The organism is Paracidovorax citrulli, from assembly GCF_900100305.1.
Classification (GTDB): domain Bacteria; phylum Pseudomonadota; class Gammaproteobacteria; order Burkholderiales; family Burkholderiaceae_C; genus Paracidovorax; species Paracidovorax citrulli.
Genome location: NZ_FNEY01000031.1, coordinates 1 through 54,677, shown reverse-complemented (window position 1 = coordinate 54,677; position 54,677 = coordinate 1). Strand labels below are relative to the sequence as shown.

Below are 54,677 nucleotides of genomic sequence, written 5' to 3'. Positions count from 1 at the left end.
CCCGCGCACTCGTCGCTCGCGCACTCCAGCGGCAGCGTCACACGCTCCATCATGGCGTTGAACAGGTCCACCTTGTCCTTGAAATGCCAATAGATGGCGCCGCGCGTGGCGCCGGCGGCCTGGGCGATGTCGTTCAGGGAGGCGTTTGAAACCCCCTTCTGATAGAAAACGTGTTCTGCAGCATCCAACAGGCTGTTGCGGGTGGCGACCGCATCTTCCTTGGTACGTCGGGCCATGTGGGGTGTCTCCTTGATCTGCAGGGGCCGGGCGGCAGGCAGGCATTGCGGCCGCGCCTCCGCACCCGGCATTCCACAATTATACATTCATGTTTGTATGTATAATGCCCGCGAATTCAAGGGCTGCCGCATGGTTTTGACGTTGCTCAAGGTCCTGCGACAGCCTTTTCCCCTGCGCCGATCCGGAAGGACTTCCATGTACCGCTTGAGTGTCGAAACCGCCGTCTCCGCCGCCCCGCTCCGCCGCACAGCGCGGTCGGGGCTTTTCTGCCTGGCCCTGCTCGCAGCCGCCACTCTGGCGGCCTGCGGCAAGTCCGGCGGGTCCGACCAGCAGGGCCAGGGCGGCACCCCTCCGCCACCGCAGGTGGGCGTGGTGACCGTCTCGCCGGGGGACGTGGGCCTGGTGACGGAGCTTCCGGGCCGCCTGGAAGCATCGCGGGTGGCCCAGGTCCGCGCCCGAGCGGCCGGCATCCTGCAAAAGCGGCTCTTCACGGAAGGCAGCGACGTCAAGGCGGGCCAGCGCCTGTTCGCGATCGACGACGCGCCCTACCGCGCCTCGCTGGAAAGCGCCCAGGCGAGCGTCGCCCAGGCCGAAGCCAATGTGGCCCAGGCCCGGGCCCTGGCCGAGCGCTACAAGCCACTGGTGGCCGTGAATGCCGTGAGCCGGCAGGAGTACGACAACGCGGTCGCGTCCCAGAAGACGGCCGAGGCCAACCTGGCGGCAGCGCGTGCATCCGTCACCACGGCCCGCATCAACCTGGGCTACGCGGCCGTGACGGCGCCCATCTCCGGCCGCATCGGCCGTGCGCTCGTCACCGAGGGCGCGCTGGTGGGCCAGGGCGAGGCCACGCAGCTCGCGGTGATCCAGCAGATCGATCCGCTCTACGTCAACTTCACCCAGTCCGCCTCCGACGCCCTGAAGCTCAAGGCCGGCCTCGCGAGCGGCAAGTACAAGCAGGCTGCAAAGGGCGCCGCCTCGGTCAGCGTGGTCATGGAAGACGGCAGCGTGCATCCGCAGACGGGCAAGCTGCTGTTCACCGACCTGTCGGTGGATCCCACCAGCGGCCAGGTCACGCTGCGCGCCGAAGTGCCCAATCCCGAACGGCAGCTGCTGCCCGGCCTGTACGTGCGCGTGCGCCTGGAGCAGGCCCAGGTGGACAACGGTGTCCTGCTGCCCCAGCAGGCCGTGACGCGCTCCGCCAGGGGCGATACCGTCATGGTCGTGGGCCCGGACAACCACCTGGCGCCGCGCCCCGTGAAGCTCGGCCCGGCCCAGGGCACCAACTGGGTCGTGCTGGATGGCCTGAAGGCCGGCGAGAAGGTCATGGTGGACGGCTTCCAGAAGCTGCCCCGCGGCAAGCCCGGCGACCCGATCGTGGTGCAGCCCGTGCCCTGGCAGCCCGCCGGTGCCGCCCCCGCGGGCGGCGCATCGGCGCCCGCCGCCGGAGCTTCCGCCGCACAGGCTCCCGCCTCCAGCGCCTCCGCCCCCGCGAAGCAGTAACCCCCAGAACACGGAGCGCGGCACATGGCCAAGTTCTTCATCGAACGGCCCATCTTCGCATGGGTCATCACGATCTTCATCATGGTGATGGGGGGCCTCTCCATCACCAAACTGCCGATTGCGCAGTACCCGGCCGTGGCGCCGCCGACCATCCAGGTATCGGTGGCCTACCCCGGCGCCAACGCCCAGACGCTGGAGGACAGCGTGCTCGCCGTCATCGAGCGCGAGATGAACGGCGCCACCGGCCTGGCCTACGTCGAGACCACCAGCCAGGCCAACGGCACGGGCTCGATCACGCTGAGTTTCGAGCCCGGCACCAACGCCGACCTGGCGCAGGTGGACGTGCAGAACCGCCTCTCGCGCGCCACGCCGCGGCTGCCCGCCGCGGTGACGCAGCAGGGCGTACGCGTGGAGCAGTCGCGCTCGAACTTCCTGATGTTCGCCATGCTCACGACGGAAAACCCCGACGTGAGCATCGAGGCGCTGAACGACTACGCGGCGCGCAACGTGGTGCCCGAGCTGCAGCGCGTGTCCGGCGTGGGCACGCTCACGCAGTTCGGCGCCGAGCGCGCGATGCGCGTCTGGGTGGATCCGGCCAAGCTCAAGGGCTTCAACCTGTCGCTCGACCAGGTGAACGCCGCGATCCGCGCGCAGAACGTGCAGGTGTCGGCCGGCAACCTGGGCGACCTGCCCGCCGAGCAGGGCCAGCCCGTCTCGGCCACCATCGTCGTCAAGGGGCAACTCAACAATGCCGAGCAGTTCGGCAACGTGGTGCTGCGCGCCAACACCGACGGCTCCACCGTGCGACTGAAGGACGTGGCCCGCATCGAGCTGGGCTCGCAGAGCTACAGCACCAGCGCGCGCCTGAACGGCAAGCAGGCCGTGGGCCTGGGCGTGCAGCCCACGCCGTCGGCGAACGCCCTGGCCACCGCCAAGGCGGTGCGCGCCAAGCTGGAGGAACTCAAGAAGTTCTTCCCGCAGGGCGTGAACTACGTGGTGCCCTACGACACGTCGAAGTTCGTCTCGGTCTCGATCGAGAAGGTGGTGCACACGCTGATCGAGGCCGTGGTGCTGGTGTTCATCGTGATGTTCCTGTTCCTGCAGAACTTCCGCTACACCATCATCCCGACCATCGTGGTGCCCGTGGCCCTGCTAGGCACGTTCGGCGCACTGCTGGCGATGGGTTTCTCGATCAACGTGCTGACCATGTTCGGCATGGTGCTGGTGATCGGCATCGTGGTGGACGACGCCATCGTGGTGGTGGAGAACGTCGAGCGGATCATGGCCGAGGAAGGCCTGCCGCCGCTGCAGGCCACGCGCAAGGCCATGGGCCAGATCTCCGGCGCCGTGATCGGCGTGACCGTGGTGCTGATCTCGGTGTTCGTGCCGCTGGCGTTCTTCGCCGGCTCCACCGGCAACATCTACCGCCAGTTCGCGGCGACGATGGCCACTTCGATCGCGTTCTCCGCCTTCCTTGCGCTGTCGCTCACGCCCGCGCTGTGCGCCACGCTGCTCAAGCCGATCGACCCGGAGCACCATGCCGACAAGAAGGGCTTCTTCGGCTGGTTCAACCGCTCGTTCAAGAGCACCACGCACCGCTACGAGAGCTGGATGGGCAAGCTGCTGCGACGCGGCGGCCGCATGATGATCATCTATGCCGTGCTGCTGGGCGCCGTGGCGCTGGTGTACACGCGCCTGCCGACCTCGTTCCTGCCGAACGAAGACCAGGGCTACATCATCACCAACATCCAGTTGCCGGCCGGCGCCGCGCAATCGCGCACGAGCGACGTGCTGCACCAGGTCGAGGACTACATGCTGAAGCAGCCGGAGGTCGAGAACATCGTCACCGTGGCGGGCTTCTCCTTCTCCGGCCAGGGGCAGAACGCGGGCCTGGCGTTCGTCGTCCTCAAGGACTGGAGCGAGCGCTCGGGCGCCGAGCATTCGGCGGCGGCGATCTCGGGCAGGGCCTTCATGGCGCTGTCCGGCATCCGCGACGCCTTCATCTTCGCGCTCAGCCCGCCGCCCATTCCCGAACTGGGCACCGGAACCGGCTTCAGTTTCCGGCTGCAGGACCGTGCCGCGCAGGGCCATGACGCCCTGGTGGGCGCCCGCAACCAGCTGCTGGGCATGGCGTCGCAGAGCAAGGTGCTCTCGGGCGTGCGCCCCGACGGCATGGAAGACGCGCCGCAGATGCAGATCGACATCGACCGCGACAAGGCCAACGCGCTGGGCGTGGGCTTCGACAGCATCGGCAGCGCGCTGTCCACGGCGCTGGGCTCGGCCTACATCAACGACTTCCCGAACCAGGGCCGCCTGCAGCGCGTGGTGGTGCAGGCCGATGCCGCGGCGCGCATGCGCCCCGAGTCGGTGCTCGACCTGCCGGTGCTGAACAACCAGGGCCAGACGGTGCCGATGTCCGCCTTCGCATCGACCCGCTGGATCACGGGCGCCATGCAGACCGTGCGCTACAACGGCTACCCGGCGATGAAGATCGCCGGCGACGCCGCGCCGGGCTTCACCACGGGCGATGCGATGGCCGAGATGGAAAAGCTCGCCGGGCAACTGCCTCCGGGCTTCGGCTTCGAGTGGACGGGCCAGTCGCGCGAGGAAAAACTCGCGGGCTCGCAGGCGACGGTGCTGTACGCGTTCTCGCTGCTGGCGGTGTTCCTCTGCCTGGCGGCGCTGTACGAGAGCTGGTCGATCCCGTTCTCGGTGATGCTGGTGGTGCCGCTCGGCGTGCTGGGCGTGCTGCTCGCGACGCTGATGCGCGGCATGTCCAACGACGTGTACTTCCAGATCGGGCTGGTGACCATCATCGGGCTCTCGGCGAAGAACGCCATCCTGATCGTGGAGTTCGCCAAGGACCTGCAGGCCGAGGGCAGGAGCGTGCTGGAAGCGGCGCTGGAAGCCGCCCACCTGCGCTTCCGCCCCATCGTGATGACCTCGCTGGCCTTCACCCTGGGCGTGGTGCCGCTGTTCATCGCATCGGGCGCGAGCTCGGCGAGCCAGCGCGCCATCGGCACCGGCGTGATCGGCGGGATGATCACCGGCACCGTGCTGGCCGTGATCTTCGTGCCCGTGTTCTTCGTGCTGGTGCGTTCCTTCTTCAAGGGCAGCAAGCGCCAGCACGACCACGAGGCACGCCAGGCGCAGGCCCACCGGCATGCCACGGATGGGGAATAGGCCCGACCAAGAACGGCAGGAGAAGAACACCATGCAAGCACCCTCCCGCGCACGCCTCGGCGCGCGCCCCCTGCTCTGCGCAGCCGCCGCCGCGGCGCTGCTCGCCGGCTGCAGCTTCATCCCCACCTACGAACGCCCGGCGGCGCCGGTGCCCCAGGCCTACCCGGCCGCCGGCGCCGCCGCGGCGCCGCCCGGCGCACGGGCCGCGGCGGACATCGACTGGCGCGAGTATTTCGCCGATCCGCGGCTGCAGCGCCTGATCGCGCTGGCGCTGGAGAACAACCGCGACCTGCGCGTGGCCGCGCTCAACATCGAGCAGGCCCGTGCGCAGTTCCAGATCCAGCGCGCGGGGCAGTTCCCCACGGTGAACGCCGCGGTGAACGCATCGCGCCAGCCGAGCGCCACCACGGGCAGCTACGTCAACAACTACCAGGTGGGACTGGCGGTCTCTGCCTGGGAAATCGACTTCTTCGGCCGCATCGCGGCGCTCAAGGAGCAGGCCCTGGCGCAGTATTTCGCGACCGAGGAGGCCCGCCGCGCCACGCAGATCAGCCTGGTCGCCGCCGTGGCGTCGGGCTGGTTCAACCTGCTCGCAGACGAGGAACTGCTCGACATATCGCGCCGCACCCTGCAGACGCGCGACGAATCCGTGCAGCTCACCAGGCTGCGGCTCGAGAACGGCGTGAGCTCCGAACTCGATTACAGCCAGGCCCAGGGCCTGGCCCAGGCCGCGCGCGCCACCTTCGCGCAGCAGCAGCGCCAGCGCCTGCAGGACGAGAACGCGCTCGCTTTGCTGCTGGGCCAGCCGCTGCCGCAGGAGATCGCCGCCACGCTCGATGCGCGCACGCGCCTGGCCGACGCACCCGCCATGCCGTCGCTGCCCGCCGGCCTGCCTTCGGACCTGCTGGTACGCCGCCCCGACATCCGCCAGGCGGAGCAGCAGCTCGTGGCTGCCAACGCCAACATCGGCGCGGCCCGGGCCGCGTTCTTTCCGCGCATCTCGCTCACGGCCAGCGCCGGCACCGTCAGCAACGAACTGTCGGGTCTGTTCAAGGGCGGCTCCTGGGCCTTTTCGCTGGCACCGCAACTGGCGCTGCCGATCTTCGACGGCGGTCGCAACCAGGCCACGCTGGATTCCGCACGCGTGGGCCGCGACATCGCCGTGGCTCAGTACGAAAAATCGATCCAGACGGCCTTCCGCGAAGTGTCGGACGCGCTGGCGGGACAGGCCACGCTGGGCGAGCAGTTCGCGGCGCAGCGCGCACAGGCCGCGGCCGATGCCAAGCGCTTCGAGTTGTCCGACCTGCGCTACCGCAACGGCGTGGCGAGCTACCTCGACCTGCTGGACGCACAGCGCTCGCTGTTCACCTCCGAGCAACTGGTGGTGCAGACGCGGCTGCTGCAGCTGCAGAACCAGGTCGCACTCTACAAAGTGCTCGGCGGCGGCTGGACGGCAGCCCAGGAGCCCCCGGCGACGGGCGGCGGCGCCACCGCAGCGCCGCACTCCTGAGCCGGCCTTCCGCTCTTTTCCAGGCGCACTCGGGCGCCTTTTTCCGGTGCACCGGGTCTGCCTGCCGAAGCCATGCCCGGCACCTCCAACGGATGCGAATGCACTGCATGCCGGGCAGCCACTTGCAGCTTTCACGCGCGCCGTTACCGTCCTTCTCCCAACCACATCGGAAAAGCAGGGAGAAAGCCAGCCATGCCCACGCCATCGTCCCCCACTTCCGGCCACCCGGCTTCCGCCGCGCAGCGGACGAACCCCTGGCAGGTATCGCGCCGCAGGAGCCTTGTCGGGCTGGCCTGCGCGCTCGCGGCGTGCACTGCCGCAGCGGGACCGAAGCCTGGCCCCCAGGATGACGGGGTGTGGACGCGGCTGTCCAGCGAAGGCGCTCCGTCCGCGCGCAGCGCACCGGTTGCGGCAGCACTCCGGGGGTCCATCTACCTTTTCGGCGGCGTGAAGGACGACTTCCGCGCCGGCACCAACGATTTCCTCAACGACCTGCACCGCTACGACGTGCACGCCAACCGCTGGACAAGTCTGGTCCCCGCGGGCGATGCGCCTTCGCCCCGCGCCTTCACCGGCGGCGTAGCCATGCCGCACCGGGGATGGGTCGTGGTATTCGGCGGGGCCCGCTACTCCGCCGACCTGTCGGACTTCACGCCGCTGGGCGACGTCTGGGCCTACGACACCCGGGCCGGGCGCTGGGAAGCACTGTCGGGCGTGGCGCCCGGCGGTGCTCCGGCCCCCAGCCCGCGGGCGTGGCCCACGGTCTGGCGCGCGGGCGACCAGCTCTACGTGTTCGGCGGCGTGGAGGCGGGGTTGCGCACGCTCAACGACCTGTGGCGGTTCGATGTGTCCACGCGTACCTGGACGCAGCTCTCGCCCCATGGCGCGCCGGGCTCTCCCCCGCCCCGCTATTCGGGCGCGGTGACCGGCGAACCCTGGCGCGGGCAGATTGCACTCTACGGCGGCGAGGCCACCACCGGCCAGGGCGGCTTCGTCTTCCTGCGGGACACCTGGACGTTCGACCTGCGGACCCTGGCCTGGCGGCAGGCCACCCCCGCCCCGGGGGAGGATGTCGATCCGCCCCAGAACCACGGCGCGGACGCGCTGCTCGGCAACGGCCTGCTGATCGCCGGGGGGGACCAGCCGGGGGGCGCCACCGGCTGCGGCGCCCAGTTCAACCAGAACCCGACCAACGCATTGTGGCGCCTGGACCTGAACACGGCCGCATGGCGGCACCTCGCGCCGCAGGGCGACGTTTTCCCGCGCATCAAGCGCACCAGCGCGGCCACGGTGATGGGCGAGATGTACGTGTTCTCGGGCTTCGGGTTCAATTGCGAGGCCGGCAGCGGCGGCCAGGCCTGGAACACCGACGTGTGGCGCTACACGCCGCCGTACCGGTATTGGGGCCATTGACAGGGCGCGCGCGGGCCCGGAATCCGCGGGGGCACGTCCGGGTGCGTGCTCCTTGACCCATCGCAAGGGTGTTGCGGCTGGCCGTTTTCCCTAACGGCCGGCCCGGGAGGCGCTTCCTATAATCGTCCGCTGGTTCCGCCAGACATACCCACAGAGGTCCCCCTCATGAGCGACACCCCCCACGAAGAAGCGCATACCGGCCCGATCAAGACCCCCCGCCAGCTGCTCTGGACGGTATTCGTCTGCTTCGTGGTGCCGGTCTTCGCCATCATCGGCCTCGTGATCTACGTCACCTCGGGCAACAAGCCGGCCCAGGGCTCGGGCAACCCGGAGCGTGCCCTGGCCGAGCGCATCCAGAAGGTGGGCATGGTGGAGGTACGCGACGCCAACCGGCCGCTGCGCAGCGGCGAGGAAGTCTTCAAGGGGCAGTGCGCCGCCTGCCACGCCACGGGCGCCGCCGGCGCACCGAAGTTAGGCGACGCCGCCGCCTGGGGCCCGCGGATCCAGACGGGCTTCGAGGCACTGGTGCATTCCGCGCTGGCCGGCAAGGGTGCCATGGCGCCCCAGGGCGGCGGCGACTTCAACGACACCGAGATCGCTCGCGGCGTGGCCTACATGGCGAACGCGGCCGGCGCCAAGTTCACCGAACCGGCAGCCCCCGCTGCCGGCAGTGCGTCCGCTCCCGCCGAGGCCCAGGCCGCGGCGGCGGGCGCATCCGGCGCCCCGGCCCCGGCGGCTCCCGCAGCGCCGGTCATGGCTGCAGCGCCACAGGCTCCTGCGGCCCCGGCCCCGGCCGCAGCCACGGCACCGGCCGCCGCGGTGGCCGCCGGTGCGGGCGAATCGCTCTACAAACAGGCCTGCCAGGTGTGCCATGCGGCCGGCGTGGCGGGTGCGCCCAAGTTCGGCGACAAGGCCGCCTGGGCCGAGCGGCTGAAGGACGGGATCGACGGCATGACGCGCATCGCCATCGCCGGCAAGGGCGCCATGCCCCCGCGCGGCGGCACCCAGGCGTCGGACGCGGAAATCCGCGCTGCCGTGGAATACATGGCCAACGCCGTCAAGTAGCCGGCGCCCGGTGTTCCGTCTGCGGTGAAAGCCGGTCCTCGCGACCGGCTTTTTCCTGGCCCCTCCGGCCGGGGTCAGTCCCGCAGTTCCGACGGACGCTGTACGTAGCCGTAGCGCCGGGGCAGCTCGTCCGCGCGCACGTCTGCAGGCGTCCAGAGCCCCTGCTCCACCGCACGGGCAGCCAGTTCCATGTCGAGCGTGTGCACGAGGCCGAGCACCCGGCCGTCGAACAGGTAGAGCCGCCCGGACTCGTCGAGCAGGCACTCCTGCACGGCCGAGCGCAGTCCGGTGTGCGCCACGATGGAGAAGCCGGCTTCACCGCTGCCTTCCGCCCCCGCCTCGACACGCCACACCACGGGTGTGGCCTCCAGCTCCACGTACACCCGCTGCGGTCCGTTCTGGAAGAACCAGCGGCCCCGGGCATCGGGCTCGTAATTGCGATGGATGAAATCGATCAGCTTGTCATGCTGCAGCACGGCGCCGCGCGCCTGGGGGAAGGAACCCTGCGCCTGCACGGCGTCGTCCCGCATGAACCAGCGCCCGCGCGCGTCCAGGCCCAGCCAGCCATAGCAATCGGGTACGTTGGGCCACTTGGCGATGGCCTGCCTGACGATGTCATCCATGGGGCCGATCCTAGCCCGCCGCGGCTTCCGATGGCGTAGGCGCGTGCCCCGGCGGATGTGCGGCCGGAAGCCCCGCCTGCCGGGCCAGCCACCCGGCGACGGCTTCGGGCATGGCCCGGACATGGCCGGGCAGGCGACCGAACGCGAAACCCACGTGCCCGCCATGCGGCGGCTGCCAGAGCGTCACGTGGGTGCCGGCCTGCCCGGGCCGGGGCAGGCTGTCCGCCGGAACGAAGGGATCGTTGAGCGCATTCACGGCCAGCGCCGGAATGCGCACGGCCCCCAGCAGGGGTTGGGCGGATGCGCGGCGCCAGTAGTCGTCCGCATCGCGGAAGCCGTGCAGGGGCGCGGTGAACAGGTCGTCGAAGGCGTGCAGGTCGCGCACCGTGCGCAGGGCATCGCGGTCGAAGAGGCCGGGGTGCTGGCGCCACTTGGCCAGGGCCTTGGGCACCATGGTGCGCAGGAACATGCGCGTATAGACGAGCCGGTTGAAGCCCTGTCCGATGGCCCGGCCGCCCGCGGCCAGGTCGAGCGGGGAGCAGACGGCCGCCACGGCATCGGCGCTGCGCGCGGCCGGCAGCCCCTGCTCGCCCGCCCAGCGCAGCAGCGCGTTGCCGCCGAGCGACACTCCGGCCACGAGCAGGGGCGCGCGGGGGCCGGCCGGCGCGCCGCCGGGCCGCTGCCGCTGCGCCATGCGCCGCAGGATCCAGTCGATTTCCTCGTGGTCGCCCGAGTGGTAGGCGCGCGGCGCGAGGTTGATCTCGCCGCTGCATCCCCGGAAGTGCGGCACGGCATAGTCCCACCCGCGCGCGCGCGCCACATCGGCGAACGCTTCGGCATAGTGGCTGCGCGACGAGCCCTCCAGCCCGTGGAAGAGCACCAGCAGCGGCCGCGGCGGCTCCGGCGCCGCGGCGGGCGCGTCCAGGAAGTCCACGTCCACGAAATCGCCGTCCGGAGCGGTCCAGCGCTCCCGCCGGTAGGCTGGCGCGCCTCCCTCGGCGCGGCGCGATGCCAGCGCGGGCCAGATGGTCTGCAGGTGGCCTCCGGGAAGCCACCGGGGCGCGACATAGTCCATGCCGGGGGCGCTCCGGGCCGGTCAGTGCAGCACCGGCGGCACCGGGCCGGCCACGGCCTCGTGGACGGTGCCCGGGCTGGCGTGGTGGGCGACCAGCCGCCAGCCCTGGGGGGTCTTGTGATAGACGTTGGTGGACTGCACCAGCGCCTCGCGCACGCCGCCTTCCATCCGCACCTCGACATGCTCGACCACGCTGTGCACGGCGCTGGCCAGGGCCTGAACGCGGTGGACCTGCGCGGGGCGGGCGCGCAGTCCGCCGTGCTCGAACATGGCGGTGAAGGCGGCCCGGATGGCGCCCGCGCCCAGCAGGCGCGGCCCGCCGGGGTTGACGCAGACGATGTCGTCCTCTTCCGCCCAGCAGGCCATCAGGCGGTCGATGTCGCCCGCCTGCAGCGCCTCATAGAACGCGGCCTCGGTTTCGTCGGCGGAGCCGCCCACCAGGGCGGCGCGGTAGGGAGTGCGTGTGCTCATCGTGGAGTGTCCTGGCATCGGGGCCCCGGCGGGGCCGGATCGGGAAGTGCGCCATTGTCGGAAATTCGGCCGCACCGCGCATCCTGCCCGTCGAGCGGCCGCTCTGCCACATGCGCCGCCCGCTGACGGGTCAGGCCCGGCGCCTGCGGCAGAATGACACGTCGCCGGAGCGGCCAGGGCACGTCGCCCCAACGTTCGCAATCCCCGCCCGGCGCCTGCACACCATGAAACGCCTCATCGCCACCCTCGCCGCCGCGCTGGCCCTCTCGGGCTGCGGCTACAACGACTTCCAGCGCCTGGACGAGCAGAGCAAGGCCGCCTGGAGCGAAGTGCTCAACCAGTACCAGCGCCGCGCCGACCTCGTGCCCAACATCGTCGCCACCGTCAAGGGCGAGGCCGCGTTCGAGCAGGACACGCTCACCAAGGTGGTGGAGGCACGCGCCAAGGCGACCTCGATCCAGGTGACGCCCGAGACGCTGAACAACCCCGAGGCGTTCAACAAGTTCCAGCAGGCGCAGGGCGAGCTCTCGTCCGCGCTCTCGCGCCTGATGGTGGTGGCCGAGCGCTATCCCCAGCTGCAGGCCAACCAGGCGTTCCGCGACCTGCGCGTGACGCTCGAAGGCACCGAGAACCGCATCACCGTGGCGCGCAACCGCTACATCCAGACCGTGCAGGAATACAACGTGCTCGCGCGCAGTTTTCCGACCAACCTGACGGCCAAGGTATTCAGCTACGAGCCCAAGCCGAGCTTCACGGTGCAGAACGAGGCGCAGATCAGCACGCCGCCGGCGGTGGACTTCTCCCGTCCCGCACCGGCCGCTCCCGGCGCGCCCGCGTCCCGCTGAAGCCCCTCGCGCATGCCCGCCATCACCGCGCCGCTCCGCACCCTGCTGGCCCTGCTGTGCATCGTGCTCGGGCTGGCGTTCGCGCTGCCGGCGCGGGCACTGCGCGCGGTGCCGCCGCTCTCGGCCCACCTGATCGACGAGACCGGCACGCTCAGCGCCGCGGAGCGCGAGCGGCTGGAGGCCCGCCTGGCAGGCATCGAACAGCGCCAGGGCACGCAGATCGCGGTGTTCATGGTGGCGTCCACGGCGCCGGAGGACATCGCCGCATTCGCCAACCGCGTGGCCAATACCTGGAAGATCGGCCGCAGGGACGTCGGCGACGGCGTGCTCGTCGTGGTCGCGAAGGACGACCGGAGGATGCGGATCGAGGTGGCCAAGGCGCTGGAGGGGGCGATTCCCGACATCGCCGCCGCACGCATCATCGACGGCGCCATGAAGCCCCGCTTCCGCGAAGGCGACTTCGCAGGCGGGATCGACGCCGCGCTCGGGCAGCTCAGCGCGCGCATCGCAGGAGAGAACCTGCCGGCGCCCACGGGCACTACCCAGGCGGCCCGCGCCGAACGCGGCGTGGACTGGAACGATCTCGCGATCTTCCTGTTCTTCGGGGTGATGGTCGGCGGCCCGGTGGTCCGCCGCCTTTTCGGCAACCGGGCGGGCGGGTTGCTCATGGGCGGCGCAGCGGGCCTCATCGCCTTCCTGTTCACGACCAGCGTGCTGCTGGCCGTCGGGGCGGGTGCCGTGGCGCTGCTCTATACATGGCTCTTCGGCGGACGCGGCGTGGCGGCCGGCCGCGGCGGCGGATTGCGGGACGGGTTCTCCACGGGCCTGGGTACCGGCATCGGCATGGGCGGCTGGAGCGGTGGCTCGGGCGGAGGCAGCAGCGGCGACAGCGGTGGCTTCAGTTCGGGCGGCGGTGGCGACTTCGGCGGCGGCGGTGCGTCGGGCGACTGGTAGGCCTTTCCGTCCCAGCCCCCTTCTTTCCCATCAACCTCCAGGACCGGATCCGCTCCATGCCCTCCACCTCCCGCCTCCCTGCACCGACGCCCCCTCCGGGATTGCCGGCCCGGATCGCGCGGTTGCTGCGCCATCGCTGGGCAGAAGGCGGCCTGCACCGCGCGCTGCCGCCCGATCTGCTCGAACGCCTGGCGCGCCGCGTGGCCGCCAGCGAGGCGCGGCATACGGGGCAGATACGCATTTGCGCCGAAGGCGGGCTGCCCGCAAGCTACCTGTGGCGCGGAGCATCTGCGCGCGAGCGTGCCGTCACGCTCTTCGGCAAGCTGCGCGTGTGGGACACGGAGCACAACAACGGGGTGCTCATCTACCTGCTGCTGGCCGAGCATGCGATCGAGATCGTGGCCGACCGTGCCCTCGCGCGGACCGTGCCGCCCGCGGCCTGGCACGAGATGGTTGCCCGCATGGGCGAAGCCTTCCGCTCCGGACACTACGAGGACGGCCTCACGCAGGCCCTGGAGGAAGTGTCGGCATTGCTGGCGGAGCATTTCCCGGCAGGCCGGGGGCCCCGCAGGGCCAATGAGCTGCCCGACATGCCGGTGCTGGGAAGCGGTGCGCCGGACGGGCCTTGAACGGCCCCCTGCCCCGCCCCCCCCTTCGGTTCGCGAATCGACCATCTGCTGCGCATGGACGCAGGACATGCCGCGCCGGCCGCGCGAGCATGGCGCCATCGCCCGTGCCAGCACGGCAGGACCTCACGTTCCCATGCAGCCTCCCACCCGCCCCCCAGGCCAGGCGAGCCCCCGCGCGCGCAGCCCCCGACATGACAGCGACACCGATGCGTCGCCGACGCGGCGCGTGAGAGCGCGCACCACGCAAGCCGGTTCCAGCCTGGCTGGACGGCTGCCGGCCCGCCAGGGCGCTGCTGCCCCCTCGGTGGAAGCGGGCCCTTCCAGCCGGCAGCCCCGCACCGCCGTGCCGCCGCCACGCGCGCCGGCCCCCACGCAGCCTTCCGGCAGTGCCGGCGCCAGCACCAGCACAGGGGCGGGCGGCGCTCCCCAGGCCACGCCCGCACGGACCGACGCAGCGCCGCAGGCCGCCGAATCCCTGCGCCAGGAACTTGCGGCCTTGGGCATCCAGGGGCCGCCGAGCCGGGCGCAATTCGTTCCCCTGGTCATGGCGGCCGTGGCGCGCCCGGATCTCGAGCCACGCATCCACCAGGCGGCGGCAGCCCTTCTCGCCCACCAGGAAGGCACCGGGCACGATGTCGGGGAAGCATTGCGCTCGCTCTGGCTTTTCCTGCAGCTGGGCAGCCCTGCCGCAGCCCGCGTGATCGAACGCATTCTGGTCCCGGGAGGCGCGCCCGAAGCCGGCCGCGCACCGTCCTCGGACAGCGAAGCCACCGGATCCGACGAGGACGACAGGGGCCTCGAAGGAGACCTGGCGCACCTGGGCGCACCGCTGGGCAGCCAGTTCCAGGCCTGGCTGGGCGATGCGGCCCGCACCTCCGCGGTGGATCTCCATGCCTTCGATGAGGAAGAAGCCTCCCCGGCTTTCGCCCGGATGCTCGAACGCCTGCACCAGGAAGCTTTGCCCGAACTCTCTGCCACCGCACGGCGCGAGATGGAAGCCCAGGTGAAGGTCGCGTTCGCTGCGATGGCCCAGGATGCGGAATTGCGCAACGAGGTGTTCCTGATTGCGCAGACCGCCCTCGGCAGTTGCCAGGACAACGTTCTGGAGGGTTTCTCCAAGGTGATGCTGGCGGTGCGGAAACTTCAGTTGGTGATGGCCGCGCGCCGCGGCCTGCTGAATGAAGCGAAACTCCACCAGTGGACCAGCCAGCAATTCCGGCTGGCCCTGCTGGAAACCGCCGTGGGCCACCTCATCAGCGAGATGCTGCAGCGCACCGACATGCCCTCATGGGAGAGGGACAAATTGCGCAGGGATCCCCTGGAGACGCTGGCCCATGCCAAGTCCGCGCTCAGGCGGGCCCTGGAACTCCCGAAGGACACCGTGCAGCACCTGACGAGCGTGGAAATGAGCGTGCTCGGCCCGGAACACCTCGAGGCACTGAAGGCCCGGGTTCAGCAGCAGGCGGCGGATCCACAGGCCTACCGCGCATTCATCCTGCAGCACGACACCTGGCGCACCTGCATGCAGGTGCTGCATCCCGAAATCTTCCAGCCGCTGGAGGCGGCCCGGGACGCCGACCCCTTCCACGAACTGGACATTCCCCAGGACTCCGAAAGCCCTGCCGCTTACGCCTATGCCGAGGCGGGTCGCCAGGTCTATGAACGTTGGCAGGCGTCGGTGCAGCATGCGCTGGAAACCCTTGCCGACCATGCCTGGCCCGTACCGCCGCAGCCCGGGCCCCAGGCCCCGGGCCCATCGGCCGGTGGGGGCAACGCCTGACCACTGTCTTTTGCCAATAACCCCCGGAATTCGCCCCATGAGCCCTCTGCGCCTCTCCAACAGGACGCGATCACGTGAACCCAGCCCTCCAGCCGATGCGCAGGCACGGCAGGTAAGGCCGCGAACCGCAGGCACCGGAGCATGCCCGTCGGCATCCGTAGCCGTCACTCCAGGTGCGGGGCCGTCTGCACGGCCCCAGCGGCCCGCGGCGACGCTGCACGCCATGGCGCCCCGCGCCCGCCTTCCGCTACCGGACCTGAACGCCGAGCCTGCGCATCCAGTGCCGCTGCCGGACCTGAACGCCGAGCCTGCGCAGCCAACGCTGCTGCCAGACCTGAACGCCGAGCCTGCGCCTCCAGCGCCGCTACCGGACCTGAACGCCGAGCCTGCGCATCCAGCGCCGCTACCGGACCTGAACGCCGAGCCTGCGCAGCCAACGCTGCTGCCGGACCTCAATGCCGTGCCAGCATTGCCCGTGCCGGCCGATGTCGAGATGCCGCTGGTCCCCGATCTGCTTCTCCTTCCGTATGCCGATCCGGCAGAGTTCGATATCCAGGGCGAGCCGGTGCCTGCCCACGTGTTCAGACTTCTGGACCAATTGGGACAGCACCCGGACCAGGCGCCGCGCATGCTGAGCGCGGCGTTCGACCTGCTGGCGGACATCGGCCCGGACCCGGAACTGCGTGAAGGCCTGGAGGAGCGGCATGAACGGGAAGCGGGGCGCAACCCCCGCCTGGCGGCGTTGATCTGGCAACTGATCCATCAAGTGAACAGGATGGAGGTCGAAGACGAAGAGGGGTCGGAAGGCGAACCCGAGGAGGTGGATGCGCCAGCAGCGCTGGCCCTCGATCTGGCAGTCCAGCAACACCCGCTGGGGGTGGAAATGGCCCGTTGGACGCACGGTGGCGGAGAAGCTCCACGGGACCTGGAGCTGGGGCGCTTCGATGACGAAACCCATGCTCCGGCTTTCGCCCGCCTCCTGGGGCGCCTGCGAGAGGCCCATGCACAAGAGGGATCCTCCGCGGCGGCGGCACAGCGGGCCGAGCAGGTCACTTCCGTGATCAACGCGATCTGCGCGAGCTCCACATTGCGCGAGCAGGTCTTTCTGATCGCACAGACCGCCCTGGGCAGCTGCCACGACAACGTGCTGGAGGGCTTCTCCAAAGTCCTGTTGGCCGTGCGGGACCACCGGATGGTGGATGACATCCGCGCAGGGCGGGTGGATGCCCCGCAGTTCCATCGCTGGGCCGGGCAGCAACTGCGCCTGGCGCTGCTGGAAAAGGAAGTCACTTGGTTCATCCACCGGCAGTTGCAGCGCCTGGACCTGGAAGACTCGCACCGCATGGACCTGGAGAGGGAGCCCCTGGAATACCTGTTGCGGGCCAAGCAGGCGTTAGGACCCCGCCTCGACCTTCCGGAGGGTGCGTTTTTCGACGTGGTCGGACGGTCAACCAGCCTGCTTACCCCCCGGACCCTGAGCGCCATGGAGCAGGCCGTGCTCCGGCAAGCCCGCGATCCAGCCGTGCATCGTGAATTCCTCATGGGCCACTCCACGTGGCGCGCCGGCATGCAGGCCCTGCATCCGCGGGAGTTCCAGGAGCACTTCCGCCTGCGTGATGCGGATCCGTTCTTCGATGCGGACATTCCGGAAGACCTGGAGGGGCAAGCCGACTATGCCGCACGCGCCCGGCAGGTGGAAGCGCACTGGCGTCGGCGGGAGGACCAGCTGCTGCTCCGGTTGGCGGGCATCAGTCCACCGCCAAGCCCGCCTCCGGGAGGGCCTGCGCCACGGCAGGCATGATCATGCCCGAAGCGATGCGTTGGTGGCAGCGCTCGGGACAGGCCATACCCGCCCACCGCCCACCGCAAACAGTCGCCGGCCGGCCATCGGCGCCAGTACCTGTCCGCCCGTGAACTCACCGAAGGCCGGCAGCAGGGTGGAGCCGGCATCGGAGCCTTCTGCGGCGTCCACCACGAAGCACGGCAGCCGGAGCGCATCGCGGCCCGGCCCCCGCAGCACCATGGCGGGATGCACATGGCCGGCGAGCACGTGCAGCGCGGCATGCCGCTGCGGATGGTGGCAGCAGGCGAACGGCCCGAGCGGCCAGGGCTCGTCCACGATCGCGATGCCCAGCTCCGCGGGCGGATCGCCCGCGTGGCTGTCGTGGTTGCCGCGCACCAGCACCACCTCCAGCGCCGCATGCATCGCACGCCAGGCCGCGAGCGATGCCAGCACGGTGGGCGAGCGGGCCTCCGCCGCGTGCAGGAAGTCGCCCAGCACCACGAGCCGCTGCGCGCCCTGTTCCGCCACGAGCGCGGAAAGCCGTGCGAGGTTGTCGCGCGTGGTCCCGGAGGGCACGGGCAGCCCGCGCGCGCGGAACGTGTCGGCCTTGCCCAGGTGCACGTCGGCGACGAAGAGCGTGCGCCCACCGGGCCACCAGAGGGCATGGCCGGCGAGCAGCCGCACTTCGGTGCCGGCGAGGTGAACGGTGGCGGAGGCGCCTGTCAATTGAAGGGGTCCATGCACGACGATGAGGGATGCGCCATTGTCCCGGACCGGCCGGCCGGGTGCCGGCATGGGGACTCACAGCCGCGGCAGGGGCCGCGACGGCTTGCGCTCGCGGCGCCGGCTGCGTCCGTCCCCTGCCGCGCCGGTGCCCCCGTCCTCGGCGGAAGTGAGTGAAAAGTCCAGCGTGCGGCGCACCGCGTCGGCGGCCTGCTGCATCGCGGTCTGGGCGGCAGGCGCAACCCCGCCCGCCGTGTCCTCTTCCTTGCCGGCCGCCTTCTTCGCCGCGGTGCGCCTGCGCTGCGGCCGCGCGGGCGGGTCCGGAGGCACCACATCCTGCGCCGACGGGCCGGGCGCAGCAGTACCTCCCTCGTCGGCGGCGGTGTCCAGCTGCGCCAGCATGCGCGCGATGCGGTCGGCCAGGTCCTCGTTGGTGAGCTTTTCCCGGAAGCGTTCCACCATGAGCGGGAAAGCGAACGGGCTGGGCCGCGCCAGCGGCTGCACCACCAGGGCCTGCGCCTGCATGCGGCGCAGCGCCGCCAGCAGCTGCGCCACGTCCAGCTCCTGGCTCAGCACTTCCTCGTCGGCCTGGCGCAGGAGCATGTTGCCGGCGTCGTACTTGCGGAAAACCTCGAAGAACAGCTGCGACGACGCCTGCAACTGCCGCGCGCTGCGGCGCTCGCCAGGATGGCTCTGAAAGATGAGCCCTGCGACCCGTGCGATTTCCCGGAACCGGCGCCGGGCCATTTCGGTGGCGTTGAGGCTGGCCAGCACCTCGTGCAGCAGCGCGTGGCGCGCCTCGTCCTGCGGGGCGCTGCCGGTCCCGATCACGCTGGCGCCGGACGAGTCCGCGGCCGCGGCCCGCGCGGCGTTCGCGGTATTGCGGATGGCCAGGGCTTCGCCGGCCGGCAGCCCCGGCGGGCCGGTATCGCTCCCCCCCTCAGGCACTGGCGCGGCATGTACCCGCAGCAACTCCGGCAGCAGGGCGGCCCAGTCGCGCTCGGTCGCCGACAGCAACTCCAGCCCGTAGTCGTTCACGGCGATGGAAAACGTGCCGGCCTCCCCCTGGGCGGCACGCCACGCGAAAAGGCTGGCCAGGCCGATGTGTGCGTGGCGGCCCGCGAACGGATACAGGAACAGGTGCCAGCCCTCGCGGGTGCGCAGGGTTTCGGCGAGCAGCGTACCGGGCGTCGGCAGTGCGGACCACCGCTGCTGCACCTCCAGCAGCGGCCGCACGCAGCGCAGCTCGGGCGATCCATAACGCCCCACGGCCGCCTGCGCGAGTTGCTGCACCACGAAATCCGCGAGCACCGTGGACAGCGGCATGCGCGATCCGGCCCAGCGCGGCACCGTGGGCCGTCCGCGCGCGGCGCGCCGCACGTAGGCGGTCATGTCCTCGATTTTCACCATCTCCAGCACCTGCCCCGCGAAAACGAAGCAATCGCCCGGCGACAGGCGCGACAGGAAGCTCTCTTCCATCGTCCCGAGCCGCGCGCCGTGCAGCACCTGCACGGCCATGCTGGCGTCGCTCACGATGGTGCCGATGTTGGCGCGGTGGCGGCGCGCCAGGCGGGCGCTCGGCATGCGCCAGATGCCCTCTTCGTCCGGCGCCACGCGCTGGTAGTCGGGATAGGCCGCGAGCGAGGGCCCTCCGCGGTGCACGAAATCCAGGCACCACTGCCAGACCGCGCGCGGCAGGTCGCGGTAGGCCACGGTGCGGCGCACCTCCGCGTACAGCGCCTCGGGCTCGAAACCGCCCCCGAGCGCCACGGTGACGAGGTGCTGCACCAGCACGTCCACCGGCCTGCGTGGACTGGCGCGCATCTCCACCTCGCCGGCCTGCACCGCCGCGCGCGCGGCGGCCGCCTCGACCAATTCCAGGCTGTGCGTGGGCACCAGCGTGATGCGCGACGGTCGCCCCGGGGCATGGCCCGAGCGCCCGGCGCGCTGCAGCAGCCGCGCGATGCCCTTGGCCGAACCGATCTGCAGCACGCGCTCCACGGGCAGGAAATCCACGCCCAGGTCCAGGCTGCTGGTGCACACCACCGCGCGCAGGCGCCCTTCCTTGAGGCCCGCTTCCACCCATTCGCGCACGCCGCGGTCCAGCGAGCCGTGGTGGATCGCCAGCTCGCCCGCCCAGTCGGGCCGCGCGTCGAGGATGGCCTTGTACCAGAGCTCCGCCTGTGACCGCACGTTCACGAACACCAGCGTGGTCGTGGTGGACTCCAGCTCGCGCACCACGGCGGGCAGCATGCGCAGCCCCAGGTGCCCGGCCCAGGAAAACCGCTCGGGATGGTCGGGCAGCAGCGTATCGACGACGAGCCGCTTGTCCACCTGGCCCTGCACCAGCACGCCCTCCCCTGCCCCCTCCGCGCCCAGGGGCGCCAGCAGCGCATCCCGCGCCTCGGGCAGGTTGCCGAGCGTGGCCGACATGCCCCAGACGCACACCCGCGGATTCCAGCCGGCCAGCCGCGCCAGCGCCAATTGCACCTGCACGCCGCGCTTGTTGCCGAGCAGCTCGTGCCACTCGTCGGCCACCACGAGGCGCACGGTGGACAGCAGCTCTCGCGCGTCCGCCCGCGCCAGCAACAGCGACAGGCTCTCCGGCGTGGTCACCAGCACCGTGGGCAGCCGGCGCGACTGCGCGCCGCGTTCGGAACTGCCCGTGTCGCCCGTGCGGGCACCACTGGTCCAGCGCGCGAGCGCGGGCTGCGTCGCCGCGAGTTCATCGAGCGGGGTTCGCAAGGCCTTCAGCGTGTCGGCGGCCAGGGCCCGCATCGGCGTGAGCCAGAGCACGGTCAGCGGCTCCGGCGGCGGGGCCTTGTGCCGCCTTCCGTCCGCCGGCCTTGCCGCTGCGGCCTCCAGGGCATCGGCCAGGTCGGCCCGCGCCTTGCCCGCGGTGCCGAAGGCCTGGAGCGCGCCCAGCCATACCGCATAGGTCTTGCCGGCCCCGGTGGTTGCATGCAGCAGCCCGCTGCGGCCCTGGGCAAGGGCACGCCAGACCTCGCGCTGGAAGGGGAAGGGGCGCCAGCCGCGCGCGGCGATCCAGGCTTCCGCCAGCGGGCGGGCGCGAGGAGCACGGGAAGAGGAGCTGGGCATGGAGGTGGAGGATGGTGGGCGGCGTCACCGCGGTGACCGGGCCGCTGGCGCCGTCTTCATGGTGGAACGGGCAGCGCTGCGGGCCATGCATTGGAAATCAAGGATCCGACCTCGGCAACAGCGCCTCCAGCGTCTCCAGCGAATCCGCCTCCTCCACCGGCTTGTCCTCCCGCCAGCGCAGCATCCGCGGAAACCGCACCGCGATGCCGCTCTTGTGCCGCGCACTGCGGGCGATGCCCTCGAAGCCGAGCTCGAATACCAGCGTGGGCTTCACGCTGCGTACCGGCCCGAAGGTTTCCACCGTGGTGCGGCGGATGACCGCGTCTACGCGCGCCATCTCGGCGTCGGTCAGGCCCGAATACGCTTTCGCGAACGGCACGAGAGAGCGGCCTTCCGCGCCGGGCGGCCCGTCCCAGACGGCGAAGGTGTAGTCGCTGTACAGGCTGGCGCGACGCCCGTGGCCGCGCTGCGCATAGATGAGCACCGCATCCACGCTCAGAGGGTCGATCTTCCATTTCCACCACGTTCCCACATCCTTGGTGCGGCCCACGCCGTACTGCGCGTCGCGGGCCTTGAGCATCATGCCTTCGACGCCCAGGGATCGGGCATGGGCCCGCCGGGCGGCCAGCTCGTCCCAGTCATGGCCGTGCAGCAGGGGGCTGGCGACCAGCGCCGGATGCGACACCCGGGCGAGCAGGGCATCGAGGCGCGCCCGGCGTTCATGCTGCGGCAGCGCCCGCAGATCCTTCCCGTCCTCTTCCAGCAGGTCGTAGGCCAGCAGCACCACGGGCAGCTCGCGCAGCAGCTTGGGGCCGAGCGTCTTGCGGCCGATGCGTTTCTGCAGGTCCGCGAACGGACGCACCCGTGCCGGCGCATCGCCCTCCGCATGCTGCCAGACGACGATCTCGCCATCGAGCACGGTACCGTCCGGCAGGGCCTCCTGGCCCAGGCGCTGCAGTTCGGGAAAGCGGTCGCTGACCAGCTCCTCGCCGCGCGACCAGACCCAGGTGGCACCCGCACGCCGCACCAGTTGGGCGCGGATGCCGTCCCACTTCCACTCCACGATCCAGCCGCCGGGCGGCCCGAGCGTGGCCGCGAACTGGTCCACGGGCAGCGACAGCGGGTGCGCCAGGAAGAAGGGATAGGGATGGCCGCTGGTTTCGCCGGACTGCGCCGCGTCGTCCGCCGCGCCCTGGCCGGTCTCGGCGAGCGGCGCCACGAGGCGTTCGTAATCCGCCGGCCCGGGCCGTGCGCCGATGTGCGTGTAGCCCATGAGCCGCTGGGCCACGCGCTTGGGATCCACGCCGCTCACGGCCGCCAGGGCCTGCGTGACCTGCAGCTTCGACACACCGACGCGGAAGGCCCCCGTGATGAGCTTGAAATAGACGAGCCGCTCCTCGGGCGCCAGCCGGTTCCACTGCGCCCGCAACATCGGCTCCAGCGCTTCGGGCGCCATGCCGCGCAGCGGCAGCAGGTGCTGCTCCACCCATTCGGCCAGGCCCAGCGCATGGGCCTCGGCGGGCGCCGGCAGCAGCAGTGCGATGGTTTCCGCGAGGTCTCCGACCGCTTCATAGCTTTCGTCGAACAGCCATTCCGGCAGGCCCGCCGCCTCGCGCGCGAACTGCCGCAGCAGCTTGGTCGGGACCAGCTGGCGCGGCTTGCCGCCTGCCAGGAAGTACACCGCCCAGGCCGCATCCGCAGGTGCCGCCGCGCGCAGGTAAGCCTGCAGCGCCGCCTGCTTGGCGAGGCTGGAGGTGCTCGCGTCCAGCGCGCGGTAGAGAGCGGCAAAGTCCTTCATGGCGCCGCTTCCCCGCCCTCTGGCGGGCCATCGTCTTCGACAGGCGACGCATCACCGCCCGGCGCGGCGACCGGCGGTGTAGCCGTGGAGGCATCCGGCGCCGCATCATCGTCCTCGTTGCCGTATTCCGTGCGGAACGACTGCGCATCCAGTCCCTGCTCCCGGAGCCAGCGCACCAGCACGGCCACGCTGCCATGCGTCACGAAGACGCGCTCCGCCCCGGTGGCGCCGATGGCCGACTGCAGGCCGGGCCAGTCCGCATGGTCCGACATCACGAAGCCCCGGTCCACGCCGCGCCGGCGCCGGGTGCCCCGCAGCTGCATCCAGCCGCTCGCGAACGCATCGGAATGCCGGGGGAAGCGGCGCATCCAGGGCGTGCCCTGGGCCGAAGGGGGGGCGACCACCAGGGCCGTCTGCAGCAGCTTCGCGTCCACGCCCGGATCCGTGGCCCGCAGCGTCGGGGGCAGCGCCACGCCGGCCGCACGGTACACGGCATTGAGCGGCTCCACCGCGCCATGGACCACGATGGGCCCGATCGAGGCGTCCACGCCGTGCAGGATGCGCTGTGCCTTGCCGAAGGCATAGCACAGCATCACCGACGGCCGCCCCTGCGCGGCGTTCGCGCGCCACCATGCGTCGATCTCGGCGAACAGCACCTCCTGCGAGGGCCAGCGGTAGATCGGCAGGCCGAAGGTGGACTCGGTGATGAAGGTGTCGCAGCGCACCGGCTCGAAGGGCACGCAGGTGCCGTCGGGTCCGGTCTTGTAGTCACCCGAGGCCACCCAGACGCGGCCGCCATGCTCCAGACGCACCTGGGCCGACCCGAGCACGTGGCCTGCGGGATGCAGCGAGATGCGCACGCCGTGGTGTTGGATGGCCTGCCCGTACGGCAGCGTCTGCAGCGTGATGTCGGCCCCGAGCCGGGCGCGCAAGGTCCCTTCGCTGTCGATGTGGGCCAGGTAATGGGAGTGGCCCCAGCGGGCGTGGTCCGAGTGCCCGTGCGTGATGACCGCCCGCTCCACGGGCTTCCAGGGATCGATGTAGAAATCGCCCGGAGGACAGTAGAGCCCCTCGGGCCGCGCGATCACCAGGTCATCGGAAGCAGCCGCCATGGGCAAGCCCTTCCATGGAATGGAGGAAAGCGCCAACCCGCCGCCCCGCTGACCCCGCCGCCCAATGCGACGTACGTAGAAGGAAGAAAGCCCTGGTGTGCGCTTGCATGAGGAATGCTAGCGCCCGTCCCGTTGCCCCTCCCGTACAGCCCGCCGCATGCCGATGTCGGAGTACGCCTACCCCACCATCCACTTTCCGGCAGCCGAAACATGCGGTGCCCGCACCACCGCATCGCCCGCGCCGGGGGAAAAAAAAACCGCCCTGTCGGGCGGCTTCGTGGGGAACGCGAGAGGCGAGGCCGGCCGGCACCGGCCGCCACCCGGGCTCAACGCTTCTGGCGGAACTTGCGCAGCGCGGCGATCTGGGCGGCCATCACGGCCAGCTCGGACTGCGCGCGAGCGAAATCGACGTCGCTCTTGGCGTTCTTCAGCGCTTCTTCGGCGGCGGCCTTGGCAGCGGCTGCCTTCTCGTCGTCCAGGTCCTTGCCGCGGATGGCGGTATCGGACAGCACGGTCACGCGCTCGGGCTGCACCTCGAGGATGCCACCGGCCACGAAGACGAACTCTTCGCCGCCGTCGGCCGTCTCGATGCGCACCGATCCCGGCTTGATGCGGGTGATCAGCGGCGTGTGGCGCGGGTAGATGCCGAGCTCGCCGGCCTCGCCGGGCAGCGCGACGAAGCGCGCCTCACCCGAGAAGATGGACTCTTCGGCGCTGACCACATCGACGTGGATGGTGTTCATGGTTTTCCTTCCAAAAGTCGGGGGGAAAGCAAGGAATCGGCCGCATCGCTAGGCGGCGCGCGGAAATGTGCATCGAGCACATTGAGCACGCCAACGACGCGAGGTGGCCGATTACGCCGCTTTACGCGACCTTCTTGGCCTTTTCGAAGGCTTCGTCGATCGTCCCGACCATGTAGAACGCCTGCTCCGGCAGGTGATCGCACTCGCCGGCCACGATCATCTTGAAGCCGCGAATGGTTTCCGCCAGCGGCACGTACTTGCCGGGCGAGCCCGTGAACACTTCGGCCACGTGGAACGGCTGCGACAGGAAACGCTGGATCTTCCGGGCGCGGGCCACGGCCAGCTTGTCCTCGGGAGCCAGTTCGTCCATGCCCAGGATGGCGATGATGTCGCGCAGTTCCTTGTAGCGCTGCAGGGTGCCCTGCACGCCGCGGGCCACCTGGTAGTGCTCTTCACCGACCACTTGCGGGTCCAGCTGGCGGCTGGTGGAGTCCAGCGGATCCACGGCGGGGTAGATACCCAGCGAGGCGATGTCGCGCGACAGCACCACGGTGGAGTCCAGGTGGGCGAAGGTCGTGGCGGGAGACGGGTCGGTCAAGTCATCGGCAGGCACGTACACGGCCTGGATGGAGGTGATCGAGCCGACCTTGGTGGAGGTGATGCGCTCCTGCAGGCGGCCCATTTCCTCGGCCAGCGTCGGCTGGTAGCCCACGGCGGAAGGCATGCGGCCCAGCAGTGCGGACACTTCGGTACCGGCCAGGGTGTAACGGTAGATGTTGTCCACGAAGAACAGCACGTCGCGGCCTTCGTCGCGGAACGATTCGGCGATCGTCAGGCCGGTCAGGGCCACGCGCAGGCGGTTGCCCGGGGGCTCGTTCATCTGGCCATAGACCATGGCGACCTTGGAGTCTTCGAGCTTCTCGAGGTTCACGACGCCGGAATCGGCCATTTCGTGATAGAAGTCGTTGCCTTCACGGGTACGCTCGCCCACACCAGCGAACACCGACAGACCGCTGTGGGCCTTGGCGATGTTGTTGATGAGCTCCATCATGTTCACGGTCTTGCCCACGCCGGCGCCGCCGAACAGGCCCACCTTGCCGCCCTTGGCGAACGGGCACACCAGGTCGATCACCTTGATGCCGGTTTCCAGCAGCTCCTGCGACGGCGACAGTTCGTCGTACGCAGGGGCCTTGCGGTGGATGGAGGCCGTCAGTTCCTGGCTGACAGGGCCGCGCTCGTCGATGGGCGAACCCAGCACGTCCATGATGCGGCCCAGCGTCGCCTTGCCCACGGGCACGGTGATCGGGTTGCCGGTGTTGGACACCATCAGGCCGCGGCGCAGGCCGTCGGACGAACCCAGGGCGATGGTACGCACCACGCCGTCGCCGAGCTGCTGCTGCACTTCCAGCGTCAGCGTGGAGCCTTCGAGCTTGAGCGCGTCATACACCTTGGGCATCTGGTCGCGCGGGAACTCGACGTCCACCACGGCGCCGATACATTGAACGATCTTGCCCTGAACGCCAGCGTTCACTTGGGTGTTCTCTTGAGCCATTGCATTTGCTCCAAAAATTTAAACTGCCGCGGCACCCGCGACGATCTCCGAAAGTTCCTTCGTGATCGCGGCCTGGCGCGTCTTGTTGTAGACCAGCTTGAGTTCGCCGATGACGTTGCCCGCGTTGTCCGTGGCGGCCTTCATGGCCACCATGCGCGCCGACTGCTCGGACGCCATGTTCTCGGCCACGGCCTGGTAGATCAGGGATTCCACGTAGCGCACGAGCAGGTCGTCGATGACGCTCTGGGCATCGGGCTCGTAGATGTAGTCCCAGCCGTGCTCGGTCTTCTCGGCCTGCATCTTCTCGGACGAGAGCGGCAGCAGCTGCTCCACGACCGATTCCTGCTTCATGGTGTTGATGAACTTCGTGTACGCGAGGTACACGCCGTTGATCTTGCCTTCGGCATAGGCGTCGAGCAGCACCTTCACGGGGCCGATCAGCTTGTCCAGGTGGGGGGTGTCCCCCAGGCCGGTCGCATGCGACACCACCTGGGCGCCGATGCGGTTCAGGAAGCCCAGGCCCTTGTTGCCGATCGCGACGGCCTGCGTGGACACGCCCTGCGACTGCAGTTCGCGCAGCTTGGCCGTCACGGCGCGCAGCACGTTGGTGTTCATGCCACCGCACAGGCCTTTGTCCGTCGTCACCACGATGAAGCCGGCCGTCTTGGCGTCGTTCGACTTCATGAAGGGATGGACGTACTCGGGATTGGCCTGGCCGAGATTCGCCGCGATGTTGCGGATCTTCTCGCTGTAAGGCCGTGCGGCACGCATGCGGTCCTGCGCCTTGCGCATCTTGGACGCGGCCACCATTTCCATGGCCTTGGTGATCTTCTTGGTGTTCTCCACCGATTTGATCTTGCCGCGTATTTCCTTGCCTGCTGCCATGATGGGTCCTCGTCCGGTTTAGGCGAACGACTTCTTGAAGGCCGTGATGGCTTGCGTCAGTTCGGCCTCGTCCTTGCCTTCCTTGTCGAAGGCACGGTTCTTCTCCAGGCGCTCCAGCAGGGCGCCGTGGCTGGTCTTGAGGAACTGGTGCAGGCCGGATTCGAAGGCGAGCACCTTCTTCACGTCCACGTCGTCCATGAAGCCCTTGTTCACCGCGAACAGCGTCGCACCCATCAGCGAGATGGGCAGCGGGGTGTACTGGGGCTGCTTGAGCAGTTCGGTCACGCGGGCACCGCGGTCGAGCTGCTTGCGGGTGGCTTCGTCCAGGTCGGAAGCGAACTGCGCGAACGCAGCCAGCTCACGGTACTGCGCCAGGTCGGTACGGATACCGCCGGACAGGCCCTTCACCAGCTTGGTCTGCGCGGCACCGCCCACGCGGGACACCGAGATACCGGCGTTGATGGCGGGACGGATACCGGCGTTGAACAGGCTGGTTTCCAGGAAGATCTGGCCGTCCGTGATCGAGATCACGTTCGTCGGGACGAAGGCGGACACGTCGCCGGCCTGCGTCTCGATGATCGGCAGGGCCGTCAGCGAACCGGTCTTGCCCTTGACTTCACCCTTGGTGAAGGCTTCGACGTAGTCGGCGTTCACGCGGGCTGCGCGCTCCAGCAGGCGGCTGTGGAGATAGAACACGTCGCCGGGGTAGGCTTCGCGGCCCGGCGGGCGGCGCAGCAGCAGCGAGACCTGGCGGTAGGCCACGGCCTGCTTGGACAGGTCGTCATAGACGATCAGCGCGTCTTCGCCGCGGTCGCGGAAGTACTCGCCCATCGTGCAGCCGGAGTAGGCCGACACGTACTGCATGGCAGCCGATTCGGAAGCGGATGCCGCCACCACGATCGTGTATTCCATGGCGCCGGCCTGTTCCAGGGCGCGCACCACGTTCTTGATCGACGAAGCCTTCTGGCCGATCGCGACGTAGATACACGTCACGCCCTGGCCCTTCTGGGCGATGATGGCGTCGATGGCCACGGCCGTCTTGCCGGTCTGGCGGTCGCCGATGATCAGCTCGCGCTGGCCACGGCCCACGGGCACCATCGCATCGATGGACTTGATGCCGGTCTGCAGCGGCTGGTCCACGGACTGGCGCGCGATCACGCCGGGAGCGACCTTCTCGATCACGTCCGTCAGCTTGGCGTTGATCGGGCCCTTGCCGTCGATGGGCTGGCCCAGGGCGTTCACCACGCGGCCGACCAGTTCGGGGCCCACGGGCACTTCCAGGATGCGGCCCGTGCACTTCACGGTGTCGCCTTCGGAGATGTGCTCGTACTCGCCCAGAATCACGGCGCCGACGGAGTCGCGCTCGAGGTTCAGTGCGAGGCCGTAGGAAGGCTGGCCGTCCTTGGTGGCCGGGAATTCGAGCATTTCGCCCTGCATCACTTCCGACAGGCCATGGATGCGCACGATGCCGTCGGTCACGGACACCACGGTGCCCTGGTTGCGGATGTCGCTGCTGGCTGCCAGACCTTCGATGCGGCTCTTGATCAGTTCAGAAATCTCTGCGGGATTGAGTTGCATGACTCTTTCCTTCTTTCTTGGGTTAGCCGAAACCTCGGGCGCTTACGCGACGAGGGCCGCTTTCATTTGTTCCAGACGGGCCTTGACGGAGGTGTCGAGCACCTCGTCGCCCACGGCCACGCGCACGCCGCCAATCAGCGACTCGTCGAGCTGCACGGAGAGGTTCAGCTTGCGGCCGAAGCGCTTCTCCAGCGAGGCACCGAGCTCCGCCAGCGCGGCGGCGTCGATCGGGAACGCGCTGTGGACCACCGCGTCGGACGAGCCGCTCTGCCGGTTGACCAGGGCGCGGAACTGCGCAGCCACCTCGGGCAGCGCTTCGAGGCGGCCGTTGTCGATGAGCACGCGCAGGAAGTTGCGGGCCGCATCGGAGAGCGGCGCGCGCACCACCCCGGCGATCAGGTCGAACAGCTGTCCGGACTCGATCTTGGGGTTGTCGGCCAGCTGCCGCACCTGCGGGTCGGCAGCGATCGCCGCCAGTTCGTCCACCCAGGCGACGGTGCTGCCCAGGTCGGCGCCCGGCTGGGCTGCGCAGGCCTTGAACAGGGCTTCCGCGTAAGGGCGGGCAATGGTGGCGAGTTCTGCCATGGTTGCGTCCCTTACTTACAGCTCGGTCTTGAGCCGGTTCAGCAGATCGGCGTGGACGCCGGCATTGACCTCCTTGCGGAGGATCTGCTCGGCACCCTTGACGGCCAGCGCGGCCACCTGCTCGCGCAGGGCTTCGCGGGCCTGGATCGTCTGCTGCTCGGCCTCGGCGCGGGCAGCGGCGACGATCTTGTTGCCTTCCTCGGTCGCACGGGCCTTGGCCTCTTCGATGATGGCCTGGGCACGGCGCTCGGCGTCCGCAAGACGCGATGCCGTCTCGTTGCGCGTCTGCGCGAGTTCCGTCTCGACGCGCTGGTTCACGGCGACGAGTTCGGACTTGGCGCGGTCGGCAGCAGCGAGGCCTTCGGCGATTTTCTGGGCTCGCTCGTCCAGCGCCTTCGCGATCGGGGGCCACACGAACTTCATCGTGAACAGCACCAGGATCAGGAAGACGATGGCCTGAACGAACAGGGTCGCGTTGATACTCACGGCAACACCTTTCTAGTTGGGCGTTGGACGGGGATCAGGCCAGGACGAAGGGGTTGGCGAAAGCGAACAGCAGGGCGATGGCAACGCCGATCAGGAAGGCGGCGTCGATCAGGCCGGCCAAGATGAACATCTTGGTTTGCAGTTCGTTGATCAGCTCGGGCTGGCGGGCGGAAGCTTCGAGGTACTTGCCACCCATCAGAGCGATACCGATCGATGCGCCGATGGCGCCCAGACCCACGATCAGACCACAAGCCAGAGCGACGAGACCGAGAATGTTTTCCATGATGACTCCTAGGATGAAAAGAAAGAAAGGTTGAGAAGGAAGGAAAGGGAAGGCTCAGTGAGCTTCATGCGCCTGGCCGAGGTAGATCAGCGCCAGCATCATGAAAATGAAGGCCTGCAGGGTGATCACCAGGATGTGGAAGATCGCCCAGATAGAGCCCGCAATGATGTGCCCCACGGGGAGCAACACACCGGAAAGCGACATGGCTGCCGCGCCGCCCATCAGGGCGATCAGCATGAACACCAACTCACCAGCGTACATGTTGCCGAACAGCCGCATGCCATGCGACACGGTCTTGGCAACGTATTCGATGATCTGCATCAGCAGGTTGACCACGCCCAGGATCAGGGCGAAGACGGGATTCTTGCTCGTGCCGAACGGAGCGGTCACGAGTTCGTGCGCCCAGCCGCCCAGGCCCTTGATCTTCACGCTGTAGTACAGGCAGAGGACCAGCACGGCCGTGGACAGGCCCAGCGTGGTGGAGAGGTCGGCCGTGGGCACGACGCGCAGGTAGGCGTGGTGCGGATCGTGGCCGGCGGCACCGTAGATCTGCGCCCAGATGGCGGGCAGCAGGTCCACGGGCAGCATGTCCATCGCGTTCATGAGGAAGATCCACACGAACACGGTGAGCGCCAGCGGGGCGATGAACTTGCGGCTCTCGGCATTGTGGATGTTGGCCTTGGCCTGGTTGTCCACCATCTCGACGAGGATCTCGACCGCGGCCTGGAAGCGGCCGGGCACGCCGGACGTGGCCTTGCGCGCGCACAGCCAGAAGGCGAACAGCGCGATCGCGCCGAGCACCAGGCCGACCACGACGGAGTCGATGTTCACCACGGAGAAATCGACGATGGACTTCTGCTTGATGTTCTGAAGATGCTGCAAGTGGTGAACGATGTATTCACTGGCAGTCGGGGCATGCGCTTCTGCGGCCATCGGACAACTCTTCTCTCAATCAATCGGTTTGCGGACACCGGGCCGCGCCATGAGCGCGATCCAGTACGTTTTCATCGTCACCACCATGCCGGCGAGCAGAGCCAGCCAGCTCAATCCCGGCACCAGCCGGGGCGCCGCCGCCAGCATGGCGACGGTCAAAGCAATCTTGACCAGCTCCCAGCCGAAGAGCCCCGCCAGGGCGCCCCCGGCGGAAGACCTCCTGCGTGCCATGCCCCGGGCGAAGAGCGCTGCGGGAAGGACCACCGCCAGCGCTCCGTAACCCGTGGACCAGGCGACATGGGAGCGTCCGGTCACCACCCAGGCCACCAGGGCCGCAACGAGCCCCACCGCCGCCTGGCCCGCAACGATGCGCCAGATGGACACGGGTGGATGTCGTTGCCGCCATTCCTGCGCCTCGGCTGCAGAAAGGGGCTTGAAACCGGAATCCTCGACCTCAGTTCCTGTGTCCGGAGCGTCTGTTTTCATGGTTGGTGAACGCCTGTTGGACGCCCGGCATCCGGGCTGGAACTTCTTACAAAGCCCTTGATTATAAGTAAAAACCCGTTGCATCCTGCAATGCCTTGGGGCGTGCGTGCGACAACGGCGCGCAACGATGCACCCGATGGGTGAACCAGGCCTCTTGCGGGCACCAGCATGGCGCATCGCCGCCCGGGCGTCTCCCCCCTGCTTCGCCGACAATCATCGCATGACACAGCCCCCCACCCCTTCCCCGGTGATCGGATCCGAGGGCGATCCGCGCAAGGAATCGCTCATCGAGTACCCCTCCCGCTTTCCCATCAAGGTCATGGGCCGCAAGGCCGACGGGTTCGTCCATGCGCTGACCGAGGTGGCCCGCCGCTTCGATCCATCGTTTGACGCCTCCACCATCGAGTTGCGTGACAGCCGCGAAGGCAATTACCTGGGCGTGACCCTCACCGTGACGGCGACCAGCCGCGAACAGCTCGACGACCTGTACCGCGCGCTTTCCTCGCACCCGATGGTGAAGGTGGTGCTCTGATCCGGGACGCGGCGATGCAGGTGCGGATGCTCGGGCGGGTGGACTTGCGCGAAACGGTGGAGGCCATGCAGGCGTTCACCGCGCAGCGCACCGGCGACACGCCCGATGTCCTGTGGGTGTGCGAGCACGCCCCCCATTTCACGCAGGGCCTCGCGGGCCGCGCGGACCACCTGCTGGCCCCTGGCGACATCCCCGTGGTCGCCACCAACCGCGGTGGGCAGGTCACCTTCCACGGCCCCGGGCAGGTGGTGGCCTATCCGCTCGTCGATCTGCGGCGTGCCGGCTACTACGTGAAGGAATACGTCCACCGCGTGGAAGAGGCCGCGATCCGCACGCTCGCGCATTTCGGCGTCACGGGCCACCGCGTGGCCGGCGCGCCGGGCATCTACGTGCGGCTGGACGATCCGCGCAGCCACGCCCTGCTGCCCCAGCGCCCGCGGAAGGCCGACCCGCTGGAGCCCGCGGCGGCCGTGCCCGACTTCACCGGGCTGGGCAAGATCGCCGCGCTCGGCATCAAGGTTTCGCGCCACTGCACCTACCACGGCGTGGCACTCAACGTGGACATGGACCTGGAACCCTTCTCGCGCATCAACCCTTGCGGCTACGCAGGGTTGCCGACCGTGGACCTTTCTACAATCGGCGTGCACACCACCTGGGACGAAGCGGCTTCCGTGCTGGCCAGCCAATTGGCCATCCGCCTCGCGCCCTGACCTCAGCACCAGCCATGAGCACTCCCGAAGTCGTGCGCGAAGCGCAATCCACCGTCGCCTACAACCCGCTCGCCAAGCAGAAGGCCGCCGCGAAGCTTTCGCGCATCCCCATCAAGGTGGAGCAGGGCGAGGTGCTGAAGAAACCCGAGTGGATCCGCGTCAAGGCCGGCTCGCCCACCACGCGTTTCTACGAGATCAAGGAGATCCTGCGCGAGCACAAGCTGCACACGGTGTGCGAGGAGGCCTCGTGCCCCAACATCGGCGAGTGCTTCGGCAAGGGCACGGCCACGTTCATGATCATGGGCGACAAGTGCACGCGCCGCTGCCCGTTCTGCGACGTGGGCCACGGCCGGCCGGACCCGCTGGACAAGGACGAACCGCTGAACCTCGCGCGCACCATCGCCGCGCTCAAGCTGAAGTACGTGGTGATCACCAGCGTGGACCGCGACGACCTGCGCGACGGCGGCAGCGGCCACTTCGTGGAGTGCATCCAGAACATCCGCGCGCTCTCGCCCGCCACGCAGATCGAGATCCTCGTGCCCGACTTCCGCGGCCGCGACGACCGCGCGCTGGAGATCCTCAAGGCCGCGCCGCCCGACGTGATGAACCACAACCTGGAGACCGCGCCGCGCCTGTACAAGGAAGCGCGCCCGGGATCGGACTACCAGTTCAGCCTGAACCTGCTCAAGAAGTTCAAGGCGCTGCACCCCGGCGTGCCCACCAAGAGCGGCATCATGGTGGGCCTGGGCGAGACCGATGAAGAGATCCTGCAGGTGATGCGCGACATGCGCGCGCACGACATCGACATGCTGACCATCGGCCAGTACCTCGCGCCGTCCAACAGCCACCTGCCGGTGCGCCGCTACGTGCACCCCGATACCTTCAAGATGTATGAAGAGGAAGCCTACAAGATGGGCTTCACCCACGCCGCGGTGGGTGCGATGGTGCGTTCGAGCTACCACGCGGACCAGCAGGCGCACGCGGCCGGCCTGCAGCCTGGCCCGCAGGGCTGAACCGCGGCGGCTGCGCGCTGGCGACGGGCCGGCGGGGGCCGCCGCCGCGATGGAAACGGAACGCGCGCCTCAGGAAGGCGCCGTGATCCTCACGTAGCAGGTTCCCCCCGCCGACAGCACGGTACCCACCTGGCATTGCGGAGTGCCGGACGGCGTGCGCACGGTGAACGAATCGGGCTTCATGATGCTCTTGATCTGCTGCGCCACTCCGCTGGTATTGTGATGATGGTTTCGCCGGTGGAAAGAAACACCGAACCGCCGGCCGGGTTGGCCACTGCGACAACGTCGGAACCGGCTGCGTTGCCGAAGCCGAGGGGGATGAACCAAGTCAGCATGGCCATGCCGGCTTGCCAGAGCGCCTGCACCTCATGCGCGCACATGAAGCACTTTTGGTGGCGATGGTTCCGCGGGCCGCGGTAAGTCATGGGCCACGCGGCCGATCCGGCCGAATTCCGCCATCGGCAGGGCGGCCATGAGCCGGTCCATGCATTCGCCGATGTCGGCCTCGCGCAGATGCAGATAGACCGTGCACACCGGCCGCACGGCATCCACCGACAGGCGGTAGGTGCCCAGCAATGGCCCCAGCGCGGCATGGAGGCGCTGGCGCACGCGCAGTGCCGGCTCCCGTGCCAGCCGGACCGGCAGGACCACGCCGGGCACCGCGGGGCGGGCACGGCGGGCGCAGGAACACACGGCGCCGGCATCAGCGCCCTCTTCGTCTCGAAATATCCGATGCAGCAGCATGCTCTGGGACTTCGTGCGGCGCGGAGCGCTTGTGCGAAGCAGGATGGAACAGGCCTTCAGTCTAGGAACGGGCGCATCAAAACGGCGTAAAAAGCACGGCGCGCCGCGTCAATCCGCCGCAAAGCGTCAGGCGGCCAGGCGGTACCCCACCCCGGTCTCGGTCAGCAGGTGGCGCGGCTGCGCGGGGTCGGCCTCCAGCTTCTGGCGCAGGTGGCCCATGTAGATGCGCAGGTAATGGCTCTGGTCGGAACGCGCGGGGCCCCAGACCTCGCGCAGCAGCTGGCGCTGGGTGATGACGCGGCCCGCGTTGGCCACCAGGACGGTGAGCATGCGGTACTCGGTGGGCGTGAGGTGAACGACCGTACCCGCGCGCCGCACGAGGCGCGCCCCCCGGTCCACCTCGATGTCGCCGAAGCGGAACACCGGCTCGGCGGCCTCGGCCTGCAGGCCCTGCCCGGTGGCGGGCCGCGGCCTGCGCAGATTGGCGCGCACGCGTGCGAGCAATTCGCCCGTGCCGAAAGGCTTGGTGAGGTAGTCGTCCGCGCCCGCGTCGAGGGCGGCGATCTTGTCCGCCTCGTCGGTGCGCGCGGAGAGCACGATGATGGGTACGGCCGACCAGCCGCGCACGTCGCGGATCAGTGCCACGCCGTCGCCGTCGGGTAGCCCCAGGTCCAGCACCAGCAGGTCGGGCTGGCGCGTGCCGGCAGCCGACAGCCCCTCGCGCAACGTGGCAGCCTCGTGCACCTGCCAGCCCTCCTCCTCCAGCGCGCCGCGCACGAAGCGGCGGATCTGGGGCTCGTCCTCGATCACGATCGCGGTGCGCGGGTGCTGGGTCATCGGCGGGCATTCATTCAGGAGAGGTTGCGATCGGCCCCGGGGAGTCGGAAGCGTCTTCATCCGGGAGCTCGGCGGCTTCCCCCACGGCAGGCGGGTTGCGCCGCGGCAGGGTGACGGTGAATTCTGCTCCCGGCCCGGCCCCGGCACCCGATGCCGCGATATCGCCGCCATGCGCCAGCACCACGGCGCGGCAAATCGCGAGCCCCAGCCCCACGCCGGGCGTGGGAGATTCGGACTGTCCGCGCGTGAACTTGTCGAACAGCGTGTGCTCGCGGCCCCGCAGCGCCGCAGGCAGTCCGGGGCCGTGGTCGCGCACGCGGATGCGCAGCGTGCCGGGCAGGGCCTCGGCGGCGATGTCGATGGGCGGGGCGCCGTACTTGGCGGCGTTCTCCAGCAGGTTCACGAGCACGCGCTCGATCAGCACCGCGTCGAACTCCACGAGCGGCAGGTCCGCAGGCAGCGCCGTGCGCACTTCCAGCGCACCGAGTGCGGGCCGTGCCGCGCGGATGGCCGAGCCCACCACCTCTTCCACCGACTGCCAGTCGCGCCGCAGGCGCACGCTGCCGCCCGCGAGGCCGCTCTCCAGCCGGGCCATGTCCAGCAGGTTGCTGACCAGGGCGTGCAGCTGGTGGGCCTGCTGCACGATGGCCTGCGATGCGGCGGGGAGGGCTTCATCGGGTTGCGCCGGCAGCGATTCCGCCAGGGCGATGAGCGCGGTGAGCGGCGTGCGCACGTCGTGCGAGATGGCGCCCAGCAGCGCGTTGCGCAGGCGCTCCGATTCCATGTCCAGCACGGCACGCTGCGCCACCTCGACGTAATGCACGCGCTCCAGCGCGATGGCGACTTGCCGCGCAAGGGTTTCCAGGTGCTGCGCCTGCTCGGGGATGAGCAGCCAGCGCGGCCGCGCGGGCGCGAGCGCGAGCACGCCGCGCACGCGCATGGGAGCCGTGAGCGGCACGTAGCGCCAGCCCTGCGCGGCCAGCGTGGCCGTCCCCAGGCCCGCGCTGCGACCGTGGCGCAGAGTCCAGTCCGCCACGCTCGGATCGAAGCCCGCGGGCGGCACGGCGGGCACCGCGAGGCGGTCGGTGTCGTCCAACGGCAGCACCACGGCCTGCCCTCCGAAATGCTGCTGCACTGCCCGGACGCCGATGTCCACCACTTGCGACGCTTCCAGCGCCGCCGAGAGCTCGCGCGTGAGCTCGAACAGCGAGCGCATGCGCTGCTCCCGCCCGGCCGATACCCCCGCAGAGAAGCGCAGGCCCGCGGTGAGCTGCCCCACGAGCAGACCCACGCCGAGCATCACGCCGAAGGTGACGAGGTATTGCACATCGCTCACGGCGAAGGACAGCTGCGGCGAGACGAAGACGAAATCGAAGGCCGCCACGTTGAGCAGTGCGGCCAGCGCGGCGGGAACCCGCCCGAAGCGCATCGCCACGCCGACCACGCCGAGCAGGTAGAGCATGACGATATTGGTCAGCTCCAGCACGCCGGACAGCGGCAGCGCGAGCAGCGTGACCGCCACGCTCGCGGCGACCGCCGCCCCGTAGCCGGGCCAGCGGACGGACGGCCGACCGCCGTCTTCCTGCGCGCCGGCACCTGCCGGGTCGCCCGCCGGGCGCCAGGGCGCTGCAGGCAGGCGGCGGCTGCTGCCGGGCTCGCCCGCTTCGACGATCTCCAGCGTGGGCGCGGCAGCACCGATCGCCTGCGCCGTGCCGGGCACAGGCCACCACCGCCCGAGCCCCGTGCGGCGGCGCGCGCGGCCCACCACGACGGTCGCGCAGTTGAGCTGGCGCGCATGCTCCGCGAGCGGGGGCGCCACGGCATCGCCGGTGAGCACGGCGGTTTCCGCGCCCAGCCCCTCGGCCAGCTGCAGCACGGCCAGGATGCGGTCGCGCTCACGCGCGGGCAGGCGCTGCAGCCGGGGGGTTTCCACATAGGCGGCATGCCAGCGCACGTTGAGCTGGCCGGCGAGGCGGGCGGCGGTGCGCACGGTGTGGGCGGCGTCCTCGTGCGGGCCGACGCAGGCCAGCAGGGCGCCGGAGGTGTTCCAGGCCGGAGGCACGCCATGGCCGCCGCCGGACTGCTCCACGCGCCAGCCGCGCACGTCGTCTTCGACGTGTTCGGCCGTGCGCCGCAGGGCGATCTCGCGCAATGCGATCAGGTTGCCCTTGCGGAAGAAATTCTGCGCCGCGCGCTCGGCCTGCTGCGGCAGATAGACCTTGCCCGCGGCCAGCCGCGCGGCCAGTTCGTCGGGCGTGGCATCGACGAGCACCACTTCGTCGGCCTCGTCGAGCACGGTGTCCGGCACGGTCTCGTGCACGCGCACCCCCGTGATCGCGCCGACGGTGCCGTTGAGGCTCTCCAGATGCTGTACGTTGAGCGCCGTCCAGACCTCGATGCCCGCGGCCACGAGTTCCTGCACGTCCTGCCAGCGCTTGGCGTGGCGCGAGCCCGGCACGTTCGAATGCGCGAGTTCGTCCACCAGCAGCACGGCCGGCCGGCGCTGCAGCGCGGCGTCGAGGTCGAATTCGGTGCGTTTGCGCCCGCTGTGCTCCAGTGTGCGCCGCGGCAGCACGGGCAGCCCCTCCAGCAGGGCCGCCGTCTCGGCGCGGCCATGGGTTTCCACCACGCCCACGAGCACGTCGCGGCCGGCCTGGCGCTCGCGCTGGGCGGCGCCGAGCATCGACCAGGTCTTGCCCACGCCCGCGTTCGCACCGAAGTAGATGCGCAGCTTGCCGCGCTGCACGCGCTGCTCTTCGGCGCGCATCTGCGCGATGAGGGCGTCGGGATCGGGTCGGAGGTCTGTCGGCATGCTGAACGGCAACGCGGGAGTCCGCAGTCTCCCGGATTCAGCGCACCGCGTCGAGCGCCAGATTGAGCGTGAGCACGTTCACGCCCGCCTCGCCCAGCCACGGCAGCAGCGGCGCCTCGGTGTGCGATCGCACCAGGGCGTCCACGCGTTCCTGCGGCAGGCCGCGCGCGCGCGCCACGCGGGCCGCCTGGTAGCGGGCCGCCGCCACGCTGATGTGGGGATCGAGCCCGCTGGCCGAGGCCGTGACGAGGTCCACCGGAACGGGCGCGGTGTTGCCGGGGTCGGCGGCCCGCAGGGCCTCGATGCGCGCCTTCACCGCGTCGGCGAGGGCCGGGTTCGCCGGCCCCTGGTTCGAGCCGCCGGAGGCGCCCGCGTGGTAGGGCATGGGCGCCGTCGCCGACGGGCGACCCCAGAAGTGTGCGGGATCGGTGAAGTTCTGCCCGATCAGGCGCGAGCCCACGGCGTGCCCCGCGCTGTCACGGACGAGGCTGCCCGCGGCCTGCTGCGGGAACACGGACTGCGCCACGCCGGTGACGGCCAGCGGATAGAGCACGCCGGTGGCCACCGACAGGCAAACGAACAGTGCCAGCGCCGGCCGCAGCAGCGGTCCGCGCAGGGAGGGCGCGGCGCCGTCGTCCGTGCCTGCGGCGGTGGGAGGGACGGCCGGGGTGGCCGGCGATGCGAGGGAAGAGGAAGCCATGGTGGTTCTCCGCAAAAAGGCGTTCAGACGAGGCCGACGGCCACGAGCGCCCAGTCGATGAGCTTGATGCCGATGAACGGCACGACGAGACCGCCCAGGCCGTACACGGCGAGGTTGCGCCGCAGCAGCGCGGCGGCGCCCACCGGCCGGTAGCGCACGCCCTTGAGCGCGAGCGGAATCAGGAAGACGATGATCAGCGCGTTGAAGATCACCGCCGACAGGATGGCCGACGACGGGCTCGCCAGCCGCATCACGTTCAGCGCGCCGAGCTGCGGATAGGTGGAAACGAACATCGCCGGGATGATCGCAAAGTACTTGGCCACGTCGTTGGCGATCGAGAACGTGGTGAGCGAGCCGCGCGTCATCAGGAGCGCCTTGCCCGTCTCCACCACTTCCAGCAGCTTGGTGGGGTTGGAGTCCAGGTCCACCATGTTGCCGGCCTCCTTGGCGGCCTGCGTGCCGCTGCCCATGGCCACGGCGACATCCGCCTGGGCCAGCGCGGGCGCGTCGTTCGTGCCGTCGCCGGTCATGGCGACCAGCCGCCCTTCGGACTGGTAGCGGCGGATGAGGGCGAGCTTGTCCTCGGGCGTGGCTTCGGCGAGGAAGTCGTCCACCCCGGCCTCGGCCGCGATGGCCGCCGCCGTGAGCCGGTTGTCGCCCGTGATCATCACGGTCTTGATGCCCATGCGCCGCAGCTCCGCGAACCGCGCCTGGATCCCGGCCTTGACGATGTCCTTGAGCTCCACCACGCCCAGGACACGGCTGCCCTCCGCCACGGCCAGCGGCGTGCTGCCGCGGCGGGCCACGTCGTCCGCGGCGCGGGTCACCTCCGCGGGCATGGAGCCGCCCAGGGCTTGCACATGCCGGGTCAGGGCCTGCACGGCACCCTTGCGCAGTGCCACGGGGGCGGCGCCGCCCGCGGCGGGCAGGTCCACGCCGCTCATGCGGGTCTGTGCGGTGAACGGCACCAGCACCAGGCCGGCGGGCGCGCCTGCTTCCGCCTCGACGCCCTCGCGGCGAGCCAGCTCCACGATGCTGCGGCCCTCGGGCGTCTCGTCGGCCAGCGAGGCCATGAGCGCCGCCCGGGCCAGGTGCGCGCGGGACACGCCCGGCGCCGGCATGAACGCGCTCGCCTGCCGGTTGCCATGGGTGATCGTGCCGGTCTTGTCCAGCAGCAGCACGTCCACGTCGCCCGCGGCCTCCACCGCGCGGCCCGAGGTGGCGATCACGTTCGCCTGCATCATCCGGCTCATGCCCGCCACGCCCACGGCCGACAGCAGGCCGCCGATGGTGGTGGGGATCAGGCACACCAGCAGCGCGATCAGCGCGGTGAGCGACACCACGGTGCCCGCGCCCGAGGCCTGCACGCTGAACAGGGAGAATGGCAGCAGCGTCACCGTCACCACGAGGAACACGATGGTGAGCGCCACCAGCAGGATGGTGAGCGCCACTTCGTTGGGCGTCTTCTGGCGCTTGGCGGCCTCCACCATGCCGATCATGCGGTCGAGGAACGACTCGCCCGGGTTCACCGTGATGCGCACCACCAGCCAGTCGGACAGCACGCGCGTGCCGCCCGTCACGGCGGAGAAGTCGCCGCCGGACTCACGCACCACCGGCGCGGATTCGCCCGTGATCGCGCTTTCATCCACCGAGGCCATGCCCTCGATCACCTCGCCGTCGAGCGGGATCACGTCGCCGGCGTCCACCTGCACCACGTCGCCGCGGCGCAGGTTGGTGGCCTGCTCGGGCAGGAAGCGCGCGCCATGGCGCGGCTCGGAGAGCTTCTTGGCCCAGGTGTCCTTGCGCAGTCCGCGCAGCGATGCGGCCTGCGCCTTGCTCCGGCCTTCGGCCAGCGCCTCGGCGAAGTTGGCGAACAGCACGGTGGACCACAGCCACACCGCCACCGCGAGGATGAACGCCGGGCGCATGCCCATGTCCTGCGCGGTGGTCAGCGCCTGCAGCCACAGCAGCGTCGTGAAGATGCTGCCGATGAAGACGATGAACATCACCGGATTGCGCCACTGCACGCGCGGGTCCAGCTTGGCGAAGGCCTGCCACACGGCCGGGCGCACGAGCGCGGCGTCGAACAGCGTGAGGTTCCGCGAGGGAACCGGGGCCGCGGCGGGTGCCGTGGCCGGGGATTGGGGGGTCGTCATGTCGTTCTTCTCCTCGCCCGCTCACCGGGCCTGCAGCACCAGGTGCTCCACCACCGGGCCGAGCGCCAGCGAAGGCACGTAATTCAGCAGCCCCACGAGCAGCACCGTGAACACCAGCAGCGCCACGAACAGCGGGCCATGCGTGGGCATGGTGCCGGTGCCGGGCGGCAGGCGCTTCTTGGCGGCCAGCGAACCGGCGATGGCCAGAACCGGCACGATCACGCCGAACCGGCCGAACCACATGGCCAGGGCCAGCAGCACGTTGTAGAACGGGGTGTTCGCGGACAGCCCGGCGAAGGCGCTGCCGTTGTTGTTGGCGGCCGAGGTGAGCGCATACAGCACCTCGGAAAAGCCGTGCGCCCCGGGGTTCGCGATGCCGGCCTGGCCCGCGGCCGCCAGCACGGCCACGGCGGTGCCCACCAGCACGAGGATGGGGGTGACGAGAATGGCCACGGAGGTCAGCTTCATCTCGCGCACCTCGATCTTCTTGCCCAGGTACTCCGGCGTTCGCCCGATCATCAGGCCGGCGATGAACACCGCGAGGATGGCGAAGACCAGCATGCCGTAAAGGCCCGTGCCTACGCCGCCGAACACCACCTCGCCGAGCTGCATGAGCACCATCGGCACCATCCCGCCCAGCGGCGTGAAGGAGTCGTGCATGCCGTTCACGGCGCCGCACGAAGCCGCGGTGGTCACCGCCGCGAACAGTGCGGAAGCGGAGATCCCGAAGCGCACCTCCTTGCCCTCCATGTTGCCGCCGGCTTGCGTGCCGGAGGCCACCTGGTCCGCTCCCAGCGCGGACAGCGCCGGGTTGCCCGCCTGCTCCGCGGCAGTCACCGCGACCACGGCCACGGCGAACATCAGCACCATCGCGGCCAGCAGCGCCGCGCCCTGGCGCCAGTCCCCTACCACGCGGCCGAACGCGAAGCACAGCGCCGCGGGGATCAGGAAGATCGCCAGCATCTGCGCGAAATTGGCGAGCGGCGTCGGGTTCTCATAGGGATGCGCCGAGTTGGCATTGAAGAATCCGCCGCCGTTCGTGCCCAGCATCTTGATCGCCTCCTGCGAGGCCACGGGTCCCATGGGAAGCGTCTGCGCACGCGTGCTGGCCTCTCGCGTGAGCGGGTTGCCGGACGTATCCTTCAAGGGCTGCCCCTGCGCATCGAGCTGCGGGTCCTGGTAGATGGTCGTCTCCACCGTGGCCACGTCCTGGTAGGGCGTGAAGTTCTGGATCACGCCCTGCCCGGCGAGGAAGATGGCGAGCACGAAGGACAGTGGCACCAGCACCCAGGCCGTGATGCGCACGATGTCCGCCCAGAAGTTGCCCACATGTCCGGCCCCATCGCCACCGCGCGCGGCGAATCCCCGCGCCAGCGCGAAGGCCACGGCAATGCCGGTCGCGGCAGACAGGAAGTTCTGTACCGACAGCCCGAGCATCTGCACGAGGTAACCCATCGTGGACTCGCCCGCGTACCCCTGCCAGTTGGTGTTCGACACGAAGCTCACGGCCGTGTTGAACGCGGAATCGCCCGATACTGCGGGCAGTCCCTGCGGATTCAGGGGCAGCACACCCTGCAGGCGCTGCAGGGCATACACGGCGAACACCCCCAGGGCATTGAAGGCCAGCAGCGCCAGCGCGTAATGGCGCCAGTGCATGCCCGCCTCCGGCCGCACGCCGGCCAGGCGATAGAGCGGTGCTTCCACGCGGTGCATCCAGCCCGGCAGCCGCCCATCGCACACCGCGGCCAGGGCCCGGCCCAGCGGCCACGCCAGCAAGCCCAGCACGCTCAGGAAAAGGGCCAGCAGGCCCCAGGCGGAGGCAGTCATCAGAACTCCTCCGCGCAGATCAGCGCGAACACCAGGTAGGCGAACAGCAGCACCGCGACGATGCCACCGAAACCGTAGAGCACGTCGATGCCGATCATCGCGCGTCTCCCCGCGGCCGGCCGTCGTGGCGGCCCAGGATCACCACGGCCTCGGCCATGGCCACCCACAACGCCGCGATCGCGGCAACCCACAGCACATCCATGTTCATGCACTCCAACAACCCTTGCGGGCGATGGAGGCATTCTGGAAAAGCCCGCGTAAAAAGTGTGCACAGCTTCCCAGGGCGCCCGTAAACGCGGCGTAAAAACGGGTGCGGCGCCGCCCACATTGATGCCGCCTTGACGCCGCGAGCATGCCTTTTGACACCGTTTTGACGGCGGCCTTCCTACGCTGGCGGTTTTCCTCACCGCGTCGCCCCGGGCGGCGCATTTCCCATGCAACGCACGCACCGCATCGCCCTCCCCGCCACGCTCCTCGCCGCCTGCCTCGCCGCGGCGCCCGGGGCCCGCGCACAACTCACCGGCAACCTGGCACTCACCACCAACTACAAGTTCCGCGGCCAGGACCAGGACATGCTCAAAAGCGACGGCTTCGCCCGCGGCAGCGCCTTCAAGCCTGCCGTGCAGGGCGGCCTGGACTACGCGTTCGGCGATACCGGCTGGTACGTGGGCACCTGGAATTCCAGCGTGCACTGGCAGCGCGGCAACCGCCTGGAGAGCGATCTCTACGGCGGCTGGCGCTTCAAGGCCGGGCCGATCGACGTGGATCTCGGTGCCATGGCCTACCTCTACCCCGGCAACCGGGCGGGCAACACGCGCGAGGTGTACACGAGCGCCGGCTACGGCAACGACACCCTCGGGCAGTTCACGCTGAAGTACGCCCACACCGTCTCCCGCGACTACTTCGGGTATGCCGGCGCCAGCGGCGGCTCCGGCCTCTCCGGCCGCGGCACCGGCTACACCAGCCTGGCCTACAGCCGGGAACTGGTGCCCCGGCTGACGCTCAAGGCGGCCGTCGGATATACCCGCATGTCCGGCGACATCCGATCGCTCGGCCTGCCGAGCTATGCGGACTACCAGTTCGGTGCGTCCTGGGATTTCGGCGACGGCCTGCTGCTCGCCGGCGCCGTGCAGGGCGCCACTCGCGGGGATGCCTACGCCGCCGCCACCGGCCCAGGCGACGCGGGCCGCACCTCGCCGAACCGGCGCCGCTTCATCGCCACGCTGACGAAGAACTTCTGAGACGGCCCCAGGTGCCCGCCGGCCGGCAGGTCAGCCGCCCAGCACGTCGGCCGGGCTGTCGGCGTCGATCACCGTGCGCGCCCAGGGCGCGAGCTTGCGCGTGTCCGAGCGCAGCACTTCCTGCTTCACGGCCAGGATCTGCGCGGGATGCATCGAAAAGCTGCGCAGCCCCAGGCCCAGCAGCAGTTTCGTCATGGACACGTCTCCCGCGGCCTCTCCGCACAGGCACACGCTCTTGCCCTGGCGGTGGCCTTCCGCGATCACGTCTGCCACCAGTTGCAGCACCGCCGGGTGCATCGGGTCGTAGAGATGCGCCACGCTCTCGTCGGCCCGGTCGATCGCGAGCGTGTACTGGATCAGGTCGTTCGTGCCGATGGAGAGGAAATCGAAGTACTGCAGGAAGCGGCGCACGATCAGCGCCGCCGCGGGCACCTCGATCATCGCCCCCAGCCGCACCGGCCCGTAGGATGCACCGCGCGCATCCAGCTCGGCGCGTGCCATGTCCACCTGCGCCAGTGTCTGCCGGATCTCACCGACGTGCGCGAGCATCGGGAACAGCAGGTTCACCGGCCCGTGCGCGGCCGCGCGCAGCACGGCCCGCAACTGCGTGCGGAACATGGTCGGATCGGCCAGGCTCCAGCGGATCGCCCGCAGGCCCAGCGCCGGATTGAGGTGGCTGGCTGCCTCCTTGGCGGCCTTGTGGTCCAGCGGCTTGTCCGCGCCCACGTCGATGGTGCGCAGCGTGACGGGCAGGCCCTGCATTCCCTCCACCGCGGCGCGGTAGGCCTGGTACTGCTCCTCCTCGCCCGGCAGGTGGCCGCCCCGGCCCATGAACATGAATTCGCTGCGGAACAGCCCCACGCCCGCCGCGCCGGCACGCACGGCGGCCGCGGCATCGGCCGGCTGCTCGATGTTCGCCAGCAGTTCGATGCGCTCGCCGTCGAGCGTCACCGCCGGCGTGTGCCGCAGGCGCGACAGCCGTTCGCGCTCCAGTTCGGTCTGCCGCTGGCGGAAGCCGTACTCGGCCAGGATGATCGGCGACGGATCGACGATCATGATGCCCGCATCCCCGTCGATGATCACCCAGTCGTCCTGCCGCACCAGCTGGCTCGCGGCACGCGCGCCCACCACGGCGGGAATGTCCATGCTGCGCGCCACGATGGCCGTGTGCGAGGTCTTGCCGCCGACGTCGGTCACGAAGCCCGCGAACACGCTCTGCTTGAACTGCAGCATGTCGGCCGGCGAGAGATCGTGCGCCACCAGCACCAGCGGCACGTCCACCATGTCGCACGGCAGCAGGTCCTGCTGCAAGCCCAGCGCGGCGCTGCCGCGGCGCGGACTGCAGGGCGGCGGCGCGACGGGGCTTGCCACCCCCTTCATGTGCCGCAGGATGCGCTCGACCACCTGTTCCAGGTCGGCCTTGCGCTCGCGCAGGTATTCGTCCTCCATCTCGTCGAACTGGCGCGCGATGATCTCCAGTTGCGTGGTCAGCGCCCATTCGGCGTTGTAGAGGCGGTCCGTGATCCAGTGCTTGACGCCGCTCACCAGCGCCTCGTCCTGCAGCAGCATCAGGTGCACGTCCAGCAGCGCGGCGAGCTCGGGCGGAGCATCGGCCGGCAGCTCGGCCTGAAGGCGCTGCAGCTCCTCGACCACGGCATTGCGCCCGTTGCGCACGCGGATGATCTCCGCGCGCACCTGCTCGGGCTCGATGAAATAGTGCGCCACGTCCACCCGGCTCGACGCCACGAGCACCGCGCGCCCGATGGCGATGCCCCGGGCGACGGCCAGGCCGTGGACGGCGAATGTCATCGGGGGTCTCCGTAACGGGCTGCTGAACGGGTTGCTGAGGGGGTCATTCCCGGACTCACTCCCCCTCGCCGAACTTGCCGTCGATGAGCGCGCGCAGCGCGTCCATCGCTTCCTGCTCCTGAGGGCCGTCGGTCTCGATCGAGACTTCGGTGCCGATGCCCGCGGCCAGCATCATCACGCCCATGATGCTCTTGGCATTCACGCGGCGCTCGCCCCGGGCCATCCACACCTCGCAGGGAAAGCTGCCCGCCAGTTTGGTGAGTTTGGCGGATGCCCGGGCGTGCAGGCCCAGCTTATTGCTGATGGTGATATTCGTCTTGATCATGGTGGGACCGTCGTGTCTGGTTCTGTGGCGCGGCCACAGCGACCTGCATCACCCCCTGGGTGCCGCCCGCGATCGCGCGGGCGACGAGCGCCTCGGGCGGCTCGCGACGGTAGCTCACCGCGCGCAACAGCATAGGCAGGTTCACCCCGGTGACAAGCCGCGAGCGCTCCCCGTCCACGAGGCGCTGGGCCACGTTGCACGGTGTCGCGCCGAACACGTCCGTCAGCACGAGGATGGGAGCGTCCCCGCCCGCCCCGTCGAGCAGGATGCGCGCGGCAGCCAGCGTGTCCTCCGGAGGGGCATTCGGATGCACGTCGAGCGCCAGGATGTCGTCGGCGGTATCGGGGAACACGTGCAGGGCGCAGGCGCGCAGCGCATGGGCCAGCGGGGCGTGGGCGATGAGGAGGATGCGCGTGCTCATGGGGAATCGATGGGCCGCATTATCGCAATGCGAGCCCGGGGAAGAACGTGTCCGCCACCGCAGCCCGCGGTTGCGGGCTGTAGATCACCGCGTGGTAGAGCCGCATTCGCGGCCCATCCCCTGCGGCTTCGGCCCGGGCGAACCATGCGGCATCCATCGCCACATCGGCCCCCTGCCCGGGCGCCGCACCGTGCGCCTGCAGGCGCACGGACTGCGGCAACTGCAGCGCGCCGCGGGGCGTGAACGGGACGCCAGCGCCTGCCGTGTCCGCCGCAACGCCGATACGCGCCAGTGTCGCCGCGCGCCACTGCGCGAGCACCACGCCCGCTTCGGCGGCGCCAGCGCCCTGCGGCAACACCATGTGGGATACGGCGAAGGTGGCGCCATCGGCATCGCAACCGGCCATGGAAAGCTCCACGGAGCGCCCCTGCAACTCGACGGGCCGCACGGCACGCTCCGGTTTGCACGGAAGCAGCGCGGTCAGGCCGGCTTCGTCCATCCGGACGGAGCGCCAGTCCAGCGACGGGCTGCAGCCCCCCAGCGACAGGGTGCCGGCCAGCAGGATCCGGAGCATGCGGTTGCGCGACATCCGGACATTATGGGCGGCCACACCGACGACCCGGCGCATGGCAGGCCCCCTGCGGCATTGATGCGCATCAAGCCCGAACTTTTCTGCCGGCCGCATGCTCCACCAGCGGCATGCGCCGGGCGGCCCTGTCCGGCACAATGGCAGCCGTGCGCCGCGTTGCGCGCACCACGCGGCCAGAACGGACGGACGGAAGGAGGCATGATGGGCTTGAAGCATTGGATCGGCGCCGCCGCGGTCGCGGCCTTCGTGGGCGTGGGCGCTTTCGTCTTCCTGGGCGCGGGGCGCTCCCAGGCCCCGGATTCCACCTTCGTGCTGCTCGACGGCAGCCGCCAGACCACCGCGGACCTCCGCGGGAAGGTCACCCTCGTGAATTTCTGGGCGACCAGTTGCACCACCTGCGTGGCCGAGATGCCGCAGATCGTGTCCACCTACGGCAAGTACCGCGACCGCGGCTTCGAGACGCTGGCCGTGGCCATGAGCTACGACCCGCCGAGCTACGTAGTGAACTTCGCCCAGACGCGCCAGCTGCCCTTCAAGGTGGCCATCGACAACACCGGCACCGTGGCCAAGGCCTGGGGCGACGTGCGGCTCACTCCCTCGACCTTCATCGTGAACAAGCGCGGCGAGATCGTGAAAAGCTACGTGGGGGCCCCGGACTTCGCGGAACTCCACCAGTTGATCGAGCGGCTCCTGGCCGAGACCTGAAACGGCGCCGCACCTGCCGGCAACAGGGTCGGGGCGCCATGGGGGAACGTGATGCCCCGCGCGGCATGGACCCCGGGCCGGCAGCATGGCCGTCAGGGCATGCCGTTACACTGTTTCCCACCGCCACCCTCCCGACGCTTCCCGTGGACCAGCCCTCCATCGCGCTCCTCACGCCCTCCGAGCCCACCGAAATGGAGCCCGTGCGCGCCATCTTCCGGGAATACGGCGACAGCCTGGGTATCGATCTGCAGTTCCAGGATTTCGATGCCGAGCTGGCACACCTGCCCGGCGACTATGCCCCGCCGCGCGGGCAGATCCTGCTGGCCGAGGTGGGCGGTGCGATCGCGGGATGTTGCGCCCTCCGGCCGCTGGACACCGCCGACTACCCGAACGCAGCCGAGATGAAGCGACTGTACGTGCGCAAGGCGTTCCGCGGATTCGGCCTGGGGCGGCAACTGGCGGAAGCCATGCTGGACGTGGCGCGGCAGGCGGGATACGCCAGCGTGCTCCTGGACACGCTGGACGGCATGGAGTCCGCACGGGCCCTCTACGCCGACCTGGGCTTCGAGGAAATCCCGCCCTACTACCACAACCCCATCGCCGGCTCGCACTATCTCAAGGTCGATATCGACTGAGAGTGGCCCCCGGACAGCGCCTGGAGCGGTTCACGCGATCCGGCGAAGCGGTTCTGCCGAGGGGTGTGTGAGCTGTTCTCAGCCGCGGGCCTGGGCCAGCAGCGTGTCGGCGTCGCTCACCTCGAACTTGCCGGGCGCCTCGATGTTCAGCGAAGCCACCTTGCCGTCCTTGACCAGCATGGAATAGCGGTTGCTGCGCAGGCCCAGGCCCTTGCCGTTGAGGTCCAGCGTCAGGCCGGTGGCCTTCGCGAAGGCGGCATCGCCATCGGCCAGCATGCGCACCTTGCCGTCGGTCTTCTGGTCACGCGCCCAGGCGCCCATGACGAAGGCATCGTTGACGCTCAGGCACCAGATTTCGTCCACGCCCGCCGCCTTGAAGGCCTCGGCCTGCTCGACATAGCCCGGCACGTGCTTGGCGGAGCAGGTGGGCGTGAAAGCGCCCGGCACGGCGAACAGCGCGATCGTCTTGCCGGCCGAGGCCTTGGCGACGTCCACGGGGTTGGGGCCGATGCTGCAGCCTCCGCCCTCGACTTCCGAGTATTCCATCAGCGTCACGGCGGGCAGCGCTTCTCCGATCTTGATCATGCTTTCTTCTCCAGTTGGGTAGGTGGTGGATGGGCCAGCCGGCGCGCCGCGGACGCGGGCATCGGCGCCGGAAATAAAAAAACGGCCCACGATTGTGGGCCGTTTTTGGAGGGCGTGCCGCCTGGAGGGTGGAGAACCACTCAGACCAGGGCAGCCTTCTGGACCAGGCGGGTCGCAACCCAGTTCTTGGTCTTGGAGAGCGGGCGGCTTTCCGTGATCTCGATCGTGTCGCCCAGCTTGTACTCGCTGTTCTCGTCGTGCGCGTGGTACTTGCTCGACTTGATCACGATCTTGTCGTAGATCGGGTGCTTCACGCGGCGCTCGACGAGCACCGTCACGGTCTTTTCGCGCTTGTCGCTGACCACCTTGCCAACCAAGGTGCGCTTGAGGGATTTTTTAGCTTCCGTCATGTCGGCTCCTTACTTGGCGGCTTGCTTTTCAGCAAGGATGGTCTTGGCGCGGGCGATGTCGCGGCGCGTGGTGCGCAGCGTGCCCGTGTTGCCCAGTTGTTGCGTGGCCTTCTGCATGCGCAGGCCGAAATGGGCCTTCTGCAGCGACTTGATCTCGGCCTCCAGGCCGGCGACGTCCTTCTGGCGCAGTTCAGCAGCTTTCGTCATTTGTCGATTCTCCTGATCAGGCGCCGATCTGGCGGCTCACGAACGTGGTGCGCAGCGGCAGCTTGGCGGCAGCCAGGCGGAACGCTTCGCGCGCCAGCTCTTCAGGAACGCCCACGATTTCGAAGACGATCTTGCCGGGCTGGATCTCGGCCACGTAGTACTCGGGGTTGCCCTTGCCGTTACCCATCCGCACTTCTGCGGGCTTGGTGGAAATCGGCTTGTCGGGGAACACACGGATCCAGATGCGGCCGCCACGCTTCACGTGGCGGGAGATCGCACGGCGTGCGGCTTCGATCTGGCGGGCCGTCAGGCGGCCACGGTCCGTGCACTTCAGGCCGAAGTCACCGAACGCCACCGAGTTGCCCCGGGTGGCGACGCCGGTGTTACGGCCCTTCTGCTCTTTGCGGTATTTGCGACGAGCGGGTTGCAGCATCGTTATTCTCCTTTGCCGTCCGCTGCTGTAGCGGGCGCGTCAACCTTGCGAACGCGCTTAACGGCGGTTGCGTCGGTGCCACCGGCACCAGCGGGCTTGTCGCTGCCATCGGCCGGAGCGGCATTGCCACCCATGGGACGACGGGGACCACGGCCTGCACCGGCACGGTCGCCACCAGGGCGGCCGTCACGGCGGGGACCGCGGGGGCGGCGCTCTTCTTCCGGACGGGGCGTCTCGACCGCCGGCAGGTCGTTGCGGCCCAGCGTATCGCCCTTGTAGACCCACACCTTCAGACCGATCACCCCATAGGTGGTGAACGCTTCGGAAGTGCCGTAGTCGATGTCGGCGCGCAGGGTGTGCAGCGGCACACGGCCTTCGCGGTACCACTCGGTACGGGCGATTTCGATGCCGTTCAGGCGACCAGACGACATGATCTTGATGCCCTGGGCGCCCAGGCGCATCGCGTTCTGCATCGCACGCTTCATGGCGCGGCGGAACATGATGCGCTTTTCGAGCTGCTGGGTGATCGAGTCGGCGATCAGCTTGGCATCGATTTCGGGCTTGCGCACTTCCTCGATGTTCACTGCGACCGGCACGCCCAGGCGGGAGGCGAGTTCCTTCTTCAGGTTCTCGATGTCCTCGCCCTTCTTGCCGATCACTACGCCGGGGCGTGCCGAATAGATCGTGATGCGGGCGTTCTTGGCAGGACGCTCGATCAGGATGCGCGACACGGCGGCGTTCTTGAGCTTGGCCTTCAGGTACTCGCGCACCTTGATGTCTTCGGCCAGCATGCCGGCGAAGTCACGGTTGTTCGCGTACCAGCGGCTGGCCCAGTTGCGGCTCACGGCCAGGCGGAAGCCGGTAGGATGGATTTTCTGTCCCATATTCTTCCTTTGGCCTCAGTTGCCGACCGTCACGTACACGTGGCAGGTGGGCTTGCTGATGCGATTGCCGCGGCCCTTGGCACGGGCCGTGAAGCGCTTGAGCGTCGTGCCTTGTTCGACGTAGATGGTCTTGACCTTCAGTTCGTCGATGTCGGCGCCGTCGTTGTGCTCGGCGTTGGCGATGGCGGACTCCAGCACCTTCTTCACGATCACGGCAGCTTTTTTCTGCGTGAACGTCAGGATGTTCAGGGCCTGGTCAACCTTCTTGCCGCGGATCAGGTCCGCGACCAGACGGCCCTTGTCCACCGACAGGCGGACGCCACGGAGGACAGCACGTGTTTCAGACATGTTCTGCTCCTTACTTCTTCTGGACCTTCTTGTCCGCGGGGTGACCCTTGAAGGTGCGCGTCAGGGCGAATTCGCCCAGCTTGTGGCCCACCATCTGGTCGGTGATATAGACAGGCACGTGCTGCTTGCCGTTGTGGACGGCGATGGTCAGGCCGATGAACTCGGGCAGGACCATGGAGCGGCGCGACCAGGTCTTGACTGGCTTCTTGTCCTTGGTGGCGACGGCCTTCTCGACCTTGGCCAGCAAGTGGTGGTCAACAAACGGACCCTTTTTGAGAGAACGAGTCATTTGTTATCCCTTACTTCTTGCGGCGCGACACGATCATGACCTGTGTGCGCTTGTTGTTGCGGGTGCGATAACCCTTGGTCAGATTGCCCCAAGGATCGACAGCATGGCGGCCTTCGCCAGTACGGCCTTCACCACCACCGTGCGGGTGGTCGATCGGGTTCATGGCCACGCCGCGGACGGTCGGGCGGATACCCATCCAGCGCTTCACACCGGCCTTGCCCAGTTGGCGCAGGCTGTGCTCTTCGTTGGCGACTTCACCGATGGTGGCGCGGCACTCGATGTGGATCCGGCGCACTTCGCCGGAGCGCATGCGCACCTGGGCGTACGTGCCTTCGCGGGCCAGCAGCGTGGCGGACGTGCCGGCGGAACGGGCGATCTGGGCACCGGCACCGGGCTTGAGCTCGATGCAGTGGATCGTCGAACCCACGGGAATGTTGCGGATCGGCAGCGTGTTGCCCACGCGGATCGGGGCCTCGGAGCCGCTCACGATGGTGGCGCCGACTTCCAGATTGCGGGGAGCGATGATGTAGCGGCGCTCGCCGTCGGCATAGCACACCAGGGCGATGTGGGCCGTACGGTTCGGGTCGTACTCGATGCGCTCGACCTTGGCCGGGATCGCATCCTTGTTGCGCTTGAAGTCCACCACGCGGTAGTGGTGCTTGTGACCACCGCCCTTGTGGCGGGTGGTGATGTGACCGTTGTTGTTGCGGCCGGACTTCTGGTGCTGGGGTTCCAGCAGCGCAGCGAAAGCCTCGCCCTTGTACAGGTGGTCACGCGTCACCTTCACCACGGCACGTTGGCCGGGCGAGGTGGGTTTCATCTTGATGACTGCCATTTAAGCGGCCTCCCCGGACAGGTTCAGCTCCTGACCTTCCTTCAGCGTCACATAGGCCTTGCGCACGTTGTCGCGGCGGCCGATGGTCTTGCCAAAGCGCTTGGTCTTGCCTTTGGTGTTCACCACAGAAACGCCCTTGACCTCGACCTTGAACATCAATTCCACGGCGGCCTTGATTTCGGGCTTGGTTGCGTTCTGCAGCACCTTGAACGTCACAGCATTGGACTTCTCGGCAACCATGGTGGCCTTCTCGGACACGATGGGAGCGACCAGAACCTGCATCAGACGGCCTTCGTCAAACTTGGTCGTGCTCATGCGAACATCTCCTTGAGTTTGTCGATAGCGCCCTTGGTGACGAGCACTTTCTTGTAATGCACCAGCGACACCGGATCTGCATAGCGCGGTTCGACGACGAACACGTTCTTCAGGTTGCGGGAAGCGAGGTACAGGTTTTCGTCCACTTCATCGGAGATCACCATCACCGATTGCAGGTTCATGGCCTTGAACTTGTCGGCCAGCACCTTGGTCTTGGGCGTTTCCACCTTCAGCGAGTCCACCACGGCCAGGCGGCCTTCGCGGGCCAGCTGCGACAGGATGGACGCCATGCCGGCGCGGTACATCTTCTTGTTGATCTTCTGCGTGAAGTTTTCTTCAGGCAGGTTCGGGAAGATGCGACCGCCCCCACGCCACAGCGGCGAGGAGGTCATACCGGCACGTGCGTTGCCGGTGCCCTTTTGCTTGAAGGGCTTCTTGGTCGAGTGACGAACCTGTTCGCGGTCCTTCTGCGCGCGGGTGCCCTGGCGGGCGTTGGCGCGGTAGGCCACGACGATCTGGTGGATCAGGTCTTCGTTGTACTGGCGATCGAACACGGTTTCGGGCACGTCGATCTTGGACGCGGCCTGGCCTTGGTCATTCAGGAGTTCGAGCTGCATTAGTTCGCTCCTTGGGAAGCTTTGGCCTTGACGGCGGGACGCACGGTCACGAAGCCACCCTTCGAGCCCGGAATGGCGCCCTTGATCAGGAGGAGCTGGCGTGCCTCGTCGACGCGGATGACGTCGAGGTTCTGCGTGGTGGTGGTGGCGTCGCCGAGGTGGCCCGTCATGCGCTTGCCGGGGAACACGCGGCCGGGATCCTGCGCCATGCCGATCGAGCCGGGCACGTTGTGCGAGCGGCTGTTACCGTGCGACGCGCGTTGCGAGGCCATGTTGTGGCGCTTGATCGTGCCGGCGTAGCCCTTACCGATCGAGGTGCCTTGCACATCGACTTTCTGGCCCACGGAGAACACGTCCGCCACGGGCACTGCGGCACCGGTGGCGTACTTGCCAGCGGTTTCTGCGGTCACGCGGAATTCACGGATGATTTCACCGGCTTCCACACCTGCCTTGGCAAGGTGGCCGGCTTCGGGCTTGGTCACGCGAGATGCCTTGCGCGAACCGAACGTGACCTGCAGGGCCACGTAGCCATCGTTCTCTTGGGTTTTGACCTGGGTCACGCGGTTGTTGGACACATCCACCACCGTGACGGGCACTGCGTCCCCGTCATCGGTGAACAGACGCATCATGCCCACCTTGCGGCCCAGCAACCCGAGGGAGTTGCTCAGACTCATTGGTTGTTCTCCAAAGCTTCCGCCGCCCCGACTTCAATTGGCCAGGACGTTTGCACGACGGGCGCAGGCCTCGACGGCTTGGCACCAATGTGCGCGAAAGAAGGTTGATAAAACTCCGCAGCCCTGCACCCCGCTTTATTCGGAGCGCAAAAATGCGAAGCCTCAAAGTATAACGCGGACCGCCTTTGCAGGCAAGTCCGCGTTGGAAGCACGGCACGCTCCAGCCGGAGCGCGCCGCACGAATGGCCGCAGTGGGGGATTACTGCAGCTTGATCTCGACGTCCACGCCAGCCGGCAGGTCGAGCTTCATCAGCGCGTCAACCGTCTTGTCGGTGGGATCGACGATATCCATCAGGCGCTGGTGCGTGCGGATTTCGAACTGGTCGCGCGACGTCTTGTTGACGTGGGGCGAGCGCAGGATGTCGAAACGCTTCATGCGCGTCGGCAGGGGCACGGGGCCCTTGACGATGGCGCCGGTGCGCTTGGCGGTATCGACGATCTCGGCGGCGGACTGGTCGATCAGCTTGTAATCGAAAGCCTTCAGGCGGATACGGATCTTTTGCTTGGACATGGCAGATTCCTTATTGCTCGAATTTAAGCAATGATCTTGGCCACGACGCCGGCGCCGACCGTACGGCCGCCTTCGCGGATGGCGAAGCGCAGGCCTTCTTCCATGGCGATGGGGTTGATCAG

General features: G+C 69.1%; 59 protein-coding genes (1 of these 59 running past the window's edge). 16 read left to right on the top strand and 43 right to left on the bottom strand.

Going from position 1 to position 54,677, the window contains the following annotated elements; translation table 11 throughout:
* On the bottom strand, window positions 1–236 hold the start of the coding sequence (locus BLR99_RS18285) for a TetR family transcriptional regulator (protein ID WP_011793574.1). 457 nt of this gene lie to the left of the window's left edge; only the first 236 of its 693 coding nucleotides appear in the window; it begins with the start codon at window positions 234–236; its stop codon lies beyond the left edge, outside the window.
* 196 nt (window positions 237–432) lie between these two features.
* Here BLR99_RS18285 and BLR99_RS18280 point away from each other — a divergent pair, with 196 nt between their 5' ends.
* The 5 genes from BLR99_RS18280 (at window position 433) to BLR99_RS18260 (ending at window position 8,908) form a co-directional block, all read left to right on the top strand.
* Window positions 433–1,737, top strand: coding sequence for an efflux RND transporter periplasmic adaptor subunit (locus BLR99_RS18280; protein WP_011793573.1), 1,305 nt, complete (start codon window positions 433–435; stop codon window positions 1,735–1,737).
* A gap of 24 nt (window positions 1,738–1,761) precedes the next feature.
* Complete coding sequence (locus tag BLR99_RS18275; protein ID WP_017439084.1) at window positions 1,762–4,920, top strand: efflux RND transporter permease subunit; 3,159 nt, start codon at window positions 1,762–1,764, stop codon at window positions 4,918–4,920.
* Between the two features lie 31 nt (window positions 4,921–4,951).
* Window positions 4,952–6,430: an efflux transporter outer membrane subunit gene (locus tag BLR99_RS18270; protein ID WP_046060443.1), complete on the top strand. Its 1,479-nt coding sequence runs from the start codon at window positions 4,952–4,954 to the stop codon at window positions 6,428–6,430.
* Between the two features lie 354 nt (window positions 6,431–6,784).
* Window positions 6,785–7,843: a Kelch repeat-containing protein gene (locus tag BLR99_RS18265; protein ID WP_017439376.1), complete on the top strand. Its 1,059-nt coding sequence runs from the start codon at window positions 6,785–6,787 to the stop codon at window positions 7,841–7,843.
* Between the two features lie 165 nt (window positions 7,844–8,008).
* Window positions 8,009–8,908 carry a c-type cytochrome gene (locus BLR99_RS18260; RefSeq protein ID WP_046060312.1) on the top strand — a complete coding sequence of 300 codons (900 nt, stop codon included), beginning with the start codon at window positions 8,009–8,011 and terminating at the stop codon, window positions 8,906–8,908.
* Window positions 8,909–8,982: 74 nt separating this feature from the next.
* Here the strand turns inward: BLR99_RS18260 and BLR99_RS18255 are convergent, their stop codons facing one another.
* The 3 genes from BLR99_RS18255 to BLR99_RS18245 are packed head-to-tail and all read right to left on the bottom strand — an operon-like array spanning window position 8,983 to window position 11,077.
* Window positions 8,983–9,531 (bottom strand): DUF2946 family protein, encoded by a 549-nt coding sequence (locus BLR99_RS18255; RefSeq protein ID WP_011793568.1) that lies wholly within the window; start codon window positions 9,529–9,531, stop codon window positions 8,983–8,985.
* Window positions 9,532–9,541: 10 nt separating this feature from the next.
* Complete coding sequence (locus BLR99_RS18250) at window positions 9,542–10,606, bottom strand: YheT family hydrolase (RefSeq protein ID WP_046060311.1); 1,065 nt, start codon at window positions 10,604–10,606, stop codon at window positions 9,542–9,544.
* A gap of 21 nt (window positions 10,607–10,627) precedes the next feature.
* Complete coding sequence (locus BLR99_RS18245; RefSeq protein WP_011793566.1) at window positions 10,628–11,077, bottom strand: YybH family protein; 450 nt, start codon at window positions 11,075–11,077, stop codon at window positions 10,628–10,630.
* A gap of 224 nt (window positions 11,078–11,301) precedes the next feature.
* Here BLR99_RS18245 and BLR99_RS18240 point away from each other — a divergent pair, with 224 nt between their 5' ends.
* From BLR99_RS18240 to BLR99_RS22305, 5 genes are all read left to right on the top strand, one after another.
* On the top strand, window positions 11,302–11,922 hold the full coding sequence (locus tag BLR99_RS18240) for a LemA family protein (protein ID WP_017438408.1): 621 nt from the start codon (window positions 11,302–11,304) through the stop codon (window positions 11,920–11,922).
* Window positions 11,923–11,934: 12 nt separating this feature from the next.
* Entirely contained in the window at window positions 11,935–12,876 is a 942-nt protein-coding gene (locus BLR99_RS18235; RefSeq protein ID WP_011793564.1) for a TPM domain-containing protein, read from the top strand.
* A gap of 56 nt (window positions 12,877–12,932) precedes the next feature.
* Window positions 12,933–13,505 carry a TPM domain-containing protein gene (locus BLR99_RS18230; RefSeq protein ID WP_017440192.1) on the top strand — a complete coding sequence of 191 codons (573 nt, stop codon included), beginning with the start codon at window positions 12,933–12,935 and terminating at the stop codon, window positions 13,503–13,505.
* 133 nt (window positions 13,506–13,638) lie between these two features.
* Window positions 13,639–15,285, top strand: coding sequence for an NEL-type E3 ubiquitin ligase domain-containing protein (locus BLR99_RS18225; RefSeq protein ID WP_082081971.1), 1,647 nt, complete (start codon window positions 13,639–13,641; stop codon window positions 15,283–15,285).
* A 223-nt stretch (window positions 15,286–15,508) separates the two neighbouring features.
* A complete protein-coding gene (locus BLR99_RS22305) occupies window positions 15,509–17,086 on the top strand; it encodes an NEL-type E3 ubiquitin ligase domain-containing protein (protein WP_170838062.1) in 1,578 nt (525 codons plus the stop codon).
* Here BLR99_RS22305 and pdeM read toward each other — a convergent pair whose 3' ends face one another.
* From pdeM to BLR99_RS18150, 13 genes are all read right to left on the bottom strand, one after another.
* A complete protein-coding gene (gene pdeM, locus BLR99_RS18210; protein WP_046060308.1) occupies window positions 17,087–17,863 on the bottom strand; it encodes a ligase-associated DNA damage response endonuclease PdeM in 777 nt (258 codons plus the stop codon).
* Window positions 17,864–17,869: 6 nt separating this feature from the next.
* The gene (locus BLR99_RS18205) at window positions 17,870–20,890 is read right to left on the bottom strand and encodes a ligase-associated DNA damage response DEXH box helicase (protein WP_048857548.1); all 3,021 of its coding nucleotides are present in this window, start codon (window positions 20,888–20,890) and stop codon (window positions 17,870–17,872) included.
* Between the two features lie 97 nt (window positions 20,891–20,987).
* Window positions 20,988–22,688, bottom strand: coding sequence for an ATP-dependent DNA ligase (locus BLR99_RS18200; RefSeq protein WP_011793559.1), 1,701 nt, complete (start codon window positions 22,686–22,688; stop codon window positions 20,988–20,990).
* Window positions 22,685–23,800, bottom strand: a complete 1,116-nt coding sequence (locus BLR99_RS18195; protein ID WP_011793558.1) for a ligase-associated DNA damage response exonuclease — start codon at window positions 23,798–23,800, stop codon at window positions 22,685–22,687. Before BLR99_RS18195 ends, BLR99_RS18200 begins: the two co-directional genes overlap by 4 nt.
* 326 nt (window positions 23,801–24,126) lie before the next feature.
* On the bottom strand, window positions 24,127–24,543 hold the full coding sequence (locus BLR99_RS18190; protein WP_011793557.1) for a F0F1 ATP synthase subunit epsilon: 417 nt from the start codon (window positions 24,541–24,543) through the stop codon (window positions 24,127–24,129).
* Between the two features lie 121 nt (window positions 24,544–24,664).
* Window positions 24,665–26,095: a F0F1 ATP synthase subunit beta gene (gene atpD, locus BLR99_RS18185; protein ID WP_017438142.1), complete on the bottom strand. Its 1,431-nt coding sequence runs from the start codon at window positions 26,093–26,095 to the stop codon at window positions 24,665–24,667.
* 18 nt (window positions 26,096–26,113) lie between these two features.
* On the bottom strand, window positions 26,114–26,980 hold the full coding sequence (atpG, locus tag BLR99_RS18180) for a F0F1 ATP synthase subunit gamma (RefSeq protein WP_011793555.1): 867 nt from the start codon (window positions 26,978–26,980) through the stop codon (window positions 26,114–26,116).
* An 18-nt stretch (window positions 26,981–26,998) separates the two neighbouring features.
* Entirely contained in the window at window positions 26,999–28,558 is a 1,560-nt protein-coding gene (atpA, locus tag BLR99_RS18175) for a F0F1 ATP synthase subunit alpha (RefSeq protein WP_011793554.1), read from the bottom strand.
* A gap of 42 nt (window positions 28,559–28,600) precedes the next feature.
* Window positions 28,601–29,143 (bottom strand): F0F1 ATP synthase subunit delta, encoded by a 543-nt coding sequence (locus BLR99_RS18170; RefSeq protein ID WP_011793553.1) that lies wholly within the window; start codon window positions 29,141–29,143, stop codon window positions 28,601–28,603.
* A 15-nt stretch (window positions 29,144–29,158) separates the two neighbouring features.
* The gene (locus BLR99_RS18165; RefSeq protein WP_011793552.1) at window positions 29,159–29,629 is read right to left on the bottom strand and encodes a F0F1 ATP synthase subunit B; all 471 of its coding nucleotides are present in this window, start codon (window positions 29,627–29,629) and stop codon (window positions 29,159–29,161) included.
* Window positions 29,630–29,663: 34 nt separating this feature from the next.
* Window positions 29,664–29,912: a F0F1 ATP synthase subunit C gene (atpE, locus tag BLR99_RS18160; protein ID WP_011793551.1), complete on the bottom strand. Its 249-nt coding sequence runs from the start codon at window positions 29,910–29,912 to the stop codon at window positions 29,664–29,666.
* Between the two features lie 54 nt (window positions 29,913–29,966).
* Window positions 29,967–30,845 (bottom strand): F0F1 ATP synthase subunit A, encoded by an 879-nt coding sequence (gene atpB, locus BLR99_RS18155; RefSeq protein ID WP_011793550.1) that lies wholly within the window; start codon window positions 30,843–30,845, stop codon window positions 29,967–29,969.
* A 15-nt stretch (window positions 30,846–30,860) separates the two neighbouring features.
* On the bottom strand, window positions 30,861–31,331 hold the full coding sequence (locus BLR99_RS18150; protein WP_011793549.1) for an ATP synthase subunit I: 471 nt from the start codon (window positions 31,329–31,331) through the stop codon (window positions 30,861–30,863).
* Between the two features lie 220 nt (window positions 31,332–31,551).
* Here BLR99_RS18150 and BLR99_RS18145 point away from each other — a divergent pair, with 220 nt between their 5' ends.
* Genes BLR99_RS18145 through lipA form a run of 3 tightly spaced genes read left to right on the top strand, consistent with a single transcriptional unit; the run spans window position 31,552 to window position 33,586 of the window.
* A complete protein-coding gene (locus BLR99_RS18145; protein ID WP_011793548.1) occupies window positions 31,552–31,863 on the top strand; it encodes a YbeD family protein in 312 nt (103 codons plus the stop codon).
* 14 nt (window positions 31,864–31,877) lie between these two features.
* On the top strand, window positions 31,878–32,573 hold the full coding sequence (lipB, locus tag BLR99_RS18140; RefSeq protein WP_046060306.1) for a lipoyl(octanoyl) transferase LipB: 696 nt from the start codon (window positions 31,878–31,880) through the stop codon (window positions 32,571–32,573).
* Window positions 32,574–32,587: 14 nt separating this feature from the next.
* A complete protein-coding gene (lipA, locus tag BLR99_RS18135) occupies window positions 32,588–33,586 on the top strand; it encodes a lipoyl synthase (protein WP_017440080.1) in 999 nt (332 codons plus the stop codon).
* Between the two features lie 69 nt (window positions 33,587–33,655).
* On the opposite strand, the gene BLR99_RS23540 is transcribed toward lipA, so the two are convergent.
* From BLR99_RS23540 to kdpF, 9 genes are all read right to left on the bottom strand, one after another.
* Complete coding sequence (locus tag BLR99_RS23540) at window positions 33,656–33,793, bottom strand: hypothetical protein (RefSeq protein ID WP_017440638.1); 138 nt, start codon at window positions 33,791–33,793, stop codon at window positions 33,656–33,658.
* Window positions 33,766–33,927, bottom strand: coding sequence for a hypothetical protein (locus tag BLR99_RS23535; RefSeq protein WP_228194041.1), 162 nt, complete (start codon window positions 33,925–33,927; stop codon window positions 33,766–33,768). Before BLR99_RS23535 ends, BLR99_RS23540 begins: the two co-directional genes overlap by 28 nt.
* A gap of 25 nt (window positions 33,928–33,952) precedes the next feature.
* Window positions 33,953–34,237, bottom strand: a complete 285-nt coding sequence (locus BLR99_RS18130) for a hypothetical protein (RefSeq protein WP_228195459.1) — start codon at window positions 34,235–34,237, stop codon at window positions 33,953–33,955.
* Window positions 34,238–34,456: 219 nt separating this feature from the next.
* Window positions 34,457–35,167, bottom strand: a complete 711-nt coding sequence (gene kdpE, locus BLR99_RS18125; RefSeq protein ID WP_011793543.1) for a two-component system response regulator KdpE — start codon at window positions 35,165–35,167, stop codon at window positions 34,457–34,459.
* A 10-nt stretch (window positions 35,168–35,177) separates the two neighbouring features.
* A complete protein-coding gene (locus BLR99_RS18120; protein ID WP_046060442.1) occupies window positions 35,178–37,979 on the bottom strand; it encodes a DUF4118 domain-containing protein in 2,802 nt (933 codons plus the stop codon).
* A gap of 37 nt (window positions 37,980–38,016) precedes the next feature.
* Entirely contained in the window at window positions 38,017–38,679 is a 663-nt protein-coding gene (gene kdpC / locus BLR99_RS18115) for a potassium-transporting ATPase subunit KdpC (protein ID WP_011793541.1), read from the bottom strand.
* 23 nt (window positions 38,680–38,702) lie between these two features.
* Complete coding sequence (kdpB, locus tag BLR99_RS18110) at window positions 38,703–40,835, bottom strand: potassium-transporting ATPase subunit KdpB (RefSeq protein WP_046059930.1); 2,133 nt, start codon at window positions 40,833–40,835, stop codon at window positions 38,703–38,705.
* A gap of 21 nt (window positions 40,836–40,856) precedes the next feature.
* The gene (kdpA, locus tag BLR99_RS18105) at window positions 40,857–42,662 is read right to left on the bottom strand and encodes a potassium-transporting ATPase subunit KdpA (protein WP_017438743.1); all 1,806 of its coding nucleotides are present in this window, start codon (window positions 42,660–42,662) and stop codon (window positions 40,857–40,859) included.
* On the bottom strand, window positions 42,662–42,760 hold the full coding sequence (gene kdpF, locus BLR99_RS18100) for a K(+)-transporting ATPase subunit F (protein ID WP_013592920.1): 99 nt from the start codon (window positions 42,758–42,760) through the stop codon (window positions 42,662–42,664). The genes kdpA and kdpF overlap by 1 nt, the downstream gene beginning before the upstream one ends.
* A gap of 336 nt (window positions 42,761–43,096) precedes the next feature.
* Here kdpF and BLR99_RS18095 point away from each other — a divergent pair, with 336 nt between their 5' ends.
* Window positions 43,097–43,903, top strand: coding sequence for a TorF family putative porin (locus BLR99_RS18095; protein ID WP_017438741.1), 807 nt, complete (start codon window positions 43,097–43,099; stop codon window positions 43,901–43,903).
* A gap of 30 nt (window positions 43,904–43,933) precedes the next feature.
* On the opposite strand, the gene ptsP is transcribed toward BLR99_RS18095, so the two are convergent.
* From ptsP to BLR99_RS18075, 4 genes are read right to left on the bottom strand one after another with little or no spacing between them, the layout of a single operon-like run.
* Window positions 43,934–45,712 carry a phosphoenolpyruvate--protein phosphotransferase gene (gene ptsP / locus BLR99_RS18090; RefSeq protein WP_046059929.1) on the bottom strand — a complete coding sequence of 593 codons (1,779 nt, stop codon included), beginning with the start codon at window positions 45,710–45,712 and terminating at the stop codon, window positions 43,934–43,936.
* 55 nt (window positions 45,713–45,767) lie between these two features.
* Window positions 45,768–46,037, bottom strand: coding sequence for an HPr family phosphocarrier protein (locus tag BLR99_RS18085; protein WP_011793537.1), 270 nt, complete (start codon window positions 46,035–46,037; stop codon window positions 45,768–45,770).
* Window positions 46,006–46,458 (bottom strand): PTS sugar transporter subunit IIA, encoded by a 453-nt coding sequence (locus BLR99_RS18080; RefSeq protein ID WP_017439710.1) that lies wholly within the window; start codon window positions 46,456–46,458, stop codon window positions 46,006–46,008. The genes BLR99_RS18085 and BLR99_RS18080 overlap by 32 nt, the downstream gene beginning before the upstream one ends.
* A 19-nt stretch (window positions 46,459–46,477) precedes the next feature.
* Window positions 46,478–47,047 (bottom strand): hypothetical protein, encoded by a 570-nt coding sequence (locus tag BLR99_RS18075; RefSeq protein ID WP_011793535.1) that lies wholly within the window; start codon window positions 47,045–47,047, stop codon window positions 46,478–46,480.
* 201 nt (window positions 47,048–47,248) lie between these two features.
* Between BLR99_RS18075 and BLR99_RS18070 the strand changes: the two genes are divergently transcribed.
* A complete protein-coding gene (locus tag BLR99_RS18070; protein WP_041827719.1) occupies window positions 47,249–47,752 on the top strand; it encodes a peroxiredoxin family protein in 504 nt (167 codons plus the stop codon).
* Between the two features lie 143 nt (window positions 47,753–47,895).
* On the top strand, window positions 47,896–48,387 hold the full coding sequence (locus BLR99_RS18065; protein WP_017438402.1) for a GNAT family N-acetyltransferase: 492 nt from the start codon (window positions 47,896–47,898) through the stop codon (window positions 48,385–48,387).
* A 78-nt stretch (window positions 48,388–48,465) separates the two neighbouring features.
* Here BLR99_RS18065 and BLR99_RS18060 read toward each other — a convergent pair whose 3' ends face one another.
* The 13 genes from BLR99_RS18060 to BLR99_RS18000 all read right to left on the bottom strand — a co-directional run.
* Entirely contained in the window at window positions 48,466–48,972 is a 507-nt protein-coding gene (locus BLR99_RS18060) for a peroxiredoxin (RefSeq protein ID WP_011793532.1), read from the bottom strand.
* A gap of 140 nt (window positions 48,973–49,112) precedes the next feature.
* Window positions 49,113–49,382 (bottom strand): 30S ribosomal protein S17, encoded by a 270-nt coding sequence (gene rpsQ, locus BLR99_RS18055; RefSeq protein ID WP_011793531.1) that lies wholly within the window; start codon window positions 49,380–49,382, stop codon window positions 49,113–49,115.
* A 9-nt stretch (window positions 49,383–49,391) separates the two neighbouring features.
* Window positions 49,392–49,589 (bottom strand): 50S ribosomal protein L29, encoded by a 198-nt coding sequence (gene rpmC / locus BLR99_RS18050; protein ID WP_011793530.1) that lies wholly within the window; start codon window positions 49,587–49,589, stop codon window positions 49,392–49,394.
* A gap of 16 nt (window positions 49,590–49,605) precedes the next feature.
* Window positions 49,606–50,022 carry a 50S ribosomal protein L16 gene (gene rplP, locus BLR99_RS18045; protein WP_011793529.1) on the bottom strand — a complete coding sequence of 139 codons (417 nt, stop codon included), beginning with the start codon at window positions 50,020–50,022 and terminating at the stop codon, window positions 49,606–49,608.
* A gap of 2 nt (window positions 50,023–50,024) precedes the next feature.
* Window positions 50,025–50,906 carry a 30S ribosomal protein S3 gene (gene rpsC / locus BLR99_RS18040; protein ID WP_011793528.1) on the bottom strand — a complete coding sequence of 294 codons (882 nt, stop codon included), beginning with the start codon at window positions 50,904–50,906 and terminating at the stop codon, window positions 50,025–50,027.
* A 15-nt stretch (window positions 50,907–50,921) separates the two neighbouring features.
* The gene (gene rplV, locus BLR99_RS18035; RefSeq protein WP_011793527.1) at window positions 50,922–51,254 is read right to left on the bottom strand and encodes a 50S ribosomal protein L22; all 333 of its coding nucleotides are present in this window, start codon (window positions 51,252–51,254) and stop codon (window positions 50,922–50,924) included.
* A 10-nt stretch (window positions 51,255–51,264) separates the two neighbouring features.
* Window positions 51,265–51,543 (bottom strand): 30S ribosomal protein S19, encoded by a 279-nt coding sequence (rpsS, locus tag BLR99_RS18030; protein ID WP_011793526.1) that lies wholly within the window; start codon window positions 51,541–51,543, stop codon window positions 51,265–51,267.
* A 10-nt stretch (window positions 51,544–51,553) separates the two neighbouring features.
* Window positions 51,554–52,378, bottom strand: a complete 825-nt coding sequence (gene rplB, locus BLR99_RS18025; RefSeq protein WP_011793525.1) for a 50S ribosomal protein L2 — start codon at window positions 52,376–52,378, stop codon at window positions 51,554–51,556.
* Window positions 52,379–52,693: a 50S ribosomal protein L23 gene (gene rplW / locus BLR99_RS18020; protein ID WP_011793524.1), complete on the bottom strand. Its 315-nt coding sequence runs from the start codon at window positions 52,691–52,693 to the stop codon at window positions 52,379–52,381.
* Entirely contained in the window at window positions 52,690–53,310 is a 621-nt protein-coding gene (rplD, locus tag BLR99_RS18015) for a 50S ribosomal protein L4 (RefSeq protein WP_011793523.1), read from the bottom strand. The genes rplW and rplD overlap by 4 nt, the downstream gene beginning before the upstream one ends.
* The gene (rplC, locus tag BLR99_RS18010; RefSeq protein ID WP_011793522.1) at window positions 53,310–53,984 is read right to left on the bottom strand and encodes a 50S ribosomal protein L3; all 675 of its coding nucleotides are present in this window, start codon (window positions 53,982–53,984) and stop codon (window positions 53,310–53,312) included. The genes rplD and rplC overlap by 1 nt, the downstream gene beginning before the upstream one ends.
* 259 nt (window positions 53,985–54,243) lie before the next feature.
* Window positions 54,244–54,555, bottom strand: coding sequence for a 30S ribosomal protein S10 (gene rpsJ, locus BLR99_RS18005; RefSeq protein ID WP_003059431.1), 312 nt, complete (start codon window positions 54,553–54,555; stop codon window positions 54,244–54,246).
* A gap of 23 nt (window positions 54,556–54,578) precedes the next feature.
* Window positions 54,579–54,677 (bottom strand): EF-Tu C-terminal domain-related protein (locus BLR99_RS18000; RefSeq protein ID WP_491904499.1); only part of this gene is annotated, 99 nt, incomplete at its 5' end.

Excerpts from the sequence above, each read along its gene's own strand:
- BLR99_RS18245 (WP_011793566.1), bottom strand. The coding sequence starts at position 11,077 with ATGAGCACACGCACTCCCTACCGCGCCGCCCTGGTGGGCGGCTCCGCC.
- rplD (WP_011793523.1), bottom strand. The coding sequence starts at position 53,310 with ATGCAGCTCGAACTCCTGAATGACCAAGGCCAGGCCGCGTCCAAGATC.
- rpsJ (WP_003059431.1), bottom strand. The coding sequence starts at position 54,555 with ATGTCCAAGCAAAAGATCCGTATCCGCCTGAAGGCTTTCGATTACAAG.
- BLR99_RS18095 (WP_017438741.1), top strand. The coding sequence starts at position 43,097 with ATGCAACGCACGCACCGCATCGCCCTCCCCGCCACGCTCCTCGCCGCC.
- atpD (WP_017438142.1), bottom strand. The coding sequence starts at position 26,095 with ATGGCTCAAGAGAACACCCAAGTGAACGCTGGCGTTCAGGGCAAGATC.
- BLR99_RS18225 (WP_082081971.1), top strand. The coding sequence starts at position 13,639 with ATGCAGCCTCCCACCCGCCCCCCAGGCCAGGCGAGCCCCCGCGCGCGC.
- BLR99_RS18235 (WP_011793564.1), top strand. The coding sequence starts at position 11,935 with ATGCCCGCCATCACCGCGCCGCTCCGCACCCTGCTGGCCCTGCTGTGC.
- kdpB (WP_046059930.1), bottom strand. The coding sequence starts at position 40,835 with ATGACGACCCCCCAATCCCCGGCCACGGCACCCGCCGCGGCCCCGGTT.
- BLR99_RS18195 (WP_011793558.1), bottom strand. The coding sequence starts at position 23,800 with ATGGCGGCTGCTTCCGATGACCTGGTGATCGCGCGGCCCGAGGGGCTC.
- rpsC (WP_011793528.1), bottom strand. The coding sequence starts at position 50,906 with ATGGGACAGAAAATCCATCCTACCGGCTTCCGCCTGGCCGTGAGCCGC.
- kdpE (WP_011793543.1), bottom strand. The coding sequence starts at position 35,167 with ATGACCCAGCACCCGCGCACCGCGATCGTGATCGAGGACGAGCCCCAG.
- rpsQ (WP_011793531.1), bottom strand. The coding sequence starts at position 49,382 with ATGACGGAAGCTAAAAAATCCCTCAAGCGCACCTTGGTTGGCAAGGTG.
- BLR99_RS22305 (WP_170838062.1), top strand. The coding sequence starts at position 15,509 with ATGGCGCCCCGCGCCCGCCTTCCGCTACCGGACCTGAACGCCGAGCCT.
- ptsP (WP_046059929.1), bottom strand. The coding sequence starts at position 45,712 with ATGACATTCGCCGTCCACGGCCTGGCCGTCGCCCGGGGCATCGCCATC.
- BLR99_RS18255 (WP_011793568.1), bottom strand. The coding sequence starts at position 9,531 with ATGGATGACATCGTCAGGCAGGCCATCGCCAAGTGGCCCAACGTACCC.
- rpmC (WP_011793530.1), bottom strand. The coding sequence starts at position 49,589 with ATGACGAAAGCTGCTGAACTGCGCCAGAAGGACGTCGCCGGCCTGGAG.
- BLR99_RS18060 (WP_011793532.1), bottom strand. The coding sequence starts at position 48,972 with ATGATCAAGATCGGAGAAGCGCTGCCCGCCGTGACGCTGATGGAATAC.
- BLR99_RS18280 (WP_011793573.1), top strand. The coding sequence starts at position 433 with ATGTACCGCTTGAGTGTCGAAACCGCCGTCTCCGCCGCCCCGCTCCGC.
- lipB (WP_046060306.1), top strand. The coding sequence starts at position 31,878 with ATGCAGGTGCGGATGCTCGGGCGGGTGGACTTGCGCGAAACGGTGGAG.
- BLR99_RS18230 (WP_017440192.1), top strand. The coding sequence starts at position 12,933 with ATGCCCTCCACCTCCCGCCTCCCTGCACCGACGCCCCCTCCGGGATTG.
- atpA (WP_011793554.1), bottom strand. The coding sequence starts at position 28,558 with ATGCAACTCAATCCCGCAGAGATTTCTGAACTGATCAAGAGCCGCATC.
- atpG (WP_011793555.1), bottom strand. The coding sequence starts at position 26,980 with ATGGCAGCAGGCAAGGAAATACGCGGCAAGATCAAATCGGTGGAGAAC.
- BLR99_RS18145 (WP_011793548.1), top strand. The coding sequence starts at position 31,552 with ATGACACAGCCCCCCACCCCTTCCCCGGTGATCGGATCCGAGGGCGAT.
- atpB (WP_011793550.1), bottom strand. The coding sequence starts at position 30,845 with ATGGCCGCAGAAGCGCATGCCCCGACTGCCAGTGAATACATCGTTCAC.
- BLR99_RS18240 (WP_017438408.1), top strand. The coding sequence starts at position 11,302 with ATGAAACGCCTCATCGCCACCCTCGCCGCCGCGCTGGCCCTCTCGGGC.
- BLR99_RS18275 (WP_017439084.1), top strand. The coding sequence starts at position 1,762 with ATGGCCAAGTTCTTCATCGAACGGCCCATCTTCGCATGGGTCATCACG.
- BLR99_RS18085 (WP_011793537.1), bottom strand. The coding sequence starts at position 46,037 with ATGATCAAGACGAATATCACCATCAGCAATAAGCTGGGCCTGCACGCC.
- BLR99_RS18080 (WP_017439710.1), bottom strand. The coding sequence starts at position 46,458 with ATGAGCACGCGCATCCTCCTCATCGCCCACGCCCCGCTGGCCCATGCG.
- BLR99_RS18190 (WP_011793557.1), bottom strand. The coding sequence starts at position 24,543 with ATGAACACCATCCACGTCGATGTGGTCAGCGCCGAAGAGTCCATCTTC.
- pdeM (WP_046060308.1), bottom strand. The coding sequence starts at position 17,863 with ATGCCGGCACCCGGCCGGCCGGTCCGGGACAATGGCGCATCCCTCATC.
- kdpC (WP_011793541.1), bottom strand. The coding sequence starts at position 38,679 with ATGGCTTCCTCTTCCCTCGCATCGCCGGCCACCCCGGCCGTCCCTCCC.
- BLR99_RS23535 (WP_228194041.1), bottom strand. The coding sequence starts at position 33,927 with ATGGCCATGCTGACTTGGTTCATCCCCCTCGGCTTCGGCAACGCAGCC.
- rplW (WP_011793524.1), bottom strand. The coding sequence starts at position 52,693 with ATGAGCACGACCAAGTTTGACGAAGGCCGTCTGATGCAGGTTCTGGTC.
- kdpF (WP_013592920.1), bottom strand. The coding sequence starts at position 42,760 with ATGATCGGCATCGACGTGCTCTACGGTTTCGGTGGCATCGTCGCGGTG.
- BLR99_RS18270 (WP_046060443.1), top strand. The coding sequence starts at position 4,952 with ATGCAAGCACCCTCCCGCGCACGCCTCGGCGCGCGCCCCCTGCTCTGC.
- BLR99_RS18120 (WP_046060442.1), bottom strand. The coding sequence starts at position 37,979 with ATGCCGACAGACCTCCGACCCGATCCCGACGCCCTCATCGCGCAGATG.
- rplB (WP_011793525.1), bottom strand. The coding sequence starts at position 52,378 with ATGGCAGTCATCAAGATGAAACCCACCTCGCCCGGCCAACGTGCCGTG.
- BLR99_RS18200 (WP_011793559.1), bottom strand. The coding sequence starts at position 22,688 with ATGAAGGACTTTGCCGCTCTCTACCGCGCGCTGGACGCGAGCACCTCC.
- BLR99_RS18150 (WP_011793549.1), bottom strand. The coding sequence starts at position 31,331 with ATGAAAACAGACGCTCCGGACACAGGAACTGAGGTCGAGGATTCCGGT.
- BLR99_RS18250 (WP_046060311.1), bottom strand. The coding sequence starts at position 10,606 with ATGGACTATGTCGCGCCCCGGTGGCTTCCCGGAGGCCACCTGCAGACC.
- rplC (WP_011793522.1), bottom strand. The coding sequence starts at position 53,984 with ATGAGTCTGAGCAACTCCCTCGGGTTGCTGGGCCGCAAGGTGGGCATG.
- BLR99_RS18205 (WP_048857548.1), bottom strand. The coding sequence starts at position 20,890 with ATGCCCAGCTCCTCTTCCCGTGCTCCTCGCGCCCGCCCGCTGGCGGAA.
- BLR99_RS18170 (WP_011793553.1), bottom strand. The coding sequence starts at position 29,143 with ATGGCAGAACTCGCCACCATTGCCCGCCCTTACGCGGAAGCCCTGTTC.
- BLR99_RS18070 (WP_041827719.1), top strand. The coding sequence starts at position 47,249 with ATGGGCTTGAAGCATTGGATCGGCGCCGCCGCGGTCGCGGCCTTCGTG.
- rplP (WP_011793529.1), bottom strand. The coding sequence starts at position 50,022 with ATGCTGCAACCCGCTCGTCGCAAATACCGCAAAGAGCAGAAGGGCCGT.
- BLR99_RS18260 (WP_046060312.1), top strand. The coding sequence starts at position 8,009 with ATGAGCGACACCCCCCACGAAGAAGCGCATACCGGCCCGATCAAGACC.
- kdpA (WP_017438743.1), bottom strand. The coding sequence starts at position 42,662 with ATGACTGCCTCCGCCTGGGGCCTGCTGGCCCTTTTCCTGAGCGTGCTG.
- atpE (WP_011793551.1), bottom strand. The coding sequence starts at position 29,912 with ATGGAAAACATTCTCGGTCTCGTCGCTCTGGCTTGTGGTCTGATCGTG.
- rpsS (WP_011793526.1), bottom strand. The coding sequence starts at position 51,543 with ATGACTCGTTCTCTCAAAAAGGGTCCGTTTGTTGACCACCACTTGCTG.
- rplV (WP_011793527.1), bottom strand. The coding sequence starts at position 51,254 with ATGTCTGAAACACGTGCTGTCCTCCGTGGCGTCCGCCTGTCGGTGGAC.
- BLR99_RS18075 (WP_011793535.1), bottom strand. The coding sequence starts at position 47,047 with ATGTCGCGCAACCGCATGCTCCGGATCCTGCTGGCCGGCACCCTGTCG.
- lipA (WP_017440080.1), top strand. The coding sequence starts at position 32,588 with ATGAGCACTCCCGAAGTCGTGCGCGAAGCGCAATCCACCGTCGCCTAC.